The organism is Labrys miyagiensis (assembly GCF_030160835.1).
GTDB lineage: Bacteria > Pseudomonadota > Alphaproteobacteria > Rhizobiales > Labraceae > Labrys > Labrys miyagiensis.
In genome coordinates, this window is the sequence record NZ_BSPC01000066.1 from 230,687 (window position 1) to 276,696 (window position 46,010).

Genomic DNA, 46,010 nt, shown 5'->3' on the forward strand with positions numbered 1-46,010 from the left:
TGAGATCTTCCGACAAGTGATCGGCGGCAAGTGATCGGCGAAAAGTAGACGCGGCCGGATAGTCGTGGGAAAATAGGGGAAACCATATTCAGGCAATGAGCCGCCATTGGGAGACCTCTTGCCAATGAGTGACACCGCTCTTCGTCCTCGCGTCAAAACCCGCACCAAGACCCAGCGCCCGCGCCTTCACAAGGTGATCCTGGTGAATGACGACTACACGCCGCGCGAATTCGTGGTGACCGTGCTGAAGGCGGAGTTCCGCATGAACGAGTCGCAGGCCTATCGCGTGATGATCACGGCGCACCAGAAGGGCGTGTGCGTGGTCGCGGTCTTCGCCAAGGATATCGCGGAGAGCAAGGCCACCCGGGCCACCGAAATGGCACGCAGCCAGGGATACCCCTTGCTGTTCACCACGGAACCAGAAGAATGATCGCCGGTTGTCGCAGGAGCCGGACAGGCGCTTTCGTCGAGGAGGCGTCCAGCATGACAGGAGAGTACCGATGGTCGAGTCGCGCACCACGCAGTCTTATGACCGGGAAATTGCGATCATCCGCGAGAATATCCGGCAGTTGATGGAACAGGCGGCGGCATCTTCGGGGGCCGCGAACGAGGACCTGATCGCCGACCGCATCGCCGACCAGGAGGCGCGGCTGACGGTGCTGCTGAAACAGCAGGCGGCGGAGTAGCTCCGGGTGCACGGGCATCTTGCCCGTTTCACGGATCAGTGCAGCACGGCCGCCCTCGCCAGGCGCTTGAGGCTCGCCTGCATCACGGCGGGAGCCGGCAGCTTGCGCGGCTCTTCCAGGCCCAGCAACCCCGGCAGCACAACCATCACCACGGTGCCGATATCGACGGCCGAGCGGATACGAATCGAGCCGCCGTGCAATTCGGCCAGGGACTTGGCGATGGAAAGGCCGAGGCCTGAACCCTTGTGAGCCTTGGTGAACTGCGTCTGTACCTGCTCGAACGGCCGTCCGAGCTTGCTGATCGCTTCCGGTGGGATGCCGATGCCACTGTCCTCGACATAGATCACGACCTTGCCATCGCGCTGGCGGATGCGCAGGCCGACCTTGCCGCCTTCCGGCGTGAACTTGATGGCGTTCGAGATGAGGTTGCGCATGATCAGCCTGAGGGCGCGGCGATCGGCATTGAGGCTGACGCCATTCTGCCAGGAGGGATGCAGGCTGAGCTTCTTGGCATCGGCCTCCGGCTTGATCGAGCGCAAGAGATCGCTCATCAGCCGATCGACGGCGAAATGCTCGCGATGGAGATCGACCTCGCCAGCCTCGATCTTCGACATTTCCAAGATGTCGTCGACGAAGTCGAGCAGATAGCGCCCGCTCTCATGGATGTCGCGGCAATAGCCGACATAGCGCGGATGGCTGAGCGCTCCGAAGGTGCCGCTTTCCATCAGTTCCGAGAAGCCGATGATGGCGTTGAGCGGCGTGCGCAGCTCATGGCTCATATTGGCGAGGAATTCGGACTTGGCGCGATTGGCGGACTCGGCCTTGATCTTCTCGGCGGCGTATTTCTCGGCGAGCTCGGCCAGTTCCTGGGTCTGGCGCTCCAGCACCTGGCGCGAGCGCTTGAGGTCGGCGATCATGCCGATCAGGCTGCGCTCGCTGTCCATCAGCTTGGTGTGCTGGTCCTTGAGCGAGGTGATGTCGGTGCCGACGGAGACATAACCGCCATCCTTGGTGCGGCGCTCGTTGATGGTGAGCCAGCGCCCATCCTGTAATTGCGCCTCGAAGGTGCGGGCGCCGCGCTCGATCAGCGTGTTGGTGGGCATGTTGGTGCGCACCACGGGCTGGGATCCCGCTTCGACGATGGCGCTGTAATGCGTGCCGGAACGCACCAGCGCGTCGGGCAGATTATGCAGAGCCTGGAATTTCGAATTGCACATCACCAGGCGATTATTGGGATCCCATAGCACGAAGGCCTCGGAGATCGTCTCGATGGCATCGCGCAGGCGCAGATCCGCCCTCTTGGTCTGCTCGGCGAATTTGCGCTCCTCGGTCTCGTCGACCACGATGCCGATCAGGCGCTTGCCGGAGGAGCCGTCGCCCTTGGGGCCGAAGACGAGCTCGCCGCGCACCCGCACGAAGATCCATTCGCCATTGGCGCAGCGCATGCGGAAGCGCCGGTCGATCAGCAGCGGGGGATTCTTGGAGCGAAGCTCGCTTGCGAGCGATTGCAGGCCGGTGTCCTCGGTGTGGATCAGGCGCTCGATGTCGCTGTGCACGAGAAGGTCGTCCTGCGGCTCGTAGCCGAGGAGGTGGAACATGGAGTCTGACCAGAACACCCGTCCCGCTTCGAGATCCCAGTCCCACAGTCCCGAGCGGCCGCGGCTGAGGGCCGTTTCGAGGCGCGTGCGCACGGCATTGTAAATGTCGTCGGCGCGTCGGGCCCGCGAAGCCTGCCAGTAATAGGCAAAGCCAAGGATCAGCAGCACGCCGCCTGTCGTGGTGGTGAACAGCAGCAGCAGGCCGCTCAGCATGTACCAGCGATCGAGGACATCGCTGACGGGCCGGGCGGCGATGATGCGGAAGCCCTCGCTGGTGCCGATCGAGGCCAGCATGGCGGTGCCGCCGACATCGACTGTGAGGCGGCCGGTGCCGCGGTTGCCGACCGCCTGGATCAGGCCGGCGACGTCATTGCTCTGGTTGAGCGGCTTGCCCTGCGGCGTGACGATGGCGAGTTGGACATGGTCGGGCGCCGAAATGGCGGCGCTGGCCGGCCCCTGGCCGGTTTGCGCCACGATGGCGCTGAGCTTGGCGCCGGCGGCAGAGATGATCAGGTCGAGATTGCGGCTGGCCTCGTGCAGCGTATGCTTGCGGGCATCGCGAGCCTGCAGGAAGGCGGCGAAGGCCATGGCGCCCAGGAAAGCGACGATCAGAACGGGAACCGCCTTGCGCAGGAGGGGCTCGACGCCGATCAAACGCTTGTAGGTCGGGCAGATCAGTGTCCTTGCCAGGCCCCGGATGCCCGGCACACGCAAAGACGCATGTGTCGCGTTTGCACGCGCCATTGCACAGCCCTTCCAGCTTTTCCTGAATTTCCGAGAGGGCAGGTGTTCAACACCGGCCCGAATCGATATTGGCTATAAGAATCAATGTGCAGGTGATTTGTCTAGAGTCGGCATGAACTCTTTTTTAATTATTTGTGTGCGCTTACGGCCAAAAAATGGATGATTCCAGCCCGTTTTCTGGCGTAAACATGTCTGTTTCTCTACATCTATGATGTTTGCGGGTGCGCATCACAACATATAGTGTCGAGAGGCCACTAATGGCCGCTGCCACCCAAAGGTGTTTCCCTAAAGGCAGAATAACTTTCGATTGCAACAGGCCTGCTCATTATAGTGCGACCGAAGTTACCCTTCGAAACTCAGGCGAGCGATCTCTGCACGATGTCAGCAACATCGCGCGACAGGCCGGGGCGCGCCGCAATGTCGCGTAGAGTGGCAGCCGCGAGAGCCCGCCGGCCGGCCTCCAGCGACCGCCACATCTTGAAGGCGACCAGGAGGCGCGCGGCCAATTGCGGGTTCTTCGGGTCGATGCTGAGGATGATATCGGCGATGAAGCTGTAGCCCTCGCCATTGGGACGGTTGAACTGCGTCTGGTTGTTGGCGGAGAAGGCGCCGATCAGGGCGCGGACGCGGTTGGGATTGTGCAGGGAGAAGGCGGAGTCCCGCATCAGGTCCTTCACGCGAGCCAGGGTGGTTTCGTGCGGCAGCATGGCCTGCACGCTCATCCATTTGTCGACCACCAGAGGATCGCTGCCATAGCGCTCGCGGAAGCCCTGCAGCGCCTGTTCGCCCGCAGCCGTGCCCGAGAGCGCCAGCGTATTGAGCGCCGCCATTTCGTCGGTCATGTTGTTGGCGTTATCGAATTGTGCCTGGGCCACGGCAAGGGCCGCCTTGCTGCCATTGGCGCAGGCGAGTTCGAGCGCGACATTGCGCAGCGAGCGCCGGCCCGCATCCCGCGCCTGCGGCGAATAGGGGCCATCGATGCTCATCATCTCGATGGTGCGCAGCAACTCCGCTCCCAGATGGCTGCCGAGCGTGGACCGCAGCTTCGTGCGTGCGCCATATATCGCCTGCGGGTCGACGTCGCTGCCGATCTCGCGGGCGATGTCGGCCTCGCTCGGCAAGGCCAGCGACAGGGCTGCGAAGGCAGGGTCGTCGCCGCCCCGGGCGAGGATGCCGCTGATCGCCTCGACGAAACGCGGGTCGATCGGCGTCGCAGAGTCTTTCACGAGGCGCAGCAACAGCTTGAGCGCGTAGCTTTGCGCGGCCTGCCAGCGGTTGAAGGGGTCGCTGTCGGCACGCAGCAAAGTGAGGAGGGCCTCCTCGTCGAGATCGACGGCAAGCTTCACCGGTGCGGAAAAGCCGCGCAGCAGGGACGGCACGGGCTTCTCGCCGACGTCGCTGAAGAGGAAGCTCTGCTGGGGCTCGGTCAGCGCCACCAAGCCGTCGAAGTGCTCGCCGTCCAGCCTGATCGGCAGGTCCCCCTTGACGCCGACGAGGCCGAGGCGGATGGGAAAGAGCATCGGCTGCTTTTGAGGCTGGCCCGGCGTCGCCGGCAGGATCTGGCTGAGGGTAAGCGCATAAGTCCCGCCGGACTCGTCCCACACGCCCTCGGCCCTGATCTCCGGGGTGCCGGACTGGCGGTACCAGAGCATGAACTGGGAAAGGTCCCGTCCGCTGGCATCGGCGAAGCAGGCGATGAAATCTTCGATGGTAACGGCTTCGCCGTCATGGCGCTCGAAATAGAGGTCCATGCCCTTGCCGAAGGCCTCGTCGCCGATCAGCGTCTTCAGCATGCGCACGACCTCGGCGCCCTTCTCATAGACCGTGGCCGTGTAGAAATTGTTGATCTCGTTGTAGATTTCCGGCCGCACGGGATGGGCGAGCGGGCCGCCATCCTCGGAGAATTGCTGGCTGCGCAGTGTTTTCACATCGTTGATGCGCTTCACCGGGCGCGAACGCTGGTCGGAGGAGAATTCCTGGTCTCTGAAGACGGTGAGGCCCTCCTTCAGGCAGAGCTGGAACCAGTCGCGGCAGGTGATGCGGTTGCCCGTCCAGTTGTGGAAATATTCATGGGCGATGATCGCCTCGATATTGGCATAGTCCAGGTCGGTGGCTGTTTCAGGCAGGGCGAGCACATATTTGTCGTTGAAGACGTTCAGGCCCTTGTTCTCCATGGCGCCCATGTTGAAGTCGGACACCGCCACGATCATGAAGATGTCGAGATCATATTCGCGGCCAAAGACTTGCTCGTCCCAGCGCATGGAACGCTTGAGCGCGTCCATGGCATAGGTGCAGCGGCTCTCCTTGCCATGCTCGACATAGATTTCGAGCCTGACATGCCGGCCCGAGGCCGTGACGAAACTGTCGCGCACGACGGCAAGATCGCCCGCCACCATGGCGAAGAGATAGGAGGGTTTCGGGAAGGGATCGTGCCAAACGGCAAAATGCCGGCCGTGGTTGAGCACGCCGTCCTCGATCTTGTTGCCGTTGGCAAGCAGCGCCGGCGCCTCCTGGAAAGAGGCCTCGATGCGCGTGGTGTAGACCGACAGCACATCCGGCCGGTCGAGAAAATAGGTGATGCGGCGAAAGCCCTCGGCCTCGCATTGCGTGCAATAGGCCGAGTTGGAGCGGTAGAGCCCCATCAGCTGCGTGTTGGCGGATGGGTCGAGCCGGGTCTCGATCGTCAGCGTGAAGCTGCCTTCCGGGACGTGATGGAGCGTAAAGGACTGGGGCAGGGCGATGCAATCCCTCGTCTGTAGCGGCACGCCGTCGAGCCAGGCTTCCACGAAGAGGAGACTGTCGCCATCGAGCTTCAGCGGGCCGCGCTCCTCGCTCGCCGGATTGCGTCGGATCGCGAGCGTCGCCACGATACGCGTCTGCGTCCGGTCGAGGCCGATGTCGAGATGCACGGTATCGATGAGAAAGGCGGGAACGCGGTAGTCGACGAGGCGAACGGGTTCCAGCGCAGTATCCGACATAGGGGTGTCATTCCGGTGGAGCCGGCGCGGATTCGCACCTAGCGAGGTGCTTCATCATGCCGGAGGGAAGGCGGAACCCGCAACCCTCTCGGGCACAGGCCGTCATCCATACGTCAAAGATCCGCCATCCCATCGTTAGAGAGCGGCGTCATGAAGGCAGTACGGGCTTTGGGGGCTTCGTGGAACGGTCTGGCTTCAGACGGTGGAGACACAGGATGACGATCGGAAGAGACGGAACACTTCGTGGATTGCTGGGCGCCACGGCGCTGGTGCTGGGCCTCGGCGGGCTCGCCTTCGCGCAGGACGCCAAGCCTTTCCTGACGCTCGACGGCAAGCCGCCGCTGGTGATCGGCCATCGCGGCCTGCCCGGCCTGATGCCAGAGGAGACGCAGGCCTCCTACGAAATGGCCGCCGCCGTCGGCACCGATGCCTTTGAGGAGGACCTCCATCTCACCAAGGATTGCGTCCTCGTCGCCCGTCACAATCCCTGGCTCAGCGACAACACCAATGTAGCCGAGGTCGCCAGCACCAATCCCGAGATCGCCGCCCGCAAGCGCACCGTGCCGGGTGTGATGGTCAAGGTGAAATGGGCGCAGACACCCACCAGCGGCCCTTCCGAATATCTCACCGACCTGACCGACCCGAACGATCCCAAATCGGTGCTGAAATCGCTGATCGTCGATGGCGAAGACCACACCAATGACTGGTCGATCAACGATTTCACCATGGCCGAGCTGAAGACGCTGATCGCCGGCACCACCTATGATGACGCTGCCGAACGTCCGAAGATCTTCAACGGCAAGTTCCCGATCCTTTCCTTCCAGGAGATCATCGATCTCGCCAAGCAGAAGTCGAAGGAGACGGGCCGCGTCATCGCGGTCTATCCCGAATCCAAGAACCCGACCTGGAATGACGAGCAGGCTATCGCCAATGGCTGCGGTGCCCCCGGCAGCCATCCGCTCGAAGATGCGATGCTCAAGATCATCGAGAAGAACGGCCTCAACTCGAAGGATGCGCCGATCTTCGTGCAGAGCTTCGAGCCCGGCAGCCTGAAATACATGCATGACCATGGCCTGAAGACCAAGATCGTGCAACTGATCGATGGTTATGGCGTCGACTTCAGGACTGGCATGACCCTCTACAACGAGATCACCGACAGCCGTCCCTTCGACTGGACGGTGGCCGGCGATCCGCACTGGTTCGATGCCATGCTGACTCCTGAGGGTCTCGCCGAGATCAAGACCTATGCCGACGGAATTGGCCCCTGGAAGCCGCAGATCGTGCCGCTGAAGATCACGCCCTGGCAGGAAAAGAATGCCGACGGCACGCCCTTCACCGGCTCGACCGCGAGCGCAAGCATCCAGCCGGCGACCAGTCTGGTGGCCGACGCCCACAAGGCCGGCCTGTTCGTGCATGTCTTCACCTTCCGGAACGAGGGCAAATATCTGGCTGGCAGCTACAACAAGGATCCGATCCAGGAGTTCCTGACCTTCTACCGCCTGGGTGTCGACGGCGTGTTCACGGACTTCAGCAACACCGGCTACATCGCGCGCCTGGCTTATCTGCGCGAACTGGGGCGGTGAGAGAGAGTAGCGAAGGGGAGCGGGAAATTCGCTCCCCTTTCGTGGCAAGAATCCGTGATCCTGCATTGCGGAGCGGTACGATTCAGCTTCGGATCACACGAATCTAAGCATTTCCAGTTCCCGCTCTCGCGCTGCCGGAACGAAGAGTCTCATCGCCTTGAAACGCAGCGCCTCCCTGGCAGGCATGAAGCCACCGTCGGAACGATTGTAGCGCTGTAGCCAATAGCGCTATTGTATCATCGCATAAGGACGAAGCGTTTCCTCCGGCAACCCATGCAGGAGAGCGCAAAGCGTGACCCAGCGATCGCGTGTCATGGCCTTCTCGGCCCTGGTTCTATTGGCGGCGCAGGTTGCCGCTCCCAGCGGACAACACCTTGGTGGCTTCCTGCATCGGCAGGGTCCACGAGAGGATATCAGGAGACGATTTTTTCCGGAGGAACACCTAAACTGCGCGGCTGCTGTAAAGCCCCAGATCGATAGCAATCGCAACGCTTGGATAGAAATCATCCGATTTATAAATCACGCGAGAGTCACGAATGATCAGGTAAATTGTATCGATTATTTGTTGAGAGTCATATGTTGATTAATTGCTTAAGTAGAAATACCTAATATATAGGTAGGTTTATTATATATAGATACAAAATTCAGTTGTGTTCTGTGCAATTTGGCGTGGTCTACCTGGACGTCAAATAAAACGGAGGGGAGAGATACAATGTGCCATATGTGTCAAATCGTGCCTCAGGATGTATTGAAGCGATTGGCCAAGGACAAGTCGCTATCTGCTAGCAACCGTAAGTCTTTTGCCGATACGGCTCGTCTCGATTCGCAACTGCGACGTCTTCGCTCCCAGGCGATGAGACTCACGCGGCTTACGACCGCGATGTCGCCCGGGCTTACCGCCATCGCAGCGGCACCGACCGTCGCGGTCTACGATTGCAAGAGCGGCCAGACTCTACCAGGCTCTCCGATCTCAAATCCTGCGAAGGCGCAGGATGGCACCGCCAAGCAAGTCTTCAACGAAACCACGTCGGTCGCAACATTCTATTCCAAGGTGTTCGGGCGAAACTCGATCGATGGCTCCGGCATGACACTGCTTTCTTCTATTCACTACGGCGTCAGTTACAACAACGCATTCTGGAATGGAGCGCAGATGACTTATGGCGATGGTGATGGCGAGATCTTCATCGACTTCTCCAAGGGAAATGATGTCATCGGCCATGAACTCACCCATGGCGTCACCCAACACAGCCTTCAGCTCGATTATGTCGACGAAGCCGGCGGGCTCAACGAGAGCCTGTCGGACTGTTTCGGCTCGATGTTCCGCCAGTGGGAAGCAAAGCAGGATGTCAACCAGGCAGACTGGCTGATCGGCAGCGATATAATCGGGCCGACGGGGGTAGACAGAGGATATACCTGCCTTCGGGACATGGCCAATCCCGACGCCCAGCACTGTCTGGCGCCACAGCCAACCCAATATTCCCAATTTGAGCCAGGCATGGATCCCCACTCCAGCAGCGGGATCCCCAACCTTGCTTTCTACACGATATGCAAGGCTGTCGGCGGCAATAGCTGGGACAAGGTTGGTCAGATTTGGTATAACGTTCTGACAGGGTCTGGCGCGAAACCCCAGATGACAATGAAGGAATTCGCGGATCGCACTCGAGCGGCGGCTGGGCAACTCTATCCCGGTGACACGGCTCTGGGAGGAAATGTCGATGCCGGATGGAAGCACGTTGGGCTCTAGATGTCCGGCGCGCGCCCGGCCCCATTGAAGGACCGGTGCCATGGGCATTCTCAAGATCGAACGTGTCGGTGGCCTGGCCGGATTCGGCCTGGCCGGTTCAAAGCTACGGAGCGAAGGACAACAGGATTTGTCCGCGCTTTCGGCTGCGGACCAGGCATCTGTCGAAAACCTGTTCAAAGGCGCGACGGACGTCCACGGCTACCGACCGGTGGCTGATGGTTTCCGCTACCGCATTACGCGCACGGTAGATGGCAAGGACCAGTCGGTCGAGGTCCCCGAGGCGGCGGTTCCCGAAGCGCTCAGGGCTTGTGTTACCGACAGATTGGATTGACCGCCTGGCGCAGCCTTCGGGCGATCATCTTTCGGCGCGGTGCTCTACCGCACCGCTGCCCAAATCGCCCTCGTCAGATCGGGCGCGCGCGCGATCAGCGGGCCCGATAGGCGACCATAGATTGTGAAGATGGCGGGCTGGGCGACGATGCCGAGCGCGAGGGCGGCCAGCAGGTCCGGGTCTTCCTTGCGGATGTCGCCATGCTCGATCGCCCGGGTGAAGATATTCTTGACGGCCTCCACGACATTGCCTTCCCGGCCTTCCGGTACATCGGCAAGATGAGCGTGCTGAGCCAGGAGCAGGAACGAGAAGAGCGACCTGTTGTCGTCAAAGAGCCTGCAAAAGAGATCGACGACCTGACCGATCTTGGTTTCGATCGGCTGCTGCGTCTCGCCCACCGCCACCACATCCGCCGCAAGCCGTGCATAGCCCTCCAGAAAGAGGCTGCGCGAGAGCGCGTCCTTGGAGGGGAAGTGGCGGTAGAGCGCGGCTTCGGCTACCCCCACCGCGGCAGCGATATCCCGCACCGAGGTACCGGCGACGCCCTTTTCGGCGAAGAGACGCAGAGCCTCGCTCTCGATCTTCGCCCGGGTCTTGGAACCGTCACGCATCGGGCTGGCCTTGCGGCACGGGGTGGCCGCCCTGGGTCTCGGGCTGCGACGGGGCGGCCTGGGCCTGCTGGGCCTGCTCCTGCGAGGCAGGCATGCCGTTCACCGGGCTGAGCTCCTGGGGGCGGGGTCTCGGCAGGTCGGGCAGCGGGGTCGGTGTCGACGTCGACGCCGGCGTCGAGACCTTGGCTTCGCCAAGGCGCTCCTTCAGCATGGTGCCGAGGCTTACATAGTCGGTCTTGCCGGTGCCCATCACGGGCATGGTGTCGATGACCATGATCTCCGAGGGCGTCATCAGATCGGCGGCATGCTTGTATTTGAGATGGGCGATGACGTCGGAACGATTGGCGTCCTTCTTGGTGGTGATCAACACCAGCCGCTCGCCCTTGCGGGGATCGGGTGCGGCGAGCACCGCCACCGGCGTGTCAGGCCACAGATCGGCGAGCAGGCTTTCCACGCCAGCCAGCGAGACCATCTCGCCGCCGATCTTGGCGAAGCGCTTGGCGCGGCCCTTGATGGTGATGAAGCCCTGGGGATCGATGTTGACGATGTCGCCGGTGTCGTGCCAGCCCTCTTCCGGAGGCTGGAGCTGGCCGGGAAGCTCGGCCTTGAGGTAGCCCTGCATCACATTGGGGCCGCGCACATGCAGGCGCCCACCTTCCTCCACGCCCGGCACCGGTTCGAGGCGGGCCTCCATGCCCGGCAGGATACGGCCCACCGTGCCGTTCTTATTGAACATCGGCGTGTTCAGCGCCAGCACGGGCGAGGTTTCGGTGACCCCATAGCCTTCCAGGATGCGCAGGCCGAACTTCTCATTGTACATGCGGCGGGTATCGACCTTCACCGGCTCGGCGCCGGCCACGACATAGCGCAGCGAACGGAAGTCATAGGGATTGGCCATCTTCGCATAGCCGGCGAGGAAAGTGTCGGTGCCGAACACCGCGGTGGCATTGGTCGAATAGATCAGCTCGGGAATGATGCGGTAATGCAACGGCGAGGGATAGAGATAGAGCTTCACGCCATTGATCAGGGGCAGGATCATGCCGCCCGTCAGGCCGAAGGAGTGGAACACCGGCAGTACGTTGAAGACAATGTCGCCAGGGCCGAAATCGATGCGGGCGCCGATCTGGGCGATGTTGGAAAGGATATTGCGGTGCGAGAGCACCACGCCCTTGGGCGTGCCTTCCGAGCCCGAGGTGAAAAGCACGGCGGCGGGGGCGTCGGGCGAGATCCGGCCATGCTGGCGGCCATGGATGAGGAAAGCCTTGAGCTTCTCCGGCGTGGTCACCGTCTTGCGCAGATCCTCGAGCCAGACGAATTTCACATGTCCTTCCAGTGCGGTGACGAGATCCTCCAGGCGGCCCTTCTCGATGAAGGTGCGCGAGGAGAGCACCGTTCTCACCTCGGCCGTCTGGCAGGCCGAGATCAGGTTGGCCTTGCCGGCCGAATAGTTCAGCATTGCCGGGATGCGGCCGATCGCCTGCAGGGCGAAGAAGGTGATCGCCACGCCATTGGCGTTGGGCAGGAGCACGCCGACATGTTCGCCGCGGCTGGTGAAGGCCTTGAACTTGCTGCCGAGCACCTCGATGGCGATGAGCATGCGCTTATAGGTGAGGGTGCCGGTGACCGGATCCTCGATGATGACGCGGCTCGGCCGGTACTTCCTCGCAGCATTGGCCAGGGCCTGGAACACCGTCTCCTCGGGCGCGCTCGTCTTGTAGATGAGGTCCGACATCACATCATAGAGGGCGGCGCCGGCGGCGAGGCGACGCCTCTTGCCGCGCAGGTCTTCGTCGATGGTGAGGCGGGTGGGCTCGGTGAAGGTCACCGTCACCTTCGGGAAGAGCTTGCGCGAGACCTTGCTCGGGTCGAGCCGGGTGAAGGGTGTGCGCTCCAGGCCGTCGATGCGCACGGGCACGATGTCGGCCTTGGACTTGTCGGCGATCAGGCCGGCGCCATCATAGACCTTCATCAGTGCGCCGGTGACGGTGAGGCGGCCTTCGGGGAAGATCACCAGCGTCTCACCCTCCTTCACCGCATTGATCAGGCCGCGTGTCGCCATCGGCTTGGTGGGATCGAGCGGGTAGGCGCGGCAGATCTTGAGGAAGGGCTTCACCCACCAGGCCTTGGCGATGGTGTGGTCGATGGCAAAGACGGGGTCCTTGTCGAGCAGGGCCAGGATCAGGCCGGCGTCGAGGAAGCTGGTATGGTTGATGGCGACGATACGATGGGGCGTCGGCGTCTGCAGGTTCTCGATGCCGTGCACTTCCAGGCGGAAGAGCACGCGATAGATCAAGAGGATGAGATCGCGCACGAAGCTCATCGGCAGCACGAAGAGGAAGATCACGCCGGCGATCACGTTGAGCACGGCCATGCCGAGCAGGGCCATCGGGGTGGACAGGCCGAGCTGGCCCTGAAGCAGAGAGAGGCCGCCGGCGCCGATCACCATGAAAAAGGCAGTGATGACATTACCGCCGGCGATGACGCGGGCGCGCTCGTCCTTCGGCGCCCAATGCTGGACGGCGGCATAAACGGGCACGATGAAAAGGCCTGCGGCCACGGCGACCAGAGCGAGGACGATGGTCATGTGCACGCCGCTGGCTGTCTTCAGGTAGTCCGCAAAGGACAGCGGTTCTGCCGCCGGGGTCGTGCTGAAGGCGATCCAGGCGACGTCGAGGCTGATCAGGCCCATCAGGATGCAGCCGATCGGGCTGAGCAGCACGATGCTGCGGCCGGCGGCGAGGCGTGCGGCGAGCACCGAACCGATGGCGATGCCGATCGAAAAGGCGGTGGTAAAGAGCGTGTTCACGGTCTCGTCGCCACCAACCACGCTATGGGCGAGTGATGGCGTCAGAGACAGCATGACGATGCCGCTCAGCCAGAACCAGGCGACGGCGATCGAGCCGACGAACAGGCGACGGTCATCGGCCAAAAGCTTCACCAGATCATAGCTGGAGCGGAAAATGTTCCAGTCGACCTTCAGGTCCGGCGCGGCCTGGCCGGTCGGCGGGATCATGCGGGCGGAGAGCCAGCAGATCAGGGCCACCACCACCATGATGCCTGCCACGACAGTGCTCGGCAGATGCGGGGCAACGAAGCCGGCGCCTATGATGCCGATGAGGATAGACAGGAAGGTGCCCGCCTCGATCAGGCCGTTGCCGGCCGGCAGCTCTTCGGGCGCCAATTGGTCCGGCAGCATGCCGTATTTCACGGGGGTGAACAGCGTGCCCATAACACCGAGGGTGAGCATGCTGATGAGCAGGATCGTGGTGGAGTGGATGGCAAAGCCGACGGCGGCGATCGCCACGATGGCGATCTCGACGAGCTTGATCGTCTGCGCCACGCGCGCCTTGTCGAAACGGTCGGCCAACTGGCCAGCGAGGCCCGACAGGAACAGGCCTGGCAAGACGATCAAGGCGCCAGCGATGGAAACGAGGCTGTCGCCTCCCGCCATCGGGGCTGTCGTGGCGATGCCGTAGACGGCGAGGATGGTCAGCGCCTGCTTGATGAAATTGTCGTTGAAGGCACTGAAGAACTGGCTCCAGAACAAGGGCCAGAAGCGGCGGGCAGACATCAGCGATGCGAACATCGGCGTGGTTCCTGGTGCTAGGAATCGCGAGAAAGTTAGTGAACGAACGCTAACTTAAGTTGCTGGCGAGGTCAAGTCCGCGCAAATGCGCTTCGTGCGGGGAATCACAATTGAGGAGCAAGATTGCCTGAAAAGGCCCACGATGTCGTGACAGTTCAGCCGTGACTGGCCAGAACCCCCAGAAACGCCGCGCCGTAATGCTCGAGCTTGGCCTGCCCCACGCCGGAGAGCGCCAGGAACTCCGCGCTGTTGCCGGGCCGCTGCGTCGCCATCGCCCGCAATGTGGTGTCGGCGAACACCATATAGGGCGGGATGCCCTGTTCTCGGGCAAGGCGGCTGCGCTCGGCGCGCAGGGCCTGGAACAGCGCCTCGTCCGCCGGGGCGAGGTCACCGGTGGCCTTCTGGGCTCGTAGCTGCTTCGTCGTCTTGCGCGGGCGGTCCCGGCGCAGCGTGACGGTACGCTCCTTGCGGAAGACGGCGCGGGCGTCTTCGCTGAGCGTCAGGGCGCCGTGGGCGTTGTGGTCGATGGCGATGAGGCCCGCGGCGGTGAGCTGGCGCAGCACGGACTGCCAAGTCTTGGCGTCCATGTCCTTACCGGCGCCGAACACAGGCTGGTTGTCGTGGCCGAAGCGCTTCACCTTCTCCGTCACCTTGCCGGTGAGCACGTCGACGATGTGGCCGGCGCCAAACATCTGGCCGGTGCGGTAGACGGCCGCCATCGCCTTGATGGCCGCCTCGGTGCCGTCGAAGCTCTCCACCGGCGAGAGGCAGGTATCGCAATTGCCGCAATGGCCGGGATGGGCCTCGCCGAAATGGGCGAGGATCGCCTTGCGCCGGCAATCCACCGTCTCGCAGATGCCGAGGAGGGCATTGAGCTTGCCGAGTTCGACGCGCTTCACCGTATCGGGCGCATTGCCCTCCTGGATCATGCGGCGGCGCTGCACCACGTCGGCCATGCCGTAGCTCATCCAGGCTTCCGAGGGCAGGCCATCGCGCCCGGCGCGGCCCGTCTCCTGGTAATAGGCCTCGACCGAGGAAGGGATGTCGAGATGGGCGATGTAGCGCACATCCGGCTTGTCGATGCCCATGCCGAAGGCGACGGTGGCGACGAGGCAGAGGCCGTCCTCCTTGAGGAAGGCGTCCTGGTTGGCGCTGCGCACGCCCGCATCGAGCCCGGCATGATAGGGCAGGGCGCGGATGCCCTGGCCATCAAGCCATTCGGCGGTATCCTCCACCTTGGCGCGCGACAGGCAATAGACGATGCCGCTCTCGCCCTTGTGGCGCGCGAGGCACGCCAGCAACTGCTGGCGGGCATTGTCGCGCTCGACGATGGTGTAGGAGATGTTGGGCCGGTCAAAGCTGGTGGCGAAGACACGTGCCTCACCAAGGCCCAGCCGTTCAATGATATCGGCGCGGGTGACGGCGTCGGCTGTTGCCGTGAGCGCCACGCGCGGGATGCCGGGAAAGAGTTCGGCCAATTGGTTGAGGTCGCGGTACTCAGGCCGGAAGTCATGGCCCCATTGGCTGACGCAATGGGCTTCGTCGATGGCGAAGAGGGCGATGTCGGCATCGGCGATCAGGTTCTGGAAGCCGGCCGTCGCCACACGCTCGGGCGCAACATAGAGAAGGTCGAGCTTGCCGTCCATCAAGTCGCGGCGGACCTGGTAGGACTCCTCACGCGACAGCGAGGAGTTGAGCGCGGCCGCCTGGACGCCGGCCTGGCGCAGTGCCTCCACCTGATCGCGCATCAGCGCGATCAGAGGCGAGACGACGATGCCGACGCCGCGTCGGCACAAAGCCGGGATCTGGTAGCACAGCGACTTGCCGGCGCCGGTCGGAAACAGCACCACGGCATCGCCGCCTTCCGTGACATGACGCACGACGTCTTCCTGCTCGCCCCGGAAGGCGGCATAGCCGAAGACGTCGTTGAGCACGGCGAGCGGATCTTTGAAGGTGGCGGGGATGGTGGGCTCCGCATATACGCGATTCCATTCGGCCCCTTGAACCATTTGTGCCGCCAGGGGGCAAGGCACCTTGTTGAAATCACCCCGCCCCATCGACATCTTACGGGGATCGAGCCTCGCCCACCCCACGCGATTTGCCTCGCCAAGATATGTGCAATTTGAGATGACGCAGGCGGGGCGCACCGCTATTGTCCTCTACTGGGACGCTAGCAAGGTCTTAAAACAGGGATACATTGAGATGGCTTCGAAACTCGAGCAATTGCGCGCGATGACGGTTGTGGTCGCCGATACCGGCGATATCGAATCGATCAAGGCGGTGAAACCGGTGGACTGCACCACCAATCCCAGCCTGCTGCTCAAGGCCGCCGAGATGCCGGCCTATGACCACATCATCGAAGAGGCCGTGAGCTGGGGGCGCAAGCACAGCGGCTCCCAGGAAGCGGTGGTCGCCGCCATCGCCGACCGCCTCGCCACCTCCTTCGGCTCCGAGCTAACCAAGCTCGTGCCTGGCCGCGTGTCAACCGAGGTCGATGCCGACCTTTCCTTCGACACCAAGGCGACCATCGCCAAGGCCCATGCCATCATCGCCGACTACAAGTCGCGCGGCATTTCGCATGATCGCATCCTGATCAAGATCGCCTCGACCTGGGAAGGCATCCGCGCCGCCGAGGAACTGCAGAAGGAGGGTATCGACTGCAACCTCACTTTGCTGTTCTCGCAGGCCCAGGCGATCGCCTGCGGCGACGCCGGCGTGTTCCTGATTTCACCCTTCGTCGGCCGCATCCTCGATTGGCACGTCAAGAATGATGGCCGCACCTTCACGCCGGAAGAAGATCCGGGCGTCATCTCGGTGCGCAGCATCTATGCCGACTACAAGGCTCGCGGCGTCAAGACCGTGGTGATGGGCGCCTCCTTCCGCTCCACCGGCGAAATCGAAGCGCTGGCCGGCTGCGACCGCCTCACCATCGCGCCGAACCTCCTGCAGGCGTTGGAAGCCGACCAGGGCACGCTGGAGCGCAAGCTCTCGCCGGACGGGCATCTCTCCAAGCCGACCACTGGCAAGATCGACGAGCGCGCCTTCCGCTGGGCCATGAACCAAGACGCCATGGCGACCGAGAAGCTTGCGGAAGGAATCCGCGGTTTCGCCAAGGATCTGGGCAAACTGCGCACGCTCATCGCCAAGCGCGTCGAAGGGGCAGCCCAAGCCGCCGCCTGATCGATAAGGCATTGAGTCGCGCCTTCACGCGCGACGGACAGGAAGGGGAGGACGCCCATGTCCTTCCCGAAAGGCCCGTCAGCACCGAACGCAATTTCGTCACCGCGCGCGGCCTGGCCCTGATCGAAAAGGATCTGCGCCAGGCCCGCAACGCCTTCGCTGCCGCCGAGGCCGCGGGCGACCGCATCGCCATGGGCAATGCCTCCCGCGACATCCGCTATTGGGCGGCACGCCGTGCCTCGGCCGAGCTGGTCGCGCCCGCCTCGCCCGCTGCCGGCATCCGCTTCGGCATGGCCGTGACGCTCACTTATGCCGATGGGCACGAGAAGACTTGGCGCATTGTCGGCGAAGACGAGGCGGAAGCCTCTGCCGGGCGCATCAGCCACGCCTCGCCGCTGGCGAGAGCCCTGTTCGGCAAGGAGATCGGCGAGGACGTGAAGGTCGGCCCCCAGGGTGCGGAGATCGTTGGGATCGACGTGACGCCGGAGGGCTAATCCCGGGAGCGCGGACGTCCGACGACACTCAAGAGAGTGTCGGACGATCCGCTCTTGAACTACGCCTATATGGAAGAGGGCACCGCCCGGGTCACCGGCGGTGCTCTTTTTGCGCTTTGCCCTCGCGCGAGCGTCCCGGATCTTCCTGAAACGCTATCGTTTCGAGAGCGGATCGTCCGACACTCTCTTGAGTGTCGTCGAACGTCCGCGCTCCCAGTCATTGCGGCCCCTGGGCCAGTGCCAGCCTTGCGGCGAAGCCGAGCAGCAGGCTGGTGAAGACCCAGCGCTGGGCAGTCGCGGCCTTGCGGTGGCGGGCGAGGAAGCGGCCGAGGGTCGAGCCGGCCAGGGCGTAGAAGCAGTCGAAGCCGATGCCGACCGCGACCAGGATGGCGCCGAGCAGCAGGAACTGGCCGCCGACAGTGCCAAGCTCGGGATGGATGAATTGCGGCAGCAGCACCGAGCAGAACAGCAGCGCCTTGGGGTTGGAGATATTGGTGACGAGGCCGCGCAGGATCGCATGGGCATAGCCGTGCGGCCTAATGTCCCGCGCCGCGCCCGTGAGGTCCGGCGTCAGCGATGAAGCCCGGAAGATGCTGATGCCGATCCAGATAAGATAGGCGACGCCGAAGATCCGCACGATCTCGAAGGCCCAGGCGGCGGTTTTCAAAAGCGCGGCCAGTCCGAGAACGGCCAGCGTCACATGTGCCGCGCGTGCCAGAGCGAGGCCGATGACGGTGGCCAGCGCATGGTTCCGGCCCTGCCGCGCTCCCGTATCGAGCAGCAGGATCATATCCGGTCCGGGAACGAGATAGGCCACCGTCAGGGCCCCGATGAAGATCCACAGATCCGCCATGTCATCCTCCAGTGATTATCATGTCCGAATTGAAATCTACCCCCTGGAGGCAGGGCACGTCCTTGCGTATTATATCAAGAAAATATGCTGTATTGGCACAAACAACCAATAGGGCTGATCATGGAGCGTCATCATGCCAAGATTGAAACTGGACGCCATCGACAGGCGGATTCTCGCTGCCCTGCAGCGCGACGCGCGGCTGACCAATGTGCAGCTTGCCGAGGAGGTGGGCCTGTCGCCCTCGCCGTGCCTGCGTCGTGTGCGGCTCCTGGAAGAGGCCGGCGTGATCGACAGCTACCGCACTTTGCTCAGCCGCGAGAAGATAGGTCTGGGGCTCACGGTGTTCGTCAGCGTCAAGGTGGAGCGGCATCGCGACGACACGGCCGAGAAGTTCCGGCAGGCGGTACTCGCTTTGCCGGAACTGATCTCCTGTCACCTTGTCTCGGGCGAAGCGGATTTCTTGCTGCAGGTGGCGGTGCCGGACCTTGCGGGCTATGAACGATTGCTTATCGGAAAGCTGCTCAAGCTGCCGGGTGTGACGGATATCCGCAGCAATTTCGCCATCCAGACCGTCAAGGCCCACGGACCGCTGCCGCTCGATCATTTCGGAGAATCGGAAGGCTGAATAGTGGGGGGACGCGCATGAGCGTTAACTTTGCAGCCCGGGAGTTGAGGCATAGCCGTCATTGGGAGCGAAGCGAAGCAATCCAGGGGCCAAAGGGCGGTGTCTGCCGCCTCTGGATTGCTTCGCTTCGCTCGCAATGACGGTGTTTCTCCCGCCCTCATCGACCAAAGTTAGCGCCTATGTGGGGACCCGCCTGATCAGGCGAACGCCTTGAGATAGGCTTCCCCCTTGTTCCATTCGTTGCGGCGGGCCGAGAGGCCGATATAGCCGTCGGGTCTTATGATCAGCAACCGGCTCGCATTGGGCGGCCTGCGCGGGCTGGGTTCGAGAAGATCCGGGAAACGGGTGGCCAAGGCCGCGCCCTTGTCGGTGTCGGCGGTCATGAGCACCAGGCGCGGCCTGTTTCCGCTTCCGGGCGGCGGCCCGTCATAGTCTTCCGGGGCGAGACGGTTGCCGGCGCCCGGGCCGTCGGAAAGCGGACTGTCGGCATAGGCGATGTCCGTCTCGCTCATCGTGCTGCTCAGCTTGTCCTGTACCGCGTGGAGACCGAGCAGGAAGCGAAGCGCCATGTTGCGGACGGCTTGCGCCGCGGGAGGCGACAGGGTCGCCATATCGGTCATCCGGCTGGCATTTTGCAGCACGAGCTTACCGACGGCGCTGCGCTCCGGACTGTAGCTGTCCAGCAGGGAGGGGCTGGCCTGGCCATGAACAACCATCGCGAGCTTCCAGGCGAGGTTGAAGGCGTCCTGCATGCCGGTGTTCATGCCCTGGCCGCCGGCGGGACTGTGGATATGGGCCGCATCGCCTGCCAGGAAGACCCGTCCCTGGCTGTAATTGGAGGCTTTGCGCTCGTTGATCCGGAAAGTTGTGAGCCAGACGGGATCGGTCACGCGAACGCCGGCGCCGCAGCGCTCATCCACCATGGCCTGCACATCGGCCAGCGTCGGATCCGGCCGCGGATTTTGTGGATCCGTCTTGCCGATGACCGCCACGATACGGGCCCGTCCTCCTGGTATCGGAAATACCACCAGTGGACCCTTGCGATGCAGGAAGCTGGCGACCTCGTCAGTCGCCGGCGCTCCCTCGCCGTCGAGGCGGATATCGGCGAGCATCCAGTCATCGCCCTGCGCCGAGCCATGGAACTCGACGCGCAGCCCGTGCCGGACGGCGCTGTGAGCGCCGTCGCATCCGATCAGCCAGGGCGTGGACAGCACCTCCTCCCGCCCGTCGATATGGCGCAGGCGCGCTTCGACGTGATCGGCCTGCTGCGAAAAGGAGACGAGTTCGAGCTGGCGTTCGATGGTCACGCCAAGGCTGGAGAGATGGGCAGTCAGGAGCCGCTCGGTCTCGCTCTGCGGGATCATCAGCGCGAAATTATAGGGACTGGCGATATGATCGAAGCGGGCGCGGCCGAGAAGCGTGCCGCCGCTGCGGATGGCTCCGCCATGGGCGCGCAGCCCGGCGTCGAGAAAAGCAAGAGAAGCTCCGGCGCGATCCAGGAGTTCGAGGGTGCGGCTCCAGATCACCAGGGCCTTGGACGTCTGGGTCGGATGCTCGGCGCGGTCGATGATGCGGACCGCCAAACCGTAACGCACGAATTCGGCGGCCATGGTCAGCCCCACGGGGCCTGCGCCGACAATCAGAATATCCGCCATATGTTCCGCTCCAGCCGGTAGCATGATAGTGACCGGTTTCCGGCTCTATCGCTAGAGCCGGACAGGAGAAAGACAAACTCGGCAGGTATGGCGAGATAGCCTCGGCGAGAGGGCGACCTTTCGGTCGCCCCACCGGACTCAGTCTTCAGGGAAGCCGCCGAGATGGCTCTGCGAGTAGTTCTGGATGCCGATGCGCTCGATGAGGTCGAGCTGGGTCTCCAGGAAGTCGATATGGCCTTCCTCGTCCGTCATCAGCTCCTTGAACAAGTTCTCGGAGACGAAGTCCTTCACCGTGCGGCAATATTCGGCCGCTTCCTGATAGAGGGCGCGGGCCTCACGCTCGGCGGCGAGGTCGCATTCCAGCACTTCTTTCACCGTCTGGCCGATCCGGAGCGGATCGAGCGTCTGCATGTTGGGAAAGCCTTCGAGGAACAGGATGCGGGTGGTGAGCTTGTCTGCGTGCTGCATTTCCTCGATCGATTCGGCGCGCCACTTCTTGGCCAAGCCCAGCAGGCCCCAATTGTCGAAGATGCGGTAATGCAGCCAGTATTGATTGATCGCGGTCAGCTCGCTGCGCAGCGCCTTGTTCAGATAATCGATGACCTTCTTGTCGCCCTTCATGGGAGCGTTTCTCCTACTTGAATTGAATAGCTCTAAACTAGAATAATTCTAAAGGATGACAAGAGAGAAAAATCTGGTGTCCACAGAGGCTGAAACATGGTGGCGCGGTGGCGAAATCCGGGCAGGAGCGATGCAGTTTAGTGTTGTTCTAAACTACTGATTTATAACAATTCTATTGTTTCATGGGGCCATTGACAACGAGCCCGCTTGCGTACAAATCAAATCCAGTCATTGCCTTTGGCCGAACCCCAAGATCGTTTTCAGATGATCGTTTGCTCCTGCCGCGTTTTGACCGATGGGGACTTCGCCAGCACCCTCGCCAGCGAGGATCCCGGCTGTCCGCGTTCGGCCGCCGATGCCTATCGCTGCCTCGGCTGCGGCCCGGAATGCGGGCGCTGCCTGATCACGGTCCGGCAGATCCTTGCCGATGCACGCGCCGCCGCGCGCTGCCATGACTGTGCCGAGACTGATTGCGCCCTGCACGGGATTGCCGTGGAAGTCGCCAATAGCGATGTTCCCTACTTCGACGCTGCTGAATAGCAACCTACCCAGTAACCGGTCCGCACGATTGCGTTTGCCGGAACAATCGCCACAATTATGCCGCGCGTTGTCTGCATAGGCGATTCATGCCCCGAAGCGGTGACCAGGAAGTTCGCAACGGCCTAGCCGCGCATTTGACGGGGCTGTGGCGCTTTGGCCTCGTGCTCTCGGGCAGCGGCCAGATCGCCGAGGAGCTGGTACAGGCCACCTGCCTGCGTGCGCTGGAGAAGGCTCGCCAGTTCGAACCGGGCACGCGGCTCGACCGCTGGCTGTTTTCCATCGAGCGTTCGATCTGGCTCAATGACATCCGCGCCAACAGGGTGCGCAACCCCGTCGAACTCGAGGAAGCCGAGTCCGTACTGGTTTTCGACGGGGAGGAGAAATTCCAGACGAATATTTTGGCCGCTCAGGTGTTGAAAGAGGTGCAGGCGCTGCCGTCAGCCCTGCGGGAGACCGTTTTCTTGGTCTATGGGGAGGGGCTCAGCTATGCCGAAGCCGCGCAGATGCTCTCGGTGCCGATTGGCACTGTCATGAGCCGGCTATCGTCGGCCCGTCTGAGGCTCGCCCATTTGAACAAGGAAGCGTCATGAGCACGGAAGATATGGGACTCGAAGACGCCACCTTGATCGCTTTTCTCGACGGCACGCTGCCGGCGAAGGAGCAGGGCTTGCTTGAACGCCGCCTCGCTGCGGATGCCGGCCTGAAGGCGCGGCTCGAGGCGCTGGCCGCCGGCTCGCGGCCCTTCCGCGAGAGCTACGAGGCCCTGAACGCCCACGCTCCCACGGCGCGGCTCGAAGCCATGCTGGCCAGGAGCCTGGAGGCCGTGCCGGCGCCGGTGGTGAACGACAACGACGCACGCTGGTCCTGGCGCCTGCCGCCGGCAGCGATCGCGGCCGGCCTCGCGCTTCTCCTGGTTGGCGCAGGCATTGGCCATTACGCGCCCGCGCAATGGTGGCCGCTCGGCGCGACCCAGGAGGCCGACCAGGAGACGCCTGACGCCTGGCGCACCAAGGTCGCCCAATATTGGGGGCTGACGACGTCGCAGACCCTGCTCGAAATGCCTGGTGACACCGCCTCGACCGAGCGCGACCTCGCGGTGGCGACCAAACGCCTCGGCTTTCCTCTCACACCCCAGCAGGTCGCCCTGCCGGCGCAGGAGGTCAAGCGCGTCGAACTCTTCCATTACGACAACGCGCCGCTGGTGGAGGTCGCCTATTTCGACGAGCTGAATGGCCCGATCGCCTTCTGCATCTTCGCCAACAATCCCGGCACGGTGACGCAGCCCGAGCTCGAGCAGCGCAAGGGCTTCAACGTGGTCTATTGGTCGGATGCCGAGCGCTCCTACATGGTGATCGGCCACGGGCCGGATGAGATCATGCTGAAGATTGGCGATATCCTGGCCAAGCAGGTGGCGGCGTGAGCCCGGCCGCTTCCTGACGGTTGGCAGGAAAGGGCGCGGGATCCCCTGGGACCGCAGGCGTCTCGCCTGCATCTTGGAAACGATGCGCTCGCAGGAGAGGAGATGCAGGCGAGACGCCTGCGGTCCCAGGGGATCCCGCGCCAAGATCCGGAAATGTGCGATAGCAGAAGCGATGACGCTCCTAGGGATCGGGAACTTCTGGCACAAAATCTGCTTGCCAAGCTCCTAGGCGAGGCAGATTCTCACTCTGGAATTTTTCCAAACACGATTGACAGCCGCGACCTCATTTGATCAACTGGTAAAAAATTATACACACCAGAGGTTCCGATGACTGCACAGCCTGACATTGCGCGGGGTCGTCTCGATTCCGAGGCGTTGGCGCATAATTTTTCCGACCTGCATCCGGCCTTCGACCGGCATGAGGCGAGGGTCGCCGCCGAGCGCTGCCTGTTCTGCTACGATGCACCCTGCATCAAGGCCTGCCCCACCTCCATCGACATCCCGCTCTTCATCCGCGAGATCATGACGGGCAACACCGTCGGTGCGGCGCGTACCATCCTCAGCGCCAACATCATGGGTGGCATGTGCTCCCGCGTCTGCCCGACGGAGACGCTGTGCGAGGAAGCCTGCGTCAAGGAGGTGTCGGAGGGCAGGGCGGTCGAGATCGGCAATCTGCAACGCTACGCCACCGATGACCTCTTCGCCAAGGGCAGGCAGCTCTTCAAGCGCGGCGCGCCCACCGGCAAGCGCGTGGCGGTGGTCGGCGCCGGGCCGGCGGGCCTTGCCTGTGCCCACAAGCTCGCCACGCTGGGCCATGATGTCGTGGTGTTCGAAGCGCGCGAGAAGTCCGGCGGCCTCAACGAGTATGGCATCGCGGCCTATAAGAGCACCGAAGATTTCGCTCAGGCCGAGATCGACTACATCACCGCCATCGGTGGCATCGACATCCAGCACGGCAAGCGCCTCGGCCGGGATGTCCAGCTTGCCGATCTCGTGAAGCAGTATGACGCGGTCTTCCTCGGCATGGGCCTCGGCGATACCAATGCCCTCGGCCTGGAGGACGGCATCGAGGGCGTGATCGAAGCTGTCGACTACATCGCCGAGCTGCGCCAGGCCAAGGATCTCGCCTCCCTCCCAGTCGGCCGCCGCATCGTGGTTATCGGTGGCGGCATGACCGCGATCGACATCGCCTCGCAGACCAAGCGCCTGGGTGCAGAGAGCGTAACCATCGCCTATCGCCGCGGCCAGCCGCAGATGAACGCATCCGACTATGAGCAGGAACTGGCGCAGACCGATGGCGTATCGATCCGCCACTGGCTGAAGCCCTCGCGTCTCCATGCCGAGGGCGGCAAGCTGGCCGCCGTCGAACTCGAATATACGCGCGAGGAAGGCGGCAAGCTCGTCGGCACCGGCGAGAAGCTCCGGCTCGAATGCGACCAGCTCTTTACCGCCATCGGCCAGGCCTTCCTGCCGAAGGAAGTCGACGGCGTGCCGCTCGCCCTCGAGAAGGGCCGCCTTGCCGTCGATGCGGAACGCCGCACCTCGGTGCCCGGCATCTGGGCCGGCGGGGACTGTGTGGCCGGCGGGCAGGACCTGACCGTGGCGGCCGTCGAGGACGGCAAGCAGGCTGCCCTGTCGATCGATCGCGTCCTGAAATCCCAGGCAAAAGCCGCGTGAGGAGGAACCGACATGGCTGATCTCAGCACCAATTTCCTTGGCATCAAGTCTCCGAACCCGTTCTGGCTCGCCTCCGCTCCGCCGACGGACAAGGAATACAATGTCGTGCGTGCCTTCCAGGCCGGCTGGGGTGGCGTCGTCTGGAAAACTTTAGGCGAGGCGGGCCCGCCTGTCGTCAACGTCAACGGGCCGCGCTACGGCGCCTGGCACAGCCAGGACCGCCGTGTGATGGGCTTCAACAATATCGAGCTGATCACCGACCGCCCGCTCGAGGTGAACCTGCGCGAGATGAAGCAGGTCAAACGTGACTGGAAGGACAGGGCCCTGATCGCCTCGATCATGGTGCCCTGCGAGGAGCAGGCCTGGAAGTCGATCCTGCCGCTGGTCGAGGACACGGAAGCCGACGGCATCGAGCTCAATTTCGGCTGCCCGCACGGCATGTCCGAGCGCGGCATGGGTTCGGCCGTGGGCCAGGTGCCCGAATATGTCGAGATGGTCGCGCGCTGGTGCAAGCAATATACGCGCATGCCGGTGATTGTGAAGCTGACGCCCAACATCACCGATATCCGCAAGCCGGCCGAGGGTGCCAAGCGCGGCGGCGCCGATGCCGTATCGCTCATCAACACCATCAACTCGATCGTCTCCGTCGATATCGACAATATGCGTCCCTGGCCGAACACCGACGGCTTCGGCACGCATGGCGGTTATTGCGGGCCGGCCGTGAAACCGATCGCTCTCAGCATGGTCTCCGAGATCGCCCGCAACGAGGCGACGCGCGGCATGCCGATGTCGGGCATCGGCGGTATCGAGACCTGGCGCGACGCGGTGGAATATATGGCGCTCGGCTGCGGCACGGTGCAGGTCTGCACCGCCGCCATGGTCTATGGCTTCAAGGTCGTGCAGGAGATGATCTCGGGCCTGTCGGACTGGATGGACGAGAAGGGCTACACCTCGGTCGACCAATTCGTCGGGCTCGCTGTCCCGAAGGTCACGGACTGGCAGCACCTCAATCTCGACTATGTCGTCAAGGCCCATATCGACCAGGATCTCTGCATTAGATGCGGGCGCTGCCACATCGCCTGCGAGGATACGTCCCATCAGGCGATCACCAACATGGTCGACGGCGTGCGCAAATTCGAGGTGATCGAGGAGGAGTGCGTCGGCTGCAACCTGTGCGCCGTGGTCTGTCCGATCGAGGATTGCATCACGCTCTCGCAGGTGACCTCGGGCGTCGACAAGCGCACCGGCAAGCCTGTCGGCGGGCATCGCACCTGGATGGAACATCCCAACAATCCGGCCGTGCGGGCCAAGGTCGCCGAACCGGCCGAGTGAGCGTGACTGCACAGACGACCCTCGCTCAAGTGGAGCAAGCTGCCATCGCGCTGGGCCTGGCCTTGCGCGGTGCCTTTCATTGCGAGCCGGGGGATGGCGTACCGGCTGGGCGGGACGGGGGCGGTATCCAGACGCTGGTTCTGCTCGGCTGGATCGGCGGCCGGCAATGGCCATCCTTCGCGCGCTCGCGCGAGGCCGGCGATGGCGCGCCGCACCCGCTCGACCGCTGGTCGAAACGGATCGTCGATGCCCTCGCTACGGATTTCGACGCCAGCCCTTTCTATCCTTTCGGCGGGCCGCCTTATTTGCCGTTCCAGCGCTGGGCGGAACGGGGCGACGACGTCTTTGCCTCGCCGCTCGGCATCTATGTCCATCCGGACCATGGCTTGTGGCACAGCTATCGCGGCGCGCTGGGGTTCGGCGAACGGCTCGAACTGCCCGAGCGGGTCGCGCGCGCGCACCCGTGCGAGACCTGCGAGGCAAAGCCCTGTCTAAACGCCTGCCCGGTCTCCGCTTTCAACCCGGGCCACTATGATGTCGATCGCTGTGCCGCGCATGTGAAGTCGGTCAAGGGCGTGACCTGCTTCACCGGCGGCTGCCTCGCCCGCCGGGCCTGCTGGGTGGCGCCGGAGCTGGCCTATGGGAGCGACGAGGCTGGCTTCTACATGAGGGCGTTCACGGCCGCGCATTGATGCTCCGGAGAAGCCGGAGCGGGGCAGTATGGTCTTCCCGCGCGCCGCCCTTGAAGATTCACGTCAGTTTCACGCAGCCGGGCTAGTATTTGCGCTGCCGTGAAAGTCTTACCAATCCTATTCACCGGAATTATTTGGAGAGTTCAGGCAGGCATCCATCCTTTCTGTCACTCCCTCCTGTCCTTGTGCCGGCCCATGCCCGGCAAAAAATTAGCTGACATATCCCCCGTTGAAATTGCGCTTTCCGGCTGAAGAAAAGTGGCCAGAACAGGGAGATCTGAACGTGGCGAGGACGAGGCGGGAAATCTACGCTCTTGGGCCAACCTGGAACGACACGGTTCTCTGGTATGCCAAGGCCATCAAGGAACTGCGTCCGCGGCCGATCACGCGCAAGGCAAGCTGGCGCTATCTTGCCGCCATGCATGACTTCGACCGCGACCAATGGGTGAGCCTGAGCTATCTGAAGGCCGGCGAGGCGCTGCCGCCCCAGGCCGAGCAGGATCTTTACTGGAAGCAATGCCAGCACGGCTCCTGGTATTTCCTGCCCTGGCACCGGGCCTATCTGCTCTCCTTCGAGGAGATCGTCGGCGCCGCTGTCAAGGCTTTGGGTGGCCCTGACGATTGGGCGTTGCCCTACTGGAACTACAGCTCGCAAAGCAATCCGAGCGCGCTGAACGTTCCGCCCGCCTTCCTTGCCCGCACCATGCCCGATGGCTCCGCCAATCCCCTCTTCGTGGCGGCGCGTTCCGGGCGCCCTCTGAACCGGGACACCGTGCGGCTCGACACCCAGCTTTCGGACGGCGATTTCGTCGGCGTCGACGACGGCCCCAATGCCGGCGTTGGCGGGCCTAGAACGATCTTCATGGATCATGGCGACTCTGAGGGCCTGATCGAGGCGCAGCCCCACGATATCGTGCATAGCCAGCTTGGCGGACGCGGCGGCCTGATGTCCTACACCACCTTGGCCGCCCTCGATCCGATCTTCTGGCTGCATCACGCCAATATCGACAGGCTCTGGGAGGTCTGGCTGCAGCGCGACGCGGCCAACAAGAACCCGGCCGAAGCAAATTGGCTGAACGGTCCTTCCAAGAAGCGGCGCTTCGCCACTTTCGGTCCCGACGAGAAGGATCGTCCCTCGAACCCGCAGGATGTTCTGTCGACGGCAAGGATCGGCTATAGTTACGACGATACATCCGATCCGCTGAAGGGCGTCACCAGGCGCCGGCGCCGCTTGCAGGATATCCTGCCGCACCGCCAGAGTTTCAGCGTTGCCGAGAGGGGAGGGCCCAAAGCCATGCCCGCAGGTGGCAAATTCGAATTGATGGGCTCGAACGACAAGAAGCTCGCGCTCGGCCCTGAAACCGCGACGGCCCGCGTCAAGCTGGCGCCGCGCCCGCTGAAATCTTTCACCCGTAGTTTTTCGGCTACCGCGGTGCAGCCCGATACGCCCGGCGAGCCCGATCGGGTCTTCCTGAGGCTGGAGAACATCACCGGCAAGGACGGATCCGGCATCTTCGACGTCTTCGTGCATGGGCCGGGGAGCGGAGCGGGTGACGAGCACACGCCGGTGGGCTCGATATCGCTGTTCGGCCTGGAACGGGCCTCGGCCGGCAGCGGCCGCAATGCCGGTACGGGCCTAACCAAGACGCTCGAGATCACCAATGCGGTCGATGCCCTGCATCTCGCCAAGGCCAATCTCGATGAGCTCGAGGTCTCGATCGTGCCGCGTTCGGATGTGCGCGAGGAAGACCAGATCAAGGTCGGGCAGATCACGCTCTACAGACAGTCCAGCGAATGACGCGGGCTTTGGCGGTCTATCGGGATTATGTGGCCGGGCGCTTCTGGCCGCTCTTCCTCGCCAGCGTGCTGGGATGGCTGGGTCTCCTGCTTCTCGATGCCACCGTCGAAATACCGATGCTCTGCACGTCCGGCCGGGATGCGCTGTCGGATGTCTCGTCGATCCTGGCGGCGGTGTGGTCGATCAACGGATCGGCCACCCTGCTGCTGTCCTGGCTCCTGATGCTGGCGGCGATGATGGCGCCGCTTCTCGCCCCGTCGCTGATGCATGTGTGGGACCGCAGCCTCGTGGAGCGGCGCATGCGCGCGGCACTGCTCTTCCTCCTGGCCTATGCTCTTGTTTGGATGCTGGCTCTCGGCCTCCTGCAGGCGGCCGCCTTGGTGCTGCGGATCCTGGCTGGCCGGGAGGTCGTTGCCCTTGTCCTGGCGCTGGTGTTGGCCCTTGTCTGGCAGCGCACCGGCTTGCGGGCGCAACTGCTGCGCGAGTGCCATGCGCGCCATGCGCTGCCGGCCTTCGGCCTGCGTGCCGATCTCGGCAGCCTGCGCTTCGGCGCGGCGGTGGCCCTGCCATGTATCGGGGCATGCGCGGGGCTGATGTTGGTGCCGCTCGCCAGCCCCACCGCGCACCTGCCCCTGATGGTGGCGGTCTCCGTCCTGATGGTGGTGGAGCGCTACGGCTGAGCTCTCAGGAGCGAAGTGACGCAGCGCGTCGTGTTCAGGCCAGCACGCCCCGCAGGATCGTATCCGTCACGCTCCGCAGGGTTTCCTGGTAGAAGGCCTCGTCGGAAAGGTCCTTGCCGGTGAGCACGCTGATCTGGGCGGCAAAGTCGGCATAATGCTGGGTGGTCGCCCAAATCATGAAGAGCAGGTGGTGGGGCTCCACAGGACGCAGCTTTCCCTCCGCCACCCAGCCCTTGACGATAGCCGACTTGCGTTTCACGGTCTCGGTCAGGTCCGTCGCCAGCACATCCTTCAGATGCCGGGCGCCCTGCATGATTTCGATGGCGAACAGGCGCGAGGCCTCCGGATAGCGCCGGGAGCATTCGAGCTTGCGTTCGATATAGGCGGAGAGCGCGACCGACGGATCGCGCGTGGCGTCGAGTTCGGACAGGGGTGTGATCCACACTTCCAGGGTGCGAGTCAGCACCGCTTCGTACAGGGCGTCCTTGCTGCGGAAGTAATAGAGCAGATTGGTCTTCGACATGCCGGCAGCTTCGGCAATCTGGTCGATGCGTGTGCCGCGCAATCCATGTGTCGCAAAGGCGGAGAGGGCGCTGTCCAGGATCTTGTCGATATTGGCCAGACCCAGTTTGGTCTTGTTGCGCAGCCTCTCGGCGCCTCCACTGTCGGACATCACGCTCTTCCAGTTTCCCCTTGAGCAAAACGCGTTCAGGCGGAAGCGCTCCTTTGCTCCGGCTCTTTTCTTCGGCGCGTTTTGCGACTCATGGCGGCCCCTTCGATCGCAAAACACATACGCTTCTTTCATCGCTCAGAAACTGGGTGGTGTGCAAGCCGTTACAAGCTCACATGGTGTCTCGCCGATATTGCGGAAGCGGTGCGGCTCCCGGCTGTCGAAGTAATAGGCATCGCCGGGCTTGAGCACGGTCTTGTCGTCTCCCACGGTCACCTCCAATTCGCCGCGGATGACGATGCCGCATTCTTCGCCCTGGTGATGCAGCAGAACCTTGCCGGAATCCGCGCCCGGCTGGTAGCGCTCGGACAGCATCTGCAGCGCGCGCCCGCGCAGGTCCGAGCCGACCTGGCGATAGGAAATACGCCCTCGGCCGATCTCCATGAGTTCATCATGCCGGTAGAACACCTTGCGGCCGGTATTGGCTTCGAGGGCAAAGAACTCGGCCAGCCCGATCGGCAGGGCATCGAGGACGCGTTTCAGAGCGCCGACGGACGGGTTCACCGCATTTGATTCCATCAGCGATATCGTGGCGTTTGAGATGCCGGCTCGCTTGGCGAGCTGGCGCTGCGACAATCCGCGCGCTTCGCGTACGCGCCTTAACAGCGAACCCAGGTCGACGTTCTGCATCGATACCTCCTGCTTTTGGGCCTGTTTAGGGTGTTAAATATCCTGAACAACGCAGCCGATTTCACTTTGCCATCAACGTATTCCATTTCTAGAAAAAAACGTCTGTTTTTTATGCGGCCATTATGAATAAAATGTAGGGCGACGGTTAAGGCGTCATCGCGAATGATCGTGCCACAACAAAGAGTTGGCATAAGTTTCAGATTCAAGGCAAAGCTAGCGCAGCTTAACGAGCCGGGGTGCCTCCAACGCCTTTCCGCCCCAGCTTCTTCCGGAGAGAAACCCCATGAATGCCCCGACCCGCGTGACCAACAATCTTGAAGCGTTCTGGATGCCGTTTACGGCCAACAGACAGTTCAAGGCCAATCCACGCATGTTCGTATCCGCCAAGGACATGCATTATACCACGGCTGACGGGCGTTCGGTGCTGGATGGAACGGCAGGATTGTGGTGCTGCAATGCCGGCCATAGCCGGCCCAGGATCGTCGAGGCCATTCAGCACCAGGCTGCCGAGCTCGATTACGCGCCGGCCTTCCAGATGGGCCATCCCAAGGCCTTCGACCTGGCCTCCCGCCTGGTGCAGCTGACGCCCCCTGGCATGGATCACGTCTTCTTCACCAATTCAGGGTCCGAGGCTGTCGATACCGCGCTCAAGACGGCGCTCGCCTATCATCGGGCCCGTGGCGAGGGCTCTCGCTTCCGCCTGATCGGACGCGAGCGCGGTTACCATGGTGTAGGCTTCGGCGGCATCTCGGTGGGCGGCATCGTCTCCAACCGCAAGATGTTCGGCACGATGCTCACCGGCGTCGACCATATCCGCCACACGCATGACCTTTCCCGCAACGCCTTCTCGCGCGGGCTGCCTGAATTCGGCGCCGAATATGCCGAAGACCTGGAGCGCGTGATCGCGTTACACGACGCTTCCACCATCGCTGCCGTGATCATCGAGCCGGTCGCCGGCTCCACGGGTGTGCTGATCCCGCCCAAGGGCTATCTGGAGCGTATCCGCGCCATCTGCGACAAGCATGGCATCCTCCTGATCTTCGATGAGGTGATCACCGGTTTCGGTCGTCTCGGCACGCCGTTCGCCGCCGATTATTTCGGCGTCACGCCCGATCTGATGACGGTGGCCAAGGGCATCACCTCGGGCGTGATCCCGATGGGCGCCATGTTCGCCAAGAAGCATATCTACGAGGCCTTCATGCAGGGCCCCGAGCACATGATCGAGTTCTTCCACGGCTACACCTATTCGGCCAATCCGGTTGCCTGCGCCGCGGCGCTCGGTACCCTGGACGTCTATCAGGAAGAGGGCCTGCTCACCCGCGCTGCCGAACTCGCGCCCTACTGGGCCGATGCCATTCATTCGCTCAAGGGCCTGCCGCATGTCATCGACATCCGCAATCTCGGCCTGATCGGCGCCGTGGAACTCGAACCGATTCAGGGACAGCCGACCAAGCGCGCCTTCACCGCCTTCCTGAAGGCCTATGACAAGGGCCTGCTCATCCGCACAACCGGTGATATCATCGCGCTCTCGCCGCCGCTGATCATCTCGAAGGCTGAGATCGACGATCTGGTCACCACGCTGGGCGATGTGCTGAAGACGCTGGATTGAGCCCAGTGTCATCCCGTGCGCGCTGCAGCACGAAGTGGTGCGGCGCTGACACGGGACCGTCTGCCCATAAAGGCGCTTCAGGCGCCAACGGTCCCGGATCTGCGTTGCACCACTTTGTGCCGCAACGCGTCCGGGATGACCCCAACAATGAGGAACCCCCATGTCCCGTATCGCCAACCTGATCGGCGGCAAGTCCGTCGAGGCCACCAGCGGGCGTTCTGCGCCCGTGTTCAATCCCGCCACTGGCGAGCAGAGCGGCGAACTCGGCCTCTCCTCGGCCGCCGATGTCGATACCGCCGTGCAGGCGGCCAAGAAGGCCTTCCCGGCCTGGTCGACGACGGCGCCGCTGAAGCGCGCCCGTTACATGTTCAAGTTCAAGGAATTGCTGGAGGCCAATGCCGACAAGGTGGCGCAGGCGATCTCGGCCGAGCACGGCAAGACCCATTCGGATGCGCTCGGCGAAGTCCAGCGCGGCCTCGAAGTGGTGGAGTTCGCCTGCGGCATCCCCCACCTTCTCGCCGGTGAGTTCAGCCGCAATGTCGGCCCGGCCATCGACACCTATAACGACCGCCAGCCGCTCGGCGTGGTCGCCGGCATCACGCCCTTCAACTTCCCGGCCATGGTGCCGTTGTGGATGTATCCGGTGGCGATCGCCGCCGGCAACACCTTCGTGCTCAAGCCCTCCGAGCGCGATCCCTCCGCGGCGCTGCTGGTCGCCAGCCTCCTGATCGAGGCAGGCATCCCCGAAGGCGTGCTCAATGTCGTCAACGGCGACAAGGAGGCGGTGGACGCGCTGCTGCATCACCCCGATGTCAAGGCCATCAGCTTCGTGGGCTCCACCCCGATCGCGCAGTACATCTATTCGACCGCCGCCGCCAACGGCAAACGCTGCCAGGCCCTGGGCGGGGCCAAGAACCATATGGTGGTGATGCCCGACGCCGACATGGAACAGGCCGCCGATGCCCTCGTCTCGGCCGCTTACGGCTCGGCCGGCGAGCGCTGCATGGCGATCTCGGTGGCCGTGCCGATCGGCGACAAGACCGCCGATGCCCTGGTCGACAGCCTGCTGCCCCGCATCCAGAAGCTCAAGATCGGGCCGGCTGCCGATCCGCAGGCCGAGATGGGCCCGCTGGTGACGAAGGTGCACCAACAGAAGGTGCTCGGCTATATCGAAGCCGGCGTGAAGGAAGGCGCCGATCTGGTGGTCGATGGCCGCGGTCTCAAGCTGCAGGGCTATGAGAATGGCTATTTCGTCGGCCCGACTCTGTTCGACAAGGTCACCGAGGGCATGTCGATCTACAAGGAAGAGATCTTCGGCCCGGTGCTCTCGATGGTGCGGGCCCGCGATTATGGTCACGCCACCAAGATGATCAACGACCACGAATATGGTAACGGCACTGCCATCTTCACCCGCGACGGCGATGCCGCCCGCGCCTTCGCCGACTCGATCGAGGTCGGCATGGTCGGCATCAACGTGCCGCTGCCGGTGCCTGTCGCCTTCCACTCCTTCGGCGGTTGGAAGCGCTCGATTTTCGGCGATCACTCGATCTATGGCATGGAAGGCGTGCGCTTCTATACCCGTCTGAAGACGGTGACCTCGCGCTGGCCGACCGGCATCCGCTCGGGGGTGAATCTCAACTTTCCCAGCGTGAATTGAGTCTTATCCAATTCAACCCGGGGCCCGGCGCGTTTCCTCGCGCCGGGCCTTTCATTTTTTCGAGCCGGCAGGCTCGATCGCGCCTTCCGATCGAATAACACCTTGGGGTTATTGTCGGCCTCCCGGGCCACCTGCATCCTCTGTGACAACAACAAGACAGGACATCCAAGAGCAAATCGGATGTCTCGCAGTCCGTCGACAGGGGAGTATTCGATGACACAGGAAGTCAAACTCGACCGCGCGCTTGGCTTATGGTCGGTTGTGCTGTTCGGCCTTGCCTATATGACGCCGATGATCGTATTCGGCACTTTCGGCCCCCTCGCCAGTGCCAGCCAGGGCACGACGGCGATGGCTTATCTGCTTGCCTCGGGAGCGATCTTCCTGACCGCCATCAGCTACGGTGTCATGTCGAAGGTCTATCCGGTGGCCGGATCGTCCTACACCTATGCCCGCAAGTCCTTGAACTCGAATATCGGCTTCCTCGTGGGCTGGGCCATCTTGCTCGACTACTTCTTCCTGCCCATGGTGATCTGGCTGATCGGCGCGGCCTATCTGTCCTCGGCGTTTCCGAATGTGCCGGTGTCGGTCTGGATCGTCGGCTTCATCGTGATCACCACGCTGGTCAACATCGTCGGCGTCGCCTTTGCCAGCCGGGTCAACTTCGTCCTGATGATCGTGCAGCTCGCAATCGTCGCCGCCTTCGTGTTTCTGGCGGCCCGCTACGTGATCGCTGCGAGCGGCCCGGGCGGGCTTGTCTCCGCGGCACCTTTCTTCCAGGTCAACGTCCCGCTTTCGGCCTCCGTCAGCGGCGCGGCCATCGCCGCCTATTCGTTCCTTGGCTTCGATGCCGTCTCGACCCTGACGGAGGAAACCCGTGACCCGACGCGGACCATCCCGCGGGCGATCCTGATCGTTGCGTTGGCTGGGGGCTTCATCTTCATCGCCGCCGCCTATGTGGTGCAATTGGCCCACCCCGGCTTCGAATTCGCCTCGGTCGATGCAGCCGCCAATGAGATCGCGGCGAAGATCGGCGGCGACTTCTTCGTCATGATCTTCCTCGCCACGCTCATCGTCGCGCAATTCACGTCCGGCCTCGCCGCCCAGGCCAGCGTTGGCCGCCTGCTCTTCGCGATGGGGCGCGACGGTGTCCTGCCGACGGGGTTGTTCGGCAAGCTGCATCCCCGCTGGCATACGCCGCTGATCAATTTGGTGCTGGTCGGCGTGGTCGGTCTGGCCGCCCTGTGGATGGATGTCACGACCTCGACCTCCTTCATCAATTTCGGCGCCTTCCTGGCCTTCACCGCCGTGAACCTGTCCGTGGTGGCGCTCTATTTCCGCAATCACGAGATGGTGCGGGCGCGAGGCTTCGTGCTGGGCGTGGTGCTGCCTCTCATCGCCGCGCTCTGCGATCTCTTCCTGCTCTACAATCTCGACAGCAATGCCAAATGGCTCGGATGCATCTGGTTGGTGCTCGGGGTGGCCTACCTTGCCTACCTGACACGCTTTTTCAGCCAGGCAGCCCCCGAACTCGACTTTGTCGAGGAAGCGGCTTGAGCCCAAGCGCGTGACGCGGAGGAGTCAGGGCTGCGGGGCCTGTTGCGCCAGGAACAGGCGGAAAAGCTCGCCCTGGCTCGATATTTTGAGTTTCGCATAGGTATGCCGCCGATGCACCTTCACGGTTTCGGGCGAGAGCGAGAGAAGGGCGCCGATCGAGATGGTCGAATGGCCTTTCAGGATCAGTGCAACGATCTCGCGTTCGCGTGTCGTCAGCAACGGGTGGGAGAGGTGCGCTGTCGGCGTCTCGCCCGGGGCCGACGCGATTCCTTCGGAAATCCGCCAGTGACGCGCGGCCAGGGCACATACCAAATCAGCCGCATCCCCGAACTGTTCGATCTCACGACGACCGAACATGGTGGTTGCCCCGACCCGGCTGATGGACAGGACACCGATATGTCCGCCGGTCAGGTCCAGCACAAAACCGATCTCGTCGACAATCGTGGTGGAGGCATAATGGACACGGTAATATTCCGATTGCCTGAAGGAATCCGGCGCGATCTCCTGCATGACGATCAGAGGCGCCGCGCTATCCTGGTAGATCGCGTCGTAGAACGGATCGAGGACATAGGCACCCGCCAGATACTGATCCACGATGATCGACCGGTCGACAATGTCGCATTCGTTGTAAAGATCCAACGCCCGTCGATCGGGCGTGTAGCGAAAGCCATTCATCATTTCGAACGGGGCGATCAGCCGCAAGGCCGCCTGCAGGCGGGTCGGAAATTCCGGCGAGCCCACGGCGCTCGCCGCTTCGCCCATCTTCCGGTTCCAACTACGGAATAACGACGCCATCTCGACCAATCTCCGCCCGCCCGCCTCGTGCTGCCGGCCGATGCCCCGATCCGGCATCGTGTCAAAGCGATGTAGGGTGGACAACCTGCAATAAGAGCCATCCAGCGCCACCACAAGGGAGTTGACCGGATCATGCAAAATCGAGTCCCACGCCAATCCGGCGGCCACCTGCTCGATCTGCCGGCCACAGCCATCGCCGGCGCCATACGCCGCGGTGAGGCCAGGGCCGAGGACGTCGTCGGTGAGTCCCTGCGTCGTGCACGAGCCATTCAGGATGACCTTAACGCCTTCACGCTAATTTGCGAGCAGCGGGCGCTCGCCGCCGCCCGCCGCGCCGACGAGGCCGTCCGGGCGGGCTTGCCGACAGGCGCACTGCATGGCGTGCCCTTCGCCGCCAAGGACATGACGCCGACCGCGGGTGACCTCACCACGCTCGGCTCCTGGAGCACGGGGGAGGGCGTGCCGGAGCGGACGGCCCTCTGCATCCGCCGGCTGGAGCTCGAGGGCGCCATCCTCATCGGCAAGACGACGACGCCGGAATTCGCCTATTCAAGCTTCACCAACAGCCCCCGCTGGGGCATGACCCGCAATCCGCACGACCGTACCTGCACCAGTGGCGGCTCGTCGGGCGGCTCCGCCGTGGCCGTAGCCACCGGCGTCGTTCCCCTGGCGGAGGGAAGCGACATGGGCGGCTCGGTACGCATCCCGGCTGCCTTTTGCGGTGTCGTCGGCCTCAAGCCCAGCCTCGGCCGTATCCCGATGACGATCCTGCCGAGCGTCTTCGACAACATCTCGCATTTCGGGCCGCTGGCGCGCACGGTGGGGGACGCCATCGCCTTCATGGCCGCCACGGCCGGGCCGAGCGACGAGGACATCCAGTCGCTGCCGCTTGTCTTCGACACGCAGAGGGCCCGCTCCGGCAATCTTGCAGGCCGGCGCTTCGCCCTGTCGATCGACCTTGGCTTCTACGCCGTCGAGCCGGCCGTCGAGAGCGGTATCCGCGCTGCCGTGCGGGCCATGGAAGAGGCGGGGGCGCGGATCGACGAGGTGCCGCTCGTCTGGACGAGGGCAGTTGCCGACCAATGGTTCGACCTGTGGTGCGTCTTCATGTCGGCCTATTTCGGCAAGAGCCTGGACGACCATCGCGAGCGCATGGACCCGGCCGTCGTGTCGATGATGGAACGCGGTCACGCCATGGATGCCACCAGCTACAAGCGGGTGGAGCTGCTGCGCACCGCCATGTGGCAGGACATGCGCAAGCTGTTCGAGACCTATGACGCCCTGCTTTGCCCAACCTGCGCGATCACGGCGCCACCGGTTGGTGCGACCGACGACGATTTTGTCGGCACCCTGCCTGATGGCCGCTACAACGGCCTCGACATGACCTGCCCCTTCAACCTCGTGCCGCAATGCCCGGCTCTGTCTCTTCCGGTGCCCTCGATGGGATCGCTCCCGGTGGGCCTGCAGATCGTCGGCAAGCGCTTTGCGGACGAGGATGTTCTCGCCATGGCGCTGGGCGCAGAGAGGGCCATGGCCCCGCAACAGTGATGGGTGCCAGCCGGTAGGGCCAACCTGCGCCGGCCGGGACAGTTGTCAAAAGCGGATGGAGTCGCCATCGGCGACCGCATCCGCGCATCCTCAATGTGGAACTCTTACAAAAGGGGTTGCCTATTTTTTGTCCATGCGGTCAATATTCGTGCTGACTGTGGGCAGCATCCGGTTTCGAGAGGGCCGCTCCGCTTGGGAGCGGCCTTTCTTTTTCGTATGCAAGTCGCCTTGTCGCCGGTTTCAAATATTCCAACCGGGGCAGGGAGGCGGTAACGTGATAAAATACTGACTCTGCTGAACATGGCACGATCATTGCTGTGAACAGGCGGTCGGAAGCCAAGGACGGAGCGGCCTCGAGCGAGCCGTAACCGTTCGATAAAGCAAAATGCGTTCAGGTAGGAGCGGATTTCCAAGTTAGCGCATCGGCATAAAAAGCATTTTGCGATTCTTGGTGATTCGATCTGAAGGCAAGACGCGATAGAACCAGGGGTAAGGCCGGCATGCAAGTTGAGGGCGTAGATCGGGATCTTGGCGGCACGGCTGATGCAGCGCCGGCCGGCAAACCGGTGATCTCGGTCGAGGATTTGTCGCTGACCTTCGAGACCGGCGATGGCCCTGTCTATGCGCTCTCCAGCGTCGACCTCACCGTCAACGAAGGCGATTTCGTCTCCTTCATCGGCCCTTCGGGCTGCGGCAAGACCACCCTCCTGCGCGTCATCGCCGATCTCGAGCGCCAGACCTCGGGCTCGATCAAGGTCAACGGGCTGACCCCGGAACAGGCCCGGCTTCAGCGCCACTACGGCTATGTCTTCCAGGCGCCGGCGCTCTATCCCTGGCGCACCATCGAGCGCAACGTCATGCTGCCGCTCGAAGTGATGGGCTTCCCGGCGGCCGAGCGGAAGGAAAGGGCGGCCAGGAACCTCGAGCTCGTCAATCTCAAGGGTTTCGAGAAGAAGTTCCCCTGGCAATTGTCCGGCGGCATGCAGCAACGCGCTTCGATCGCCCGCGCGCTCTGCTTCGATCCTCACCTGATGCTGATGGACGAACCCTTCGGTGCGCTGGACGAGATCGTGCGCGACAAGCTCAACGACCAGCTCCTGCATCTGTGGCGCACCACCAGGAAGACGGTGGTGTTCGTCACCCATTCGATCCCCGAGGCGGTCTATCTCTCCACCAAGATCGTGGTGATGTCGCCTCGCCCCGGGCGTATCATCGATATCATCGACTGCAATTTCCCACGCGACCGCACGCTCCACATCCGGGAAACGCAGGAGTTTCAGGAGGTGGCGCATCGGGTGCGCGACGGGTTGCATGCGGGGCATTCCTATGACGACTGACGTCATGCCCGTGCGTAGCGCACCCTCGCTCTGGAGCCGCCTGATGGCCGGCAAGGCCGGGCCGGTGACGGTGGTGGTGCTGGCGATCTTCGCGGTGTGGTATCTCGCCTGCCTGCCGATGAACGGGAGCGCCCTTCAGCGCGCCATGCCGGATATGGCAAGCCGCTCCGTGATCGAGCGATTCATCGCCGCGATCAACCTGCCGGACGGCAATCTCGCCGCGCCGCACCAGATCATCACGGCGATGGTGCAGGGCATCTTCTTCGAGCCGCCGCTGGGACGCCGCAGCCTCGTCTACCATGGGCTGATCACGCTCTCCGCGGCGCTGTCGGGCTTCGTGCTCGGCACGGTGCTCGGCATCGTGCTGGCCGTGCTGATCGTGCATTTTCGCTCGATGAACAAGAGCCTGATGCCCTGGGTAATCATCTCGCAGACCATCCCGATCCTGGCGCTGGTGCCGCTGCTCAACGCCATCCTCGGCAAGCTCGGCCTGCCGATCATCGTACCCAAGGCGCTGATCGCGACCTATCTCTGCTTCTTTCCTGTCACCGTCGGCATGGTGAAGGGACTGACGTCGCCCGACACCATGCAGCTCGATCTGATGCGCACCTACGACGCCTCCAAGTGGCAGACCTTCTGGAAGCTGCGCTGGCCGGCGGCGACGCCCTTTCTGTTCGCGAGCTTGAAGATCGCCATCGCCGGCTGCATCGTCGGCGCCATCGTGGCCGAGATGCCGACGGGCGCCCAGGGCGGCCTCGGCTCGCGGCTCCTTGCGGGCTACCAGTACAACAATCTGCGCCTGGTGTTGTGGGCGGCGCTGTTCACCGCCGCGCTACTCTCGGCGCTGTTGATCAGCGTCATCGCCCTGGTCGAGCGGCGCGTCTTGGTTTCGATGGGCGTGCGGGGAGGGGGGGAATGACGACCTTCCAATCCCGTGGCTTCGTGATTTCAGGACTGTTGATGCTGCTCGGGGTGGCGTTGTCTTTTGTTTGGGGTAGGGCGACCTTATCCCCCACAACAATCATATTTGTCCCGGCGGGCCTTATGATCGACGCCGGGCTTCGCCGCTCCGCATCTCGGTTCAGCCGTCAAGTCTCCTGGCTGGTACTCCTTGCCATTACGGCTTTTGCCCTGACCTCCGAGGTTAGTCTGGATGGCGTCGCAGGAAACGCGGGCTGGGATTTCTGGCTGAAGGCGATTGGCGTTTGGCTAGCTGCCTGGATGATGGTGGATACCATCGCTAATGATGGAGACGGCAATGGATCTTCGCGCTGGAAGGATTTGACGCCTCCCATCCTCTTCGGCCTCACACTTCTGTTCTTATGGGAATGGGTCGTCGTCGGCTTCGGCATCCCGACCATCAATCTGCTCGCACCCTCGGCCATCGGCACGGCGCTTGTCCGCTATGCCGATACGCTCACCCGGGATTTCATCTGGACCTTCCTGCATGAGGCGCTGCTCGGCTGGCTGCTCGGTTCCGGCGCGGGCTTCCTGGTGGCGCTGGTGGCTGACCGCATCCCCTTCCTGCGCCGCGGCCTGCTGCCGCTCGGCAATGTCGTCTCCGCCTTGCCGATCGTCGGCATCGCGCCGATCATGATCTGGTGGTTCACCTATGACTGGCCGTCCAAGACAGCGGTGGTGATCGCCATGACCTTCTTCCCCATGCTGGTCAACACCGTGGCGGGGCTGGCCTCGAGCGGCGCGCTGGAACGCGACCTGATGCGCTCCTACGGCGCAAGCTACTGGTCGACCCTGACGCGCCTTCGTCTTCCGGCTGCCATGCCCTTCATCTTCAATGGCCTGAAGATCAACTCGACGCTCGCCATGATCGGTGCAATCGTGGCCGAATATCTCGACGGGCCGACCATCGGCATGGGCTTTCGCATCAACACCCAGGCGGCGCTGTCGCAGACCGACATCGTCTGGGCCGAGATTGCCGTCGCCATGGTGGCGGGCTCGATCTTCTACGGCATCATCGCGCTCATTGAACGGGCGGTGACATTTTGGCATCCCTCTTACCGGCGCGCATGACGCAGGATGAGGACAACAGAGGAGTGGACGGAATGAAGAAGGCACTTTTGGCGGGCGTTGCCTTTGCGCTCGGCCTCGGCGCGGTGACGGCTGCGCAGGCCGCCGACAAGGTCACGCTGCAGCTCAAATGGGTGGTGCAGGGCCAGTTCGCCGGCTATCTCGTCGCCAAGGACAAGGGCTTCTACAAGGATGCCGGCCTCGATGTTACCGTCGCCCCCGGCGGGCCGGATATCGCGCCGGAGACCGTGATCGCCAACAAGCAGGCCGACGTGATCGTCGACTGGATGCCCGCCGCGCTTGCCGCCCGCGAGAAGGGCGTGCCGCTGGTCAACATCGCCCAGCCTTTCAAGCGCTCCGGCCTGGAGCTGACCTGCCGTAAGGAAACCGGCATCAAGACCCCCGCCGATTTCAAGGGCAAGACGCTCGGCGTCTGGTTCTACGGCAATGAATATCCCTTCAACGCCTTCATGGGTAAGCTCGGCCTGAAGACCGACGGCTCGGCCGATGGCGTCAAGGTGATCAAGCAGGGCTTCAATGTCGATCCGCTCCTGCAGAAGCAGGCCGACTGCATCTCGACCATGACCTACAACGAATATTGGCAGGTGATCGAAGCGGGCGTGAAGCCGGAGGACCTGGTGGTGTTCAACTACACCGATCAGGGCGTCGCCGTGCTCGAAGACGGCCTCTATGTCATGGAGGATCGGCTCAAGGATCCGAAATTCGTCGAGACCATGGCCAAGTTCGTCAAGGCCTCGATGAAAGGCTGGGACTATGCCCGCGAGCACCCTGACGAGGCGGTGAAGATCGTGCTCGACAACGACGCTTCCGGCGCCCAGACCGAGGTGCACCAGACCAACCAGATCAAGGAAGTCAACAAGCTGACCGAAGGATCGGACGGAACGCTGGATCCGGCCGCGGCCGACATCACCGTGAAGACACTGCTTTCGGGCGGCGGCGACAGCCCGGCCATCACCAAGGCGCCGGTCGGCGGCTGGACCAGCGCGGTGACGGACGCCGCGAAGAAGCTTTGAGGTAAACTGGGAGCGCGGACATCCTGTCCGCTCTTCCTTTTTCTGCGAGCGCAACGTTTCCAAGAGCGGACGAGGACGTCCGCGCTCCCAGCGGAGGACTCCATGCCGATCCTGATCCGTGGCGGTGTCGTGGTGAACCACGATCATTCCAAGCCCGCCGATGTGCTCATCGATGGTGAAACCATCGTGGCGGTCGGCCCGAAACTCTCCGCCCCCGCCGGGGCCGAGATCATCGATGCCGATGGCTGCTTCGTCCTGCCCGGCGGCATCGACCCGCATACCCATCTCGAAATGCCCTTCATGGGCACCGTCTCGGCCGACGATTTCGAATCCGGCACGCGAGCCGCGCTTTCCGGCGGCACCACCATGGTGGTGGATTTCTGCCTGCCGGCGCCCGGCCAGTCGCTGCTCGCTGCCTATCAGGACTGGCGCCACAAGAGCGAGAAGGCCGTCTCCGACTACAGCTTCCACATGGCCGTAACCTGGTGGGACAAGCAGGTGTTCGACGAGATGGATACCGTGGTGAAGACCTACGGCATCAACACCTTCAAGCATTTCCTCGCCTATAAGGGCGCGCTGATGGTGAATGACGACGAGCTCTTCCACTCCTTCAGCCGCTGCGCCGGCCTTGGCGCCCTGCCGCTGGTGCATGCCGAGAATGGCGACATTGTCTTCCGCCTGCAGCAGCATTACATGGATCTGGGCGTCACCGGCCCGGAGGGCCACGCCTATTCCCGCCCGCCCGAGGTGGAGGGGGAGGCGACCAACCGCGCCATCATGATCGCCGACATGGCCGGCAGCCAGCTCTATGTCGTGCACACCTCCTGCCGCGACAGCCACGAGGCCATTGCCCGGGCGCGCGCCGCCGGCAAGCGCGTCTTTGGCGAGCCCCTGATCCAGCACCTCGTGCTCGACGATTCGGAGTATCAGAACAAGAACTGGGACCATGCCGCCCAGCGGGTGATGTCGCCGCCCTTCCGCAACAAGTCGCACCAGGATTCGCTGTGGGCCGGCCTGGCCTCCGGCTCGCTCCAGGTGGTCGCCACCGACCATTGCGCCTTCACCACCCAACAGAAGCGCATGGGCCTCGGCGATTTCCGCAAGATCCCCAACGGCACGGGCGGCCTCGAGGACCGCATGCCGGTGCTGTGGACGGCAGGCGTGAGGACGGGACGCCTCACCAAGGAGGAATTCGCGGCGGTAACCTCCACCAACATCGCCCGCATCCTCAACATCTATCCCAAGAAGGGGGCCGTCGCCGTGGGGTCGGATGCCGACCTCGTGGTCTGGGACTCCGCCGCCACCAAGACGATCCGCGCCAAGAACCAGTTCAGCCGCGTCGAATACAATGTGTTCGAGGGCTATGAATGCACCGGCTTGCCGATCGTGACGCTCTCGCGCGGCCGCATCGCCTGGAAGGACAAGGAGATCCGCGCCCAGAAGGGCGACGGCGCCTTCGTGCGGCGCGACCCCTTCCCGGCGGTGGCGGTGGCGAATGCGACCTGGAAGGAGCTGAACAAGCCCAAGCCCGTGTCGCGCATCGAGGTGACGCCGTAACGGGGGGCGGGTCTGAAGACCCGCCTTCATTGGCGCCGCCTGTGGTTCCGGGCTGGTCTGAAGACCAGCCCCCCCAGTCGCCCGCGTTTCCATGCCGCTGAGAAGACCGGCACACCAATTTGGTCCCGCCATGCCGACCTATGTCGAGCTCTCTCCTCTTCGTCTCGGGCGCTGGTTGAACGAACCGGCGCGCTGGGCGCTGGACGGTGAGACGCTCAACGCCGTCACCGACAAGGCCACCGATTTCTGGCGCGAGACGCATTACGGCTTCACGCGCCACAATGGCCATTTCTTCTTTCTCAACAGCGCCGGCGATTTCACGGCGGAGGTCCGCGTGCGGGCTCGCTTCGAGACGCTCTACGACCAGGCCGGGCTGATGGTCCGGCTGAACGAAGAAACCTGGCTCAAGGCAGGCATCGAATACAATGACGGGGCGCCCATGCTCGGCAGCGTGCTGACCGTTGGCCAGTCCGACTGGGCGACCGGCCCCTTCCTCGGTGATCCCGCCGATTTCCGCCTGCGCGTCACGGTTTCCGATGGTGTGCTGCGCCTGCAATATTCGTCCGATGGCCAGCATTGGCCCCTGGTGCGGCTCGCGCCCTTCCCAAAGGCTGCATCCTATCAGGTCGGCCCGATGTGCTGCACGCCCGAAAGGGCCGGGCTCCATGTTTCCTTCAGCGATTTCCGTCTCACGCCGCCGAGCGGCAAGGTACTGCACGATCTCACCTGATCGTTCCGTGCCCCATTCCAGAAAGGCTTGATCATGCTCACCAATCTCAACATCAATCCGCAGCGCCTGTGGGACAGCCTGATGGAGACCGCCAAGTTCGGTGGCACGGTGAAGGGCGGCATCAAGCGCCTTACGCTGTCCGACGAGGACAAGAAGGTGCGCGACTGGTTCAAGGCGCAATGCGAGGCGCTCGGCTGCACCGTGACGGTCGACGAAGTCGGCAACATGTTCGCCGTCCGCCCCGGCAGGAACAACGAGCTGCCGCCCATCGCCATGGGCTCGCATTTGGACACCCAGCCGACTGGCGGCAAGTTCGATGGCGTGCTCGGCGTGCTCGGCGCGCTGGAGGCCATGCGCACCATGCATGAGCAGGGCTACGAGACCAATGCGCCCGTCGAGATCGTCAACTGGACCAATGAGGAAGGCTCGCGCTACGCCCCCGCCATGCTGGCCTCAGGCGTGTTCGCCGGCGTGTTCACGCCGCAGTATGCCTATGAGCGCACCGACCGCGACGGCGTCACCTTCCTCGACGAGCTGGAGCGCATCGGCTATCGCGGCGTCGAGAAGGCCGGCGCCCACAAGTTCCAGGCCATGTTCGAGCTCCATATCGAGCAGGGGCCGATCCTCGAGGACGAGAAAAAGATGATCGGCGTCGTCACCGGCGTGCAGGGCATGCGCTGGTACGAGGTCACGGTCACCGGCCAGGATGCGCATACCGGCGCCACGCCGATGTATCTGCGCAAGAACGCCCTGCTCGGCGCCGCCCGCATCATCGAGGCGGTCGACGCCGTCGGCCAGAAGCACCAGCCTGGCGTCGCCACCGTCGGCCTGATCGAGAACAAGCCCAACAGCCGCAATGTCGTGCCGGGCGAAGTCTTCTTCACCATCGACCTGCGCCATCCCGACGAGGAGGTGCTGGAGGTGATGGAAAAGGAATTCCGTGCCGCGCTGGAGGATATTTTGCCGGCTATGAAGCTGATCTATGACGAAAAGCGCATCTGGAACTCGCCGGCGGTGAAGTTCGCGCCCGAGCTGATCGAATGCGTCGAGCACGGCGCGGAGAAGGCGGGCTTCGCCATGCGCAAGATGGTCTCCGGCGCCGGCCATGACGCGGCCTATATCGCTCGCGTGGCGCCCACCACCATGATCTTCGTGCCCTGCGAGGGCGGGCTCAGCCACAACGAGGGGGAGTCGACCAGCTTCGACGAATGCGCGGCAGGGGCGCAGGTGCTGCTCAATGCCGTGATCGAGCATGACCGGCGGCTGGCGTAATCTGGGAGCGCGGACATCACAGCGACATGCGCGCATGTCGCGATGTCCGCTCACTGGTGCACCTTAAGTGTTGAGTGCCTCGGGGCGGTAGCTGTGGTGCA

The 46,010-nt window shown here is 63.3% G+C and carries 39 protein-coding genes (1 of these 39 cut by a window edge); 28 read left to right on the forward strand and 11 right to left on the reverse strand.

The annotated features are described in order from the left end of the window. The 3 genes from QQL24_RS29185 to QQL24_RS29195 form a co-directional block, all read left to right on the forward strand. A protein-coding gene (locus QQL24_RS29185; RefSeq protein ID WP_284315824.1) for a bifunctional [glutamine synthetase] adenylyltransferase/[glutamine synthetase]-adenylyl-L-tyrosine phosphorylase crosses the window boundary here: on the forward strand, positions 1–34 show its 3' portion. Its footprint begins 2,864 nt before the window's first position; only the last 34 of its 2,898 coding nucleotides appear in the window; its start codon lies beyond the left edge, outside the window; its stop codon occupies positions 32–34. 90 nt (positions 35–124) lie between these two features. Continuing rightward, entirely contained in the window at positions 125–430 is a 306-nt protein-coding gene (gene clpS, locus QQL24_RS29190) for an ATP-dependent Clp protease adapter ClpS (protein ID WP_284315825.1), read from the forward strand. Positions 431–500: 70 nt separating this feature from the next. Then, entirely contained in the window at positions 501–686 is a 186-nt protein-coding gene (locus QQL24_RS29195) for a hypothetical protein (RefSeq protein WP_284315826.1), read from the forward strand. A gap of 35 nt (positions 687–721) precedes the next feature. Here the strand turns inward: QQL24_RS29195 and QQL24_RS29200 are convergent, their stop codons facing one another. Together QQL24_RS29200 and pepN are read right to left on the reverse strand one after the other, a co-directional pair. Beyond that, the gene (locus QQL24_RS29200) at positions 722–3,028 is read right to left on the reverse strand and encodes a PAS domain-containing sensor histidine kinase (RefSeq protein WP_284315827.1); all 2,307 of its coding nucleotides are present in this window, start codon (positions 3,026–3,028) and stop codon (positions 722–724) included. A 356-nt stretch (positions 3,029–3,384) separates the two neighbouring features. Next, on the reverse strand, positions 3,385–6,006 hold the full coding sequence (pepN, locus tag QQL24_RS29205) for an aminopeptidase N (protein WP_284315828.1): 2,622 nt from the start codon (positions 6,004–6,006) through the stop codon (positions 3,385–3,387). Between the two features lie 215 nt (positions 6,007–6,221). Between pepN and QQL24_RS29210 the strand changes: the two genes are divergently transcribed. The 3 genes from QQL24_RS29210 to QQL24_RS29220 all read left to right on the forward strand — a co-directional run bounded on the left by QQL24_RS29210 (position 6,222) and on the right by QQL24_RS29220 (position 9,664). Beyond that, positions 6,222–7,589, forward strand: coding sequence for a glycerophosphodiester phosphodiesterase family protein (locus QQL24_RS29210; RefSeq protein WP_284315829.1), 1,368 nt, complete (start codon positions 6,222–6,224; stop codon positions 7,587–7,589). Between the two features lie 757 nt (positions 7,590–8,346). Beyond that, the gene (locus tag QQL24_RS29215; RefSeq protein WP_284315830.1) at positions 8,347–9,333 is read left to right on the forward strand and encodes a M4 family metallopeptidase; all 987 of its coding nucleotides are present in this window, start codon (positions 8,347–8,349) and stop codon (positions 9,331–9,333) included. Positions 9,334–9,373: 40 nt separating this feature from the next. Continuing rightward, positions 9,374–9,664 (forward strand): protealysin inhibitor emfourin, encoded by a 291-nt coding sequence (locus tag QQL24_RS29220; protein WP_284315831.1) that lies wholly within the window; start codon positions 9,374–9,376, stop codon positions 9,662–9,664. Between the two features lie 44 nt (positions 9,665–9,708). Here the strand turns inward: QQL24_RS29220 and QQL24_RS29225 are convergent, their stop codons facing one another. The 3 genes from QQL24_RS29225 to recQ all read right to left on the reverse strand — a co-directional run bounded on the left by QQL24_RS29225 (position 9,709) and on the right by recQ (position 15,870). After that, entirely contained in the window at positions 9,709–10,275 is a 567-nt protein-coding gene (locus tag QQL24_RS29225; protein WP_284315832.1) for a TetR/AcrR family transcriptional regulator, read from the reverse strand. Beyond that, positions 10,268–13,861, reverse strand: a complete 3,594-nt coding sequence (locus tag QQL24_RS29230) for an acyl-[ACP]--phospholipid O-acyltransferase (protein WP_284315833.1) — start codon at positions 13,859–13,861, stop codon at positions 10,268–10,270. Before QQL24_RS29230 ends, QQL24_RS29225 begins: the two co-directional genes overlap by 8 nt. Before the next feature lie 155 nt (positions 13,862–14,016). After that, on the reverse strand, positions 14,017–15,870 hold the full coding sequence (gene recQ, locus QQL24_RS29235) for a DNA helicase RecQ (protein ID WP_284315834.1): 1,854 nt from the start codon (positions 15,868–15,870) through the stop codon (positions 14,017–14,019). A gap of 193 nt (positions 15,871–16,063) precedes the next feature. Here recQ and tal point away from each other — a divergent pair, with 193 nt between their 5' ends. Next, entirely contained in the window at positions 16,064–17,041 is a 978-nt protein-coding gene (gene tal, locus QQL24_RS29240; RefSeq protein WP_284315835.1) for a transaldolase, read from the forward strand. An 11-nt stretch (positions 17,042–17,052) separates the two neighbouring features. Further along, a complete protein-coding gene (locus QQL24_RS29245; RefSeq protein ID WP_284315836.1) occupies positions 17,053–17,535 on the forward strand; it encodes a GreA/GreB family elongation factor in 483 nt (160 codons plus the stop codon). A 217-nt stretch (positions 17,536–17,752) separates the two neighbouring features. On the opposite strand, the gene QQL24_RS29250 is transcribed toward QQL24_RS29245, so the two are convergent. Beyond that, positions 17,753–18,388, reverse strand: coding sequence for a LysE family translocator (locus tag QQL24_RS29250; RefSeq protein WP_284315837.1), 636 nt, complete (start codon positions 18,386–18,388; stop codon positions 17,753–17,755). Between the two features lie 133 nt (positions 18,389–18,521). Here QQL24_RS29250 and QQL24_RS29255 point away from each other — a divergent pair, with 133 nt between their 5' ends. Continuing rightward, a complete protein-coding gene (locus QQL24_RS29255; protein ID WP_284315838.1) occupies positions 18,522–19,013 on the forward strand; it encodes an Lrp/AsnC family transcriptional regulator in 492 nt (163 codons plus the stop codon). Positions 19,014–19,210: 197 nt separating this feature from the next. On the opposite strand, the gene QQL24_RS29260 is transcribed toward QQL24_RS29255, so the two are convergent. Further along, positions 19,211–20,668 carry an FAD-dependent monooxygenase gene (locus tag QQL24_RS29260; RefSeq protein WP_284315839.1) on the reverse strand — a complete coding sequence of 486 codons (1,458 nt, stop codon included), beginning with the start codon at positions 20,666–20,668 and terminating at the stop codon, positions 19,211–19,213. Between the two features lie 138 nt (positions 20,669–20,806). Then, positions 20,807–21,289 carry a bacterioferritin gene (gene bfr / locus QQL24_RS29265; RefSeq protein WP_284315840.1) on the reverse strand — a complete coding sequence of 161 codons (483 nt, stop codon included), beginning with the start codon at positions 21,287–21,289 and terminating at the stop codon, positions 20,807–20,809. A 264-nt stretch (positions 21,290–21,553) separates the two neighbouring features. Here bfr and QQL24_RS29270 point away from each other — a divergent pair, with 264 nt between their 5' ends. The 8 genes from QQL24_RS29270 to QQL24_RS29305 all read left to right on the forward strand — a co-directional run bounded on the left by QQL24_RS29270 (position 21,554) and on the right by QQL24_RS29305 (position 29,428). Further along, complete coding sequence (locus QQL24_RS29270) at positions 21,554–21,829, forward strand: (2Fe-2S)-binding protein (protein ID WP_284315841.1); 276 nt, start codon at positions 21,554–21,556, stop codon at positions 21,827–21,829. 134 nt (positions 21,830–21,963) lie between these two features. Next, entirely contained in the window at positions 21,964–22,419 is a 456-nt protein-coding gene (locus QQL24_RS29275; RefSeq protein ID WP_284315842.1) for an RNA polymerase sigma factor, read from the forward strand. Continuing rightward, a complete protein-coding gene (locus tag QQL24_RS29280) occupies positions 22,416–23,249 on the forward strand; it encodes an anti-sigma factor family protein (protein WP_284315843.1) in 834 nt (277 codons plus the stop codon). Before QQL24_RS29275 ends, QQL24_RS29280 begins: the two co-directional genes overlap by 4 nt. A gap of 327 nt (positions 23,250–23,576) precedes the next feature. After that, positions 23,577–24,926, forward strand: coding sequence for an NAD(P)-dependent oxidoreductase (locus QQL24_RS29285; RefSeq protein ID WP_284315844.1), 1,350 nt, complete (start codon positions 23,577–23,579; stop codon positions 24,924–24,926). A 12-nt stretch (positions 24,927–24,938) separates the two neighbouring features. After that, on the forward strand, positions 24,939–26,258 hold the full coding sequence (gene preA / locus QQL24_RS29290; RefSeq protein WP_284315845.1) for an NAD-dependent dihydropyrimidine dehydrogenase subunit PreA: 1,320 nt from the start codon (positions 24,939–24,941) through the stop codon (positions 26,256–26,258). 2 nt (positions 26,259–26,260) lie between these two features. Further along, on the forward strand, positions 26,261–26,950 hold the full coding sequence (locus tag QQL24_RS29295; RefSeq protein WP_284315846.1) for a ferredoxin: 690 nt from the start codon (positions 26,261–26,263) through the stop codon (positions 26,948–26,950). A 283-nt stretch (positions 26,951–27,233) separates the two neighbouring features. After that, positions 27,234–28,748: a tyrosinase family protein gene (locus tag QQL24_RS29300; RefSeq protein WP_284315847.1), complete on the forward strand. Its 1,515-nt coding sequence runs from the start codon at positions 27,234–27,236 to the stop codon at positions 28,746–28,748. Continuing rightward, positions 28,745–29,428 (forward strand): copper chaperone, encoded by a 684-nt coding sequence (locus QQL24_RS29305; protein WP_284315848.1) that lies wholly within the window; start codon positions 28,745–28,747, stop codon positions 29,426–29,428. Before QQL24_RS29300 ends, QQL24_RS29305 begins: the two co-directional genes overlap by 4 nt. 34 nt (positions 29,429–29,462) lie before the next feature. Here the strand turns inward: QQL24_RS29305 and rutR are convergent, their stop codons facing one another. After that, complete coding sequence (gene rutR, locus QQL24_RS29310; protein ID WP_284315849.1) at positions 29,463–30,101, reverse strand: HTH-type transcriptional regulator RutR; 639 nt, start codon at positions 30,099–30,101, stop codon at positions 29,463–29,465. Between the two features lie 135 nt (positions 30,102–30,236). Continuing rightward, a complete protein-coding gene (locus tag QQL24_RS29315) occupies positions 30,237–30,788 on the reverse strand; it encodes a cupin domain-containing protein (protein ID WP_284315850.1) in 552 nt (183 codons plus the stop codon). A 283-nt stretch (positions 30,789–31,071) separates the two neighbouring features. Here QQL24_RS29315 and aptA point away from each other — a divergent pair, with 283 nt between their 5' ends. From aptA to QQL24_RS29330, 3 genes are all read left to right on the forward strand, one after another. Next, entirely contained in the window at positions 31,072–32,397 is a 1,326-nt protein-coding gene (gene aptA, locus QQL24_RS29320; protein WP_284315851.1) for an omega-aminotransferase AptA, read from the forward strand. 160 nt (positions 32,398–32,557) lie between these two features. Beyond that, positions 32,558–34,054: a CoA-acylating methylmalonate-semialdehyde dehydrogenase gene (locus QQL24_RS29325; protein ID WP_284315852.1), complete on the forward strand. Its 1,497-nt coding sequence runs from the start codon at positions 32,558–32,560 to the stop codon at positions 34,052–34,054. 213 nt (positions 34,055–34,267) lie between these two features. Then, a complete protein-coding gene (locus QQL24_RS29330; protein WP_284315853.1) occupies positions 34,268–35,608 on the forward strand; it encodes an APC family permease in 1,341 nt (446 codons plus the stop codon). A gap of 24 nt (positions 35,609–35,632) precedes the next feature. Here the strand turns inward: QQL24_RS29330 and QQL24_RS29335 are convergent, their stop codons facing one another. Continuing rightward, positions 35,633–36,541 carry a helix-turn-helix transcriptional regulator gene (locus tag QQL24_RS29335; RefSeq protein ID WP_284315854.1) on the reverse strand — a complete coding sequence of 303 codons (909 nt, stop codon included), beginning with the start codon at positions 36,539–36,541 and terminating at the stop codon, positions 35,633–35,635. Between QQL24_RS29335 and QQL24_RS29340 the strand changes: the two genes are divergently transcribed. From QQL24_RS29340 to QQL24_RS29375, 8 genes are all read left to right on the forward strand, one after another. Further along, positions 36,536–37,951, forward strand: coding sequence for an amidase (locus QQL24_RS29340; protein WP_284315855.1), 1,416 nt, complete (start codon positions 36,536–36,538; stop codon positions 37,949–37,951). The genes QQL24_RS29335 and QQL24_RS29340 overlap by 6 nt on opposite strands. Positions 37,952–38,451: 500 nt before the next feature. After that, the gene (locus QQL24_RS29345; RefSeq protein WP_284315856.1) at positions 38,452–39,288 is read left to right on the forward strand and encodes an ABC transporter ATP-binding protein; all 837 of its coding nucleotides are present in this window, start codon (positions 38,452–38,454) and stop codon (positions 39,286–39,288) included. Continuing rightward, positions 39,278–40,207, forward strand: a complete 930-nt coding sequence (locus tag QQL24_RS29350) for an ABC transporter permease (RefSeq protein WP_284315857.1) — start codon at positions 39,278–39,280, stop codon at positions 40,205–40,207. Before QQL24_RS29345 ends, QQL24_RS29350 begins: the two co-directional genes overlap by 11 nt. Before the next feature lie 362 nt (positions 40,208–40,569). Continuing rightward, positions 40,570–41,319 carry an ABC transporter permease gene (locus QQL24_RS29355; RefSeq protein WP_348536506.1) on the forward strand — a complete coding sequence of 250 codons (750 nt, stop codon included), beginning with the start codon at positions 40,570–40,572 and terminating at the stop codon, positions 41,317–41,319. A gap of 32 nt (positions 41,320–41,351) precedes the next feature. Further along, positions 41,352–42,350 carry an ABC transporter substrate-binding protein gene (locus QQL24_RS29360; protein WP_284315858.1) on the forward strand — a complete coding sequence of 333 codons (999 nt, stop codon included), beginning with the start codon at positions 41,352–41,354 and terminating at the stop codon, positions 42,348–42,350. Between the two features lie 102 nt (positions 42,351–42,452). Next, positions 42,453–43,907 carry a dihydropyrimidinase gene (gene hydA / locus QQL24_RS29365; RefSeq protein ID WP_284315859.1) on the forward strand — a complete coding sequence of 485 codons (1,455 nt, stop codon included), beginning with the start codon at positions 42,453–42,455 and terminating at the stop codon, positions 43,905–43,907. Positions 43,908–44,037: 130 nt separating this feature from the next. Continuing rightward, complete coding sequence (locus QQL24_RS29370; protein WP_284315860.1) at positions 44,038–44,637, forward strand: DUF1349 domain-containing protein; 600 nt, start codon at positions 44,038–44,040, stop codon at positions 44,635–44,637. A 33-nt stretch (positions 44,638–44,670) separates the two neighbouring features. Next, entirely contained in the window at positions 44,671–45,909 is a 1,239-nt protein-coding gene (locus QQL24_RS29375; protein WP_284315861.1) for a M20 family metallo-hydrolase, read from the forward strand. The last annotated feature ends 101 nt before the right edge of the window (positions 45,910–46,010 follow it).

Bases quoted from the DNA above. Each gene is read 5' to 3' on its own strand.
- clpS (WP_284315825.1), top strand. From the start codon at position 125: ATGAGTGACACCGCTCTTCGTCCTCGCGTCAAAACCCGCACCAAGACC.
- QQL24_RS29195 (WP_284315826.1), top strand. From the start codon at position 501: ATGGTCGAGTCGCGCACCACGCAGTCTTATGACCGGGAAATTGCGATC.
- QQL24_RS29200 (WP_284315827.1), bottom strand. From the start codon at position 3,028: ATGGCGCGTGCAAACGCGACACATGCGTCTTTGCGTGTGCCGGGCATC.
- pepN (WP_284315828.1), bottom strand. From the start codon at position 6,006: ATGTCGGATACTGCGCTGGAACCCGTTCGCCTCGTCGACTACCGCGTT.
- QQL24_RS29210 (WP_284315829.1), top strand. From the start codon at position 6,222: ATGACGATCGGAAGAGACGGAACACTTCGTGGATTGCTGGGCGCCACG.
- QQL24_RS29220 (WP_284315831.1), top strand. From the start codon at position 9,374: ATGGGCATTCTCAAGATCGAACGTGTCGGTGGCCTGGCCGGATTCGGC.
- QQL24_RS29225 (WP_284315832.1), bottom strand. From the start codon at position 10,275: ATGCGTGACGGTTCCAAGACCCGGGCGAAGATCGAGAGCGAGGCTCTG.
- QQL24_RS29230 (WP_284315833.1), bottom strand. From the start codon at position 13,861: ATGTTCGCATCGCTGATGTCTGCCCGCCGCTTCTGGCCCTTGTTCTGG.
- recQ (WP_284315834.1), bottom strand. From the start codon at position 15,870: ATGGTTCAAGGGGCCGAATGGAATCGCGTATATGCGGAGCCCACCATC.
- tal (WP_284315835.1), top strand. From the start codon at position 16,064: ATGGCTTCGAAACTCGAGCAATTGCGCGCGATGACGGTTGTGGTCGCC.
- QQL24_RS29250 (WP_284315837.1), bottom strand. From the start codon at position 18,388: ATGGCGGATCTGTGGATCTTCATCGGGGCCCTGACGGTGGCCTATCTC.
- QQL24_RS29255 (WP_284315838.1), top strand. From the start codon at position 18,522: ATGCCAAGATTGAAACTGGACGCCATCGACAGGCGGATTCTCGCTGCC.
- QQL24_RS29260 (WP_284315839.1), bottom strand. From the start codon at position 20,668: ATGGCGGATATTCTGATTGTCGGCGCAGGCCCCGTGGGGCTGACCATG.
- bfr (WP_284315840.1), bottom strand. From the start codon at position 21,289: ATGAAGGGCGACAAGAAGGTCATCGATTATCTGAACAAGGCGCTGCGC.
- QQL24_RS29270 (WP_284315841.1), top strand. From the start codon at position 21,554: ATGATCGTTTGCTCCTGCCGCGTTTTGACCGATGGGGACTTCGCCAGC.
- QQL24_RS29280 (WP_284315843.1), top strand. From the start codon at position 22,416: ATGAGCACGGAAGATATGGGACTCGAAGACGCCACCTTGATCGCTTTT.
- QQL24_RS29285 (WP_284315844.1), top strand. From the start codon at position 23,577: ATGACTGCACAGCCTGACATTGCGCGGGGTCGTCTCGATTCCGAGGCG.
- preA (WP_284315845.1), top strand. From the start codon at position 24,939: ATGGCTGATCTCAGCACCAATTTCCTTGGCATCAAGTCTCCGAACCCG.
- QQL24_RS29305 (WP_284315848.1), top strand. From the start codon at position 28,745: ATGACGCGGGCTTTGGCGGTCTATCGGGATTATGTGGCCGGGCGCTTC.
- rutR (WP_284315849.1), bottom strand. From the start codon at position 30,101: ATGTCCGACAGTGGAGGCGCCGAGAGGCTGCGCAACAAGACCAAACTG.
- QQL24_RS29315 (WP_284315850.1), bottom strand. From the start codon at position 30,788: ATGCAGAACGTCGACCTGGGTTCGCTGTTAAGGCGCGTACGCGAAGCG.
- aptA (WP_284315851.1), top strand. From the start codon at position 31,072: ATGAATGCCCCGACCCGCGTGACCAACAATCTTGAAGCGTTCTGGATG.
- QQL24_RS29325 (WP_284315852.1), top strand. From the start codon at position 32,558: ATGTCCCGTATCGCCAACCTGATCGGCGGCAAGTCCGTCGAGGCCACC.
- QQL24_RS29330 (WP_284315853.1), top strand. From the start codon at position 34,268: ATGACACAGGAAGTCAAACTCGACCGCGCGCTTGGCTTATGGTCGGTT.
- QQL24_RS29340 (WP_284315855.1), top strand. From the start codon at position 36,536: ATGCAAAATCGAGTCCCACGCCAATCCGGCGGCCACCTGCTCGATCTG.
- QQL24_RS29345 (WP_284315856.1), top strand. From the start codon at position 38,452: ATGCAAGTTGAGGGCGTAGATCGGGATCTTGGCGGCACGGCTGATGCA.
- QQL24_RS29350 (WP_284315857.1), top strand. From the start codon at position 39,278: ATGACGACTGACGTCATGCCCGTGCGTAGCGCACCCTCGCTCTGGAGC.
- QQL24_RS29360 (WP_284315858.1), top strand. From the start codon at position 41,352: ATGAAGAAGGCACTTTTGGCGGGCGTTGCCTTTGCGCTCGGCCTCGGC.
- hydA (WP_284315859.1), top strand. From the start codon at position 42,453: ATGCCGATCCTGATCCGTGGCGGTGTCGTGGTGAACCACGATCATTCC.
- QQL24_RS29370 (WP_284315860.1), top strand. From the start codon at position 44,038: ATGCCGACCTATGTCGAGCTCTCTCCTCTTCGTCTCGGGCGCTGGTTG.
- QQL24_RS29375 (WP_284315861.1), top strand. From the start codon at position 44,671: ATGCTCACCAATCTCAACATCAATCCGCAGCGCCTGTGGGACAGCCTG.